This is a genomic window from Rathayibacter sp. VKM Ac-2762 (assembly GCF_009866585.1).
Taxonomy (GTDB): Bacteria; Actinomycetota; Actinomycetes; order Actinomycetales; family Microbacteriaceae; genus Rathayibacter.
Genome location: NZ_CP047419.1, coordinates 1,298,799 through 1,356,197, shown reverse-complemented (window position 1 = coordinate 1,356,197; position 57,399 = coordinate 1,298,799). Strand labels below are relative to the sequence as shown.

The window sequence follows — 57,399 nt, the reverse complement described above, 5'->3', positions numbered from 1 at the left end:
GCTGCACGGCTACGACCTGGCGACCCTGCAGGGCGGCATCGTGGTGCGCCGCGCCGCACCGGGGGAGACCCTCGAGACGCTCGACGGCCAGACCCGGCGCCTGCACGCGGAGGACCTCGTCATCGCCGACGACAGCGGGGCGATCGGCCTCGCCGGAGTGATGGGGGGCGCGCGCACCGAGATCTCGGACGCCACGTCCGACGTCCTGCTCGAGGCGGCGAACTTCGACCCGGTCTCGATCGCCCGGACGGCTCGCCGGCACAAGCTGCCGAGCGAGGCGTCGCGGCGCTTCGAGCGCGGCGTCGACCCCGAGGTGGCCTCGGTCGCCGCGGCCCGCGCGGTGCAGCTGCTGGTGGAGCTCGCCGGCGGCACGGCGGACGAGCTCGGCTCGGTCCTGGCCGATCCGCGCACGGCGGAGCCGGTCGAGCTGCCGGACGGCTACGTCGCAGGCCTCATCGGCGTGGAGTACACCCCGGAGGAGATCCGCGGCGCGCTCGTCGAGATCGGCGCCTCCGTCGAGGCCGGCGGAGCGGGCCTGCTGGTGACTCCGCCGAGCTGGCGCCCCGACCTCGTCGACCGCGCCTCGCTCGCGGAGGAGGTCGCCCGCATCACCGGGTACGACCGCATCCCGGCGATCCTGCCCGTCGCGCCTCCCGGCCGCGGGCTGACCCCGGGCCAGCGGCTGCGCCGCACCCTCGCCCAGGCGCTCGCCGCCGCGGGTCTGACCGAGGTGCTCTCGTACCCGTTCCTCTCGCGCTCGATCAACGACCGGCTCGGCTCGGTCGACGGGGAGCCGCAGGAGCAGATCACGCTCGCCAACCCGCTCGACGCGACCGCGGGCCAGCTGCGCATCTCGCTGCTGCCGGGTCTCGTGCAGGTCGCGGCCCGCAACCGCTCGCGCGGCCTGACGGATCTCGCGGTCTACGAGCTCGGCTCCGTCTTCCTCCCGGTTGCCGGCCGCCCGTTCGGCTCGGGGGCGCTCCCTGCGGGCGGGACGCGTCCGTCCGCGGAGGTCGAGGCCGAGCTGAACGCGGGCATCCCGCCGCAGCCGCGGCACCTCGCGGCGCTGCTCACGGGTGCCGCCGTCGTGCGCCAGCCCGGTGTCGCCGGCCGTGACGTCGACTGGCGCGACGCACTCGACGTGGTCCGCGAGGTCGCCGCGGCGACCGGCACCGAGCTGGTGCTGCGCCAGGGGGCCCACGCCGCGCTGCACCCGGGCCGCACCGCCGAGGTCGTTCTCGACGGCGCGGTCATCGGGCACGCGGGGGAGCTGCTCCCGGCGCTCGCCGAGGAGCTCGACCTCCCGCGCCGCGTCGCCGTGGTCGAGCTCGACCTGGAGCCGCTGATCGCGCGGGCCGGGAGGGTCGTCGTGGCCCGTCCGGTGGGCGCGCTGCCCGCCGCGACCCAGGACCTCTCGCTCGTCGTGCCGGTCGGCATCGCGGCAGCCGACGTGCGCGCCGCCGTCGCCGAGGGGGCGGGCGAGCTGCTCGAGGCGATCCGCCTGGTCGACGACTACCGCGGCACCGGGCTCGCCGAGGGGACGAAGTCGCTGACGTTCGCGCTGCGCTTCCGTGCGCCGGACCGCACGCTCACCGCGGCCGAGGCGACGGCCGCGAAGGAGAGCGGCGTGGCCGTCGCGGCGGAGCGCTTCGGCGCCCGACTCCGCGAGTGAGGCCGGGGGTCCGTCCGGCTCGGCCGGGCGGGGCCCCGCATCCGCACCGGCTAGGCTCTCGGGCATGACTTTCTCCGTGGCGGTGGCCGGTGCGAGCGGCTACGCGGGCGGCGAGCTGCTGCGACTGCTCGCCGACCACCCCGAGTTCGAGGTGCGCACGGTGACGGCGCACGCCAACGCGGGTCAGCCCCTCATCGCCGTGCACCCGCACCTCCGCTCGCTCCGCGACCTCGTCCTCGTCGACACGACGACCGGGAACCTCGCCGGGCACGACGTCGTCTTCCTCGCCCTCCCGCACGGGATGTCGGGCGAGATCACCGCGACCCTCCCCGAGGACGTCCTCGTCGTCGACTGCGGCGCCGACCACCGCCTGACCGACCCGCAGGACTGGGCCGACTTCTACGGGGGCGACTTCGCCGGGGCCTGGCCATACGGGCTCCCGGAGCTGCTGATCGGCGGCGGCGGACGCAAGCAGCGCGAGGCGCTCGCCGGAGTGCGGCGCATCGCCGTCCCCGGCTGCAACGTCACGGCGATCACGCTCGGCCTGGCCCCCGGTCTGCACGCCGGAGTGATCGAGTCGTCGGACCTCGTCGCGGTCCTCGCCGTCGGCCCCTCGGGTGCGGGCAAGAGCCTGCGGACCGACCTCCTCGCCAGCGAGCTCCTCGGCTCCGCGCACGCCTACGGCCTCGGCGGAGCGCACCGTCACAATCCCGAGATCCGGCAGAACCTCCTGCTCGCCGGAGCCGGACCCGTCTCGATCTCGTTCACGCCGGTCCTCGTGCCGATGTCCCGGGGCATCCTGGCGACCTCGACCGCGCGCCTCGCTCCCGGCGTCTCGGCGCAGGACGTGCGCGCCGCGTGGGAGACCGCCTACGGCGACGAGACCTTCGTCCAGCTGCTCTCGGAGGGCTCCTTCCCCCGGACGGCCGACGTGGTGGGGGCGAACACCGCTCTGATCGGACTCGCCGTGGACGAGCGGGCCCGCCGCGTCGTGGTCGTCTCGGCCATCGACAACCTGGTCAAGGGCACCGCGGGCGCGGCCGTCCAGTCCACCAACATCGCCCTGGGACTCCCGGAGTCCCTCGGCCTGAGCGTGAACGGAGTCGCGCCGTGAGCGTCACCGCAGCAGCAGGGTTCCGGGCGGCCGGAGTCGTCGCCGGGCTCAAGTCGACCGGAGCGCGCGACGTCGCGCTCGTGCAGAACCTCGGCCCGCTGCAGAGCGCCGCCGCGGTCTTCACGAGCAACCGCTGCAAGGCGAATCCCGTCCTCTGGAGCGAGCAGGTGATGCGCGACGGCGTCGTCTCGGCGATCGTCCTCAACTCCGGCGGCGCCAACTGCTACACGGGTGCTCAGGGCTTCCAGGTCACCCACCGCACCGCGGAGCTCGTGGGCGAGAGCCTCGAGGTGTCCGCCGGCGACGTGCTGGTGTGCTCCACCGGGCTGATCGGCGACCAGCTCGACCTCGCGAAGCTCGCCACCGGCGTGACCGGCGCCTCCGCCGAGCTCGCCGGGGGACCCGTGGCGGGCGAGGCGGCCGCCCGCGCGATCATGACCACCGACACGGTCCCGAAGCAGGCGGTTATCCGCTCCGAGCAGGGCTGGAGCATCGGCGGCATGGCCAAGGGCGCCGGGATGCTCGCGCCGGGTCTGGCGACGATGCTGGTCGTGATCACGACCGACGCGGCCCTCGAGTCCACCGCTCTCGACACCGCCCTGCGTGCCGCGACCCGCGTCACCTTCGACCGCCTCGACTCGGACGGCTGCATGTCGACGAACGACACCGTCGCACTGCTCGCGAGCGGCGCCAGCGGTGTCGCGGCCGACGCCGACGAGTTCACCGAGGCCCTGACCGCGGTCTGCCGCGACCTCACCCTGCAGCTGCAGGCCGACGCGGAGGGCGCCGCCCACGACGTCGCAATCCGTGTGCTGAACGCCGCGACCGAGGACGAGGCCGTGGTCGTCGCCCGCGCCGTCTCCCGCAGCAACCTGTTCAAGGCCGCGATCTTCGGCAAGGACCCCAACTGGGGCCGCGTCCTCGCCGCCGTGGGCACGACCGATGCGCAGTTCGACCCGTACGGCATCGACGTCGCGATGAACGGGGTGCAGGTCTGCCTCGCGGGCGAGCCGCACGAGAGCCGCGACCTCGTCGACCTCGCCCCTCGGCAGGTCGCCGTCGACATCGACCTGCACGCCGGCGACGCGACGGCCACGATCTGGACCAACGACCTCACGCACGACTACGTGCACGAGAACTCCGCGTACTCGAGCTGAGGCGGCCATGAGCGACGACACCACCCTCTCGGCCGAGAGCCGCGCCGAGCGCGACGCCGCGCCCGGGAAGGCCGCGACGCTCATCGAGTCGCTGCCCTGGCTGCAGAGCTTCCACGGGCGCACGATGGTGATCAAGTTCGGCGGCAACGCGATGGTGTCGGAGGAGCTGCAGCGCTCCTTCGCCCAGGACATGGTCTACCTGCGCTACGCCGGGATCCGCCCCGTGGTCGTCCACGGCGGCGGGCCCCAGATCTCGCGGATGCTCGACCGGCTCGGGATCGAGAGCGAGTTCCGGGGCGGCTACCGGGTCACGAGCCCCGAGGCGATGGAGGTGGTGCGGATGGTGCTCACCGGCAGCATCAGCCGCGACATCGTCCGCCGGATCAACGAGCACGGCCCCCTCGCCGCCGGCATCTCCGGTGAGGACGCGGGCCTCTTCGTCGGCCGCCGCCGCGGTGTCGTGATCGACGGCGAGGAGCACGACCTCGGACTCGTCGGAGACGTGATCGCCGTGGACCCCGCCGCCGTCCTCGCTCAGCTCGAGGCCGGCCGGATCCCGGTCGTGTCCTCGATCGCCCCCGACTCGGACGACCCCACGCAATCGCTGAACGTCAACGCCGACGCCGCCGCCGCCGCGCTGGCCGTCGCGCTCGGCGCCGAGAAGCTCGTCGTCCTCACCGACGTGGCCGGCCTCTACTCCGACTGGCCCGACCGCGAGTCGCTCGTCTCGCACATCCGCTCGGACGACCTCGCGGCTCTGCTGCCCTCGCTCGAATCGGGCATGATCCCCAAGATGACCGCCTGCCTCGACGCCGTGCGCGGGGGAGTGCCCAAGGCCGCCATCATCGACGGCCGCATCCCGCACTCGATCCTGCTCGAGGTGTTCACCTCGGAGGGCATCGGCACCGAGGTCGTCGCCTCGCTCGACCCCCGCGACCGGGAGCGAATGTCGGGCCGCTGATCCTCAGCGGCCCCGGCTCCGAGCGCCCGTCCCGTCCGGGACGCGCGCACCGTCGGCCCTCGCGGCCGGACCGCTCCGATCGAAAGGCCACCATGTCCACCCCCACGACCGCGTCCCGCACCGGCTCGGCGCGCGACCGCTACTCCGCCGCGATGATGCAGACCTTCGCGCCGCCGCTCGCCGTGCTCGAGCGCGGCGAGGGCTGCCGGGTCTGGGACGTCGACGGGCGGGAGTACCTCGACTTCCTCGGCGGCATCGCCGTCAACTCGCTCGGCCATGCGCATCCCGTGTTCGTCGAGGCCGTGACGCGCCAGGCCGGTGCGCTCGCCCACGTCTCCAACTACTTCGCGACCGCCCCGCAGATCGAGCTGGCCGAGACCCTGCGCCGCCTCACCGGGGCCGGGGAGACGGGCCGCGTCTACTTCGCCAACTCGGGCACCGAGGCCAACGAGGCGGCCTTCAAGCTGGCGCGGCTGAATGCGGCCGGCGGCCGGCACCGCGTCCTGGCGCTGCAGAACGCGTTCCACGGGCGGACGATGGGCGCGCTCGCTCTGACCGGCAAGGCGGCCCTGCGCGCGCCGTTCGAGCCGATGCCGGGAGGGGTCGAGCACCTCGAGGCGAGCATCGAGGCCCTCGAGGCGGCTCTCGACGAGTCCGTCGCCGCGCTGATCGTCGAGCCCATCCAGGGGGAGGCGGGCGTCATCCCGCTGCCGGCCGGCTACCTCGAGCGCGCGCGGGAGCTCACCCGCGAGCACGGCGCGCTGCTCATCGTCGACGAGATCCAGACCGGGGTCGGGCGGACCGGACGCTGGTTCGCCTACCAGGAGGCGGGAATTTTGCCCGACGCCGTCACCCTGGCCAAGGGGCTCGGCGGAGGCTTCCCCGTCGGAGCGCTGGTGACCTTCGGCGAGGCGTCCGACCTCCTGCAGAAGGGCCACCACGGCAGCACCTTCGGCGGCAATCCGCTCGCGACCGCCGTGGCAGGAGCCGTGCTCGCCGAGATCGAGCGCGCCGACCTTCTCGGCAACGCGCGGGAGCGCGGGGCGCAGATCGTCGACGCGCTGACCGCTCTCGACTCGCCCCTGATCGGAGGGGTCCGCGGCGCGGGCCTCCTCCTGGGCATCGCCCTGACCCGGCCGGTCGCCGCCGAGCTCGCCGCCGCCTGCCTCGACGCCGGCCTGATCGTGAACGCGGCGAACGACTCGAGCATCCGGCTCGCGCCTCCGCTCGTGGTGACCGCCGCCGACGTCGCCGAGTTCGCCGAGCGCTTCGGCCGCGCACTGCAGACCCTCTGACCCCGTACCTCCACCGAAAGCGACCAGCACCGTGACCCGCCACTTCCTCCGCGACGACGACATCACTCCCGCCGAGCAGGCCGAGATCCTCGACCTCGCCCTCGAGCTCAAGCGCGACCGCTTCTCCCGGAAGCCCCTCGCCGGGCCGCAGACCGTCGCCGTGATCTTCGACAAGTCCTCCACGCGCACCCGTGTCTCCTTCGCGGTCGGCATCGCCGATCTCGGCGGCAGCCCCCTGATCATCTCGACCGCGAGCAGCCAGCTCGGCGGCAAGGAGACCGCCTCCGACACGGCGCGGGTCCTGGAGCGCCAGGTCGCCGCCATCGTGTGGCGCACCTACGCGCAGTCGGGCCTGGAGGAGATGGCGCGCAGCACGCGCGTGCCGGTCGTCAACGCGCTCTCGGACGAGTTCCACCCGTGCCAGCTCCTCGCCGACCTGCTGACCATCCGCGAGCACCGCGGTCACCTCGCGGGACTCACGCTCACGTTCTTCGGCGACGGAGCGAGCAACATGGCGCACTCGTACCTCCTGGCGGGGGCCACGGCCGGCATGCACGTCCGCATCGTCTCCCCGGAGTCGTACTCGCCGGACGCGGCGGTCCTGGCCGATGCGCAGCGCATCGCGGCGACCACCGGCGGATCGGCGATCACCACGACCGACCCCGACGAGGGCGCGGCCGGCTCCGACATCGTGATCACGGACACGTGGGTGTCGATGGGCAAGGAGGACGAGAAGGCGGCGCGCGTCGCGACCTTCGGCGCCTACCGGGTCGACGCCGCCACGATGGCCGCTGCCGCTCCCGACGCGCTGTTCCTGCACTGCCTGCCCGCGGACCGCGGCTACGAGGTGACCGCCGACGTGATCGACGGCCCGCAGAGCGTGATCTGGGACGAGGCGGAGAACCGCCTGCACGCGCAGAAGGCCCTGCTCGTGTGGCTCCTGGAGCGCGCCGGCACCGCCGACGCCGCTCAGTAGACTCGACAGCCGAACCCGAGGAGAACCATGACGGAACGACCCTCCGCCCGCGCGGGCGAGGCCGGAGCCCTCTGGGGCGGCCGCTTCGCCGGCGGCCCCTCGCCCGAGCTCGCCGCGCTCTCGAGGTCGACCCACTTCGACTGGCAGCTCACCCCCTACGACCTCGCCGGCTCGCGCGCCCACGCCCGGGCGCTCGCCGGAGCGGGCTACCTCGACGACGCCGAGCTCACCGCGATGCTCGCGGCGCTCGACCGGCTCGAGGCTGCCGTCGCCGACGGGAGCTTCGCCGCCGACGAGTCCGACGAGGACGTGCACGGCGCCCTCGAGCGCGGCCTGATGCTCGAAGCCGGTCCCGAGCTCGGCGGCAAGCTCCGCGCGGGGCGCTCGCGCAACGACCAGATCGCCACCTTCGTCCGGATGTACCTCCGCGACCACGCGGCGCTCGTCTCGGAGCTGGTGGTGCAGCTCATCGACGCCCTCGCCGCACAGGCGTCGGCGCACCCGACGGCGATCATGCCCGGGCGCACCCACCTCCAGCACGCTCAGCCCGTGCTCCTCGCGCACCATCTGCTCGCCCACGGCTGGGCGCTGCTGCGCGATCTGGAGCGCCTGCGGGACTGGGCCGTCCGGGCGGACGTCTCGCCCTACGGCTCGGGCGCCCTCGCCGGCTCGACCCTCGGCCTGGACGCCGAGGCGGTCGCCCGCGATCTCGGCTTCGCGTCGAGCGTGCCGAACTCGATCGACGGGACGGCCAGCCGCGACCTCGTCGCCGAGTTCGCCTTCGTCGCCGCCATGATCGGGATCGACGTCTCGCGCATCGCGGAGGAGGTCATCCTCTGGAACACGCGGGAGTTCGCCTTCGTCACGCTCGACGACGGCTACTCGACCGGGTCCTCGATCATGCCGCAGAAGAAGAACCCCGACATCGCCGAGCTCGCCCGGGGGAAGTCCGGCCGGCTGATCGGCAACCTCACCGGGCTGCTCGCGACCCTCAAGGCCCTGCCGCTCGCCTACAACCGTGACCTGCAGGAGGACAAGGAGCCGGTCTTCGACTCGGTGACGACCCTCGAGGTCCTGCTGCCCGCGTTCAGCGGCATGATCGCGACCCTCACCTTCCACACCGACCGGATGGCGGAGCTCGCGCCCCAGGGCTTCTCCCTCGCGACCGACGTGGCCGAGTGGCTCGTGAAGAAGCACGTGCCCTTCCGGGACGCCCACGAGATCACCGGCGAGCTGGTCAAGCTGGCGGAGTCGCAGGGGAGGGGGCTCGAGGATCTCGACGACGCCGCGCTCGCCTCGGTGTCGCCGCTGCTCACGCCCGACGTGCGCTCCGTCCTCAGCATCGAGGGATCGGTGGCGAGCCGGGACGGTGTCGGCGGCACGGCTCCCGACCGCGTCGCGGAGCAGCTCGCCCGGCTGACCGAGCGCGTCCGGGTCGTGCGCGGATCCCTCCGAGGGGAGCGCCCGTGACTCTTCGAGGAGAGCCGGGCGACGACGGCCGTCCGCCGCTGCGCCCCTGGCAGCAGCGGACTCTGGTGCTCGTCGCCGTAGTCGTCATCGTCGCGGTGATCGTGATCACCCTCGTGTCGGGCCAGAGCTTCTTCTGAGCGCCGACCTCCCCGACCTCGCGCGCTCGGCCCTCGAGGTGGCACCGGAGCTGCTCGGCCGCGTCCTCCTGCACCGCACGCCGGAGGGCGTGGTCGGCGTCCGGCTGACCGAGGTCGAGGCGTACCTCGGAACCGGTGAGGATCCGGGCTCGCATGCGCACCGCGGACCGACACCCCGGACGGCTCCCATGTTCGGTCCGCCCGGGTCCGTGTACGCGTACTTCACCTACGGGATGCACACCTGCGTGAACATCGTCTGCTCCCCGACGGGCACGGCGTCGGCGGTGCTGCTGCGCGCAGGCGAGGTCGTATCGGGGGAGGATCTCGCGATGATCCGGCGCGGACCCGTTCGCAGCCGGGATCTGGCCCGCGGACCCGCACGGCTGGCGAAGGCCCTCGGAGTCCGTCTCACCGAGTCGGGCGACCCGCTCGAGGCGGCGTTCGAGCTGCTGCCGGGGGAGAGGCCGTCCTCCGTGGCGGCGGGCCCGCGCACCGGCGTCTCGGGCCCGGGCGGCGGGGACGACTTCCCGTGGCGCTTCAGCATCCCGGGCGACCCCACCGTCTCGCCCTACCGAAGAGCAGTGCCCCGGCGGCGGCCCGGAGCTCAGCCCGCGAGGTAGAGCCGGGCGAGCACGCCGAGAGCCGCCGACCAGGCGAGGCTCGCCAGCGTGCCGATGATGAACCGCTCGCGCGCCTCCGGGGAGGCGAGCTCGCTGAAGCGGCCGACGCCCTTGATCGCCACCACGACCGCGATCCCCTCGGGGAGACCGCTCATCAGTGCGCCGGCCGTCGCGATCCGCTCGAGGACCCCGATCGTCGTCCCGCCGCGGAGCACCTCGATCGGCTGGCCGATCGCCGAGGGCGCGCTCCCGGCGGCGGGGCGGGAGGATCCGGCGACCATGATGCCGCCGTGGCTGCCGCTGCGGGAATCGGCCGTCGCGAGCCGGAGGGTGAGCAGTACGACCGGCCCGCCGCCCGCGACCGCCAGCGCGAAGGCCAGCACCGCCACCAGGACGGAGTGGATCGGGGGCGCGGACGGTCCGGCGACCGCCGTGAGGAGGAAGGCGGCGGCCGCCGCCGCGAGGGGGATCCAGGCGAGCTGCGGACGGCGCAGGCGCACGGCGAGCACCGCACCGGCGAGTCCGGCGAGCAGCACGAGCACCACGCCCGTCCACGAGGCGGACTGCAGCGCGGAGGCGAGGAGCAGGGCGGGGGATCCGGGGGGTGCCGTCATCGGGGTGTCCTCTCGTCGGCGGGGTCGAGCGTACGGTCCACCACTGTCAGCAGGCGCGCGAGCGCGTCACGGGCGGGAGTGTCGACTCGAGCACTCGCCGCGCGGACCCGGAGGCTGACCGCCTGCGGGCTGACGGCGAGGCGCTCGGCCGCATCCTTCTGGGAGAGGCCGCTCTCGAGCAGGTCGACGATCTGCCAGCCGGCCTCGGAGCGCGCGTCGCGCAGCAGGAGGAGCGGATCGATCAGCGCCTGGACGTCCGCCGGTGCCGGCGCCGCCGTTCCCGGTGCGTCCGGATCGAGGGAGAAGCGCGTAGGCCGGCCCTTCGCCGCCTCGACCGCCCGGCGCGCCGCGAAGTACGCCTCGCCGGTCGCCGCTCTCGTGGTCGCCGGGAGCGGCCGGTCGACGGGTCCGATCCCGAGGCCGATGCTCCAGTGGCCGGTCCGGTGCAGCTCGAGCACGAGCGTGACGACGGCATCGGCCCGGTCGAGCACGCACTGGAACTCGTCGCCCGCCGTCCGCTCCGGGGGCAGGACGAACGACGCCCGACCGTCGTCGATCAGGCTCGCGATCGCCTGGTCCACGCGGTCGTGGTCGTGCCTGCTGTCGCGCTGATCCGCGGTGACGACGAACATCGGACCTCCCCGATCAAGTATCCGCACTTGATCGCCCGAGATCAAGCCTGTGCGCTTGACTCCCGGAGACCGGCTCCTTCCCGCCACGATAGCCTGGTCGGGTGATCGACCAGCACCTCCCCGGGTCCGCGACGAGCCCGCAGCTCGACCCCGCCTTCGACTCCGTGTGGGACGAGCTGGTCTGGCGAGGCTCGGTGCACGTGTCGACCGATGCGGGAGCGTTGCGCGAGCTGCTGTCGGGGGAGCCGATCACCTACTACTGCGGGTTCGACCCGACCGCGCCCAGCCTCCACCTCGGGAACCTGGTGCAGCTGATCGTCATGCGCCGGCTCCAGCTGGCCGGGCATCGGCCGCTCGGGCTCGTCGGCGGCTCGACCGGGCTGATCGGGGATCCGCGTCCGACGGCCGAGCGGACGCTGAACTCGCGCGAGACGGTGACGGCGTGGGTCGAGCGCCTCCAGGCGCAGGTGTCCCGGTTCGTTCCCGCGGGCGGCGACAACGGGCTGCGCCTGGTCAACAACCTCGACTGGACCGCTCCGCTGTCGGCGATCGACTTCCTGCGGGAGATCGGGAAGCACTTCCGTGTGGGGACGATGCTCAAGAAGGACGCGGTCAGCGCCCGCCTCAACTCCGATGCGGGGATCAGCTACACCGAATTCAGCTACCAGATCCTGCAGGGACTCGACTACCTGGAGCTCTACCGGCAGTACGGGTGCGTCCTGCAGACCGGCGGCAGCGACCAGTGGGGCAACCTGACGAGCGGGACCGACCTGATCCACCGCACGGAGGGCGTGTCGGTCCACGCGATCGGTACACCCCTGGTGATGAACTCCGACGGCACCAAGTTCGGCAAGAGCGAGGGCAACGCCGTCTGGCTCGACTCCGAGCTCACCAGCCCGTACGCGTTCTACCAGTTCTGGGTCAACACGGACGACCGTGACGTCGCCGACCGCCTGCGGATCTTCACCTTCCTGCCGCGCACGGAGATCGAGCGCCTGGAGAAGGCCGCTGCCGACGAGCCGTTCCGCCGGGAGGCGCAGCGCGCGCTCGCCTGGGAGGTCACGTCGCTGGTGCACGGAGCGGAGGCGACGCGCTCGGTGATCGACGCGTCGGCCGCGCTCTTCGGCAAGGGCTCGCTCGAGGGGATCGACCCGGTCATCCTCCGTGGCGCGCTCGAGGCGGTGCCCTCGGTGGAGGCGACCCCGGAGACGCCGGCGCTGCAGGCGTTCGTCGAGACCGGACTCGTCGCCAGCACGGGGGAGGCGCGACGGGCTCTCGCTCAGGGAGGGCTCTCGGTGAACAACACCGCCCTCCCGTCCGAGACCGTCACGCTCGGCGAGCTCCCGTTGATCGACGGGATCGCCGTCCTCCGTCGCGGCAAGAAGAGCTTCGCCGGGGCCTTCGTCCGCTGACCGCGTGCCCGCTCTCCTCGAGCGGACGCGGGCGATGACGGCGTCGGCCGTCTGATCAGCTCGGTGTCCGGTAGCCGGTAGCCGGTAGCCGGTAGCCGGTAGCCGGTAGCCGGTAGCCGGTGTCCGGTGTCCGGTGCCCGGTGTCCGGTGTCCGGTGTCCGGTGTCCGGTGTCGGGTACCGAGTCGGACACTCAGCGACGCACGGCCCCTGAATCCCGACACGCCCGGGACGCAGGCGATTTGCCGCTCGGCCGAGGCCCGACGTAATGTAACTCCTCGTCACCCCAAAGGAGCGGCAAGCGGGAGTCAGGCGCAGAGCGTCGAGACCAGCTGGCCCACCTCAAGCGGGGACCATCCCCTCGCTCCCAGGCCTGTTAGAGATTCGTCTCTTGAAGACTGCGGGATCGCGAGCGTAAGATGCAAAGCCTCCATGGGACACGGTCCCGGCTTCGTTGCAAGGCCTCACGGCCGAGCCCGGTGCAGCGGTGCGGTCCTCAATCGTGCAGCGAACACCCCGAAGAAGCCGGACTTGACACGGCCTGCGGATGTGCTAAGTTAATCGAGTTGCCACGGAGGCGATCGGGACTTCGGTTCTGACAAGCCTAACCGGTCTCGGCAAGCAAGACAAATCGAGTGGCTCACGCCCTCGTACAGCAAACTTCGATCACTTTCGTTGTGAAGCACCGTTCTGGTGTGGAGGCGGGATGTGTCCGATTCTTGAGAACTCAACAGCGTGCACTATGTTCAATGCCAATTTTATACCCCGGCCTTGATCTTCGGATCGGGTTGGGATTCCTTTGGAAATTGATGTCAGCTTCCGGCTTTCGGGTCGGAGAGATGTCTTATTTGCTAGAGGTCAAACTTGACTCTCCTTCTCTTCGGGGTTGGGGGTCGTAATTTTTTTACGGAGAGTTTGATCCTGGCTCAGGACGAACGCTGGCGGCGTGCTTAACACATGCAAGTCGAACGATGAAGCCCAGCTTGCTGGGTGGATTAGTGGCGAACGGGTGAGTAACACGTGAGTAACCTGCCCTTGACTCTGGGATAAGCGCTGGAAACGGCGTCTAATACCGGATACGACCTGCCCCGGCATCGGGTGCGGGTGGAAAGTTTTTCGGTCAAGGATGGACTCGCGGCCTATCAGCTAGTTGGTGAGGTAATGGCTCACCAAGGCGACGACGGGTAGCCGGCCTGAGAGGGTGACCGGCCACACTGGGACTGAGACACGGCCCAGACTCCTACGGGAGGCAGCAGTGGGGAATATTGCACAATGGGCGAAAGCCTGATGCAGCAACGCCGCGTGGGGGATGACGGCCTTCGGGTTGTAAACCTCTTTTAGTAGGGAAGAAGGGCTTCGGCTTGACGGTACCTGCAGAAAAAGCACCGGCTAACTACGTGCCAGCAGCCGCGGTAATACGTAGGGTGCAAGCGTTGTCCGGAATTATTGGGCGTAAAGAGCTCGTAGGCGGTTTGTCGCGTCTGCTGTGAAAACCCGAGGCTCAACCTCGGGCCTGCAGTGGGTACGGGCAGACTAGAGTGCGGTAGGGGAGAATGGAATTCCTGGTGTAGCGGTGGAATGCGCAGATATCAGGAGGAACACCGATGGCGAAGGCAGTTCTCTGGGCCGTTACTGACGCTGAGGAGCGAAAGCGTGGGGAGCGAACAGGATTAGATACCCTGGTAGTCCACGCCGTAAACGTTGGGAACTAGATGTGGGGACCTTTCCACGGTCTCCGTGTCGCAGCTAACGCATTAAGTTCCCCGCCTGGGGAGTACGGCCGCAAGGCTAAAACTCAAAGGAATTGACGGGGGCCCGCACAAGCGGCGGAGCATGCGGATTAATTCGATGCAACGCGAAGAACCTTACCAAGGCTTGACATATACCGGAAACTTCCAGAAATGGTTGCCCCGCAAGGTCGGTATACAGGTGGTGCATGGTTGTCGTCAGCTCGTGTCGTGAGATGTTGGGTTAAGTCCCGCAACGAGCGCAACCCTCGTTCTATGTTGCCAGCACGTCATGGTGGGAACTCATAGGAGACTGCCGGGGTCAACTCGGAGGAAGGTGGGGATGACGTCAAATCATCATGCCCCTTATGTCTTGGGCTTCACGCATGCTACAATGGCCGGTACAAAGGGCTGCGATACCGTAAGGTGGAGCGAATCCCAAAAAGCCGGTCTCAGTTCGGATTGAGGTCTGCAACTCGACCTCATGAAGTCGGAGTCGCTAGTAATCGCAGATCAGCAACGCTGCGGTGAATACGTTCCCGGGCCTTGTACACACCGCCCGTCAAGTCATGAAAGTCGGTAACACCCGAAGCCAGTGGCCTAACCGCAAGGAGGGAGCTGTCGAAGGTGGGATCGGTGATTAGGACTAAGTCGTAACAAGGTAGCCGTACCGGAAGGTGCGGCTGGATCACCTCCTTTCTAAGGAGCATCTGGACACCGCAGGGTGTTCCAGGCGCCAGATCAAAGCGAATGTCTTTGCTGGTAGCTCATGGGTGGAACATTGAACTAGGTGCTCGGTGAGATCGTCTCGCGTCAGTACAGCCTTCGGGTTGGGAACGCGTCGGGGCGGTGGAGTCGGGTACATGCACGCTGTTGGGTCCTGAGGGACCGGGCCGGCTGCCTTCGGGTGGCGGGGTCGACTCTCCGGATCCTTTTCTCACGCCTGGGTGTGTGGGAGAGGGATACCGCCCGTATTTTGAGAACTACACAGTGGACGCGAGCATCTTAGATTCACGGCTTCGGTCGTGGATCGACAAGATTCGCATGGCGCGGCTTTCGGGCTGCGGTCATGCAAATCATTGGATCTGCAACTTTTCGAGTTGTAGTTTCTTAACTCATGTGATTAGCAAGTTCATAAGAGCAAACGGTGAATGCCTTGGCATCTGGAGCCGAAGAAGGACGTCGTAATCTGCGATAAGCCTCGGGGAGCTGATAAACGAGCTGTGATCCGAGGATTTCCGAATGGGGAAACCCCGCCAGGCCCCTTGTGGTGACCTGGTGACTCCCGCCTGAATATATAGGGCGGGTAGAGGGAACGTGGGGAAGTGAAACATCTCAGTACCCACAGGAAGAGAAAACAACAGTGATTCCGTCAGTAGTGGCGAGCGAACGCGGAAGAGGCTAAACCGAGTCATGTGTGATACCCGGCAGGGGTTGCATGGCCGGGGTTGTGGGACTTTTCGTTCCGGTCTGCCGGCCGGTGAACGTTACAGCGCATCATAGACGAACAGGTTTGAACGCCTGGCCAGAGCGGGTGCGAGCCCCGTAGTCGAAATGGTGTTATGGCGTGAAGAGTATCCCAAGTAGCACGGGGCCCGAGAAATCCCGTGTGAATCTGTCAGGACCACCTGATAAGCCTAAATACTCCCAGATGACCGATAGCGGACAAGTACCGTGAGGGAAAGGTGAAAAGTACCCCGGGAGGGGAGTGAAATAGTACCTGAAACCGTTTGCTTACAAACCGTCGGAGCCTCCTTGTAGGGGTGACGGCGTGCCTTTTGAAGAATGAGCCTGCGAGTTAGTGCTCTGTGGCGAGGTTAACCCGTGTGGGGCAGCCGTAGCGAAAGCGAGTCCGAATAGGGCGATTCAGTCGCAGGGTCTAGACCCGAAGCGAAGTGATCTATCCATGGCCAGGTTGAAGCGACGGTAAGACGTCGTGGAGGACCGAACCCACTTCAGTTGAAAATGGAGGGGATGAGCTGTGGATAGGGGTGAAAGGCCAATCAAACTTCGTGATAGCTGGTTCTCTCCGAAATGCATTTAGGTGCAGCGTTGCGTGTTTCTTGCCGGAGGTAGAGCTACTGGATGGCCGATGGGGCCCAAAAGCTTACTGACGTCAGCCAAACTCCGAATGCCGGTAAGTGAGAGCGCAGCAGTGAGACTGTGGGGGATAAGCTTCATAGTCGAGAGGGAAACAACCCAGACCACCAACTAAGGTCCCTAAGCGCGTGCTAAGTGGGAAAGGATGTGGAGTTGCACAGACAACCAGGAGGTTGGCTTAGAAGCAGCCACCCTTGAAAGAGTGCGTAATAGCTCACTGGTCAAGTGATTCCGCGCCGACAATGTAACGGGGCTCAAGCACGCCACCGAAGTTGTGGCATTGACATTAGTGGTAGGCCTTCGTGGTCCAGCCGTGTTGATGGGTAGGAGAGCGTCGTGTGGCGAGTGAAGCGGCGGTGTGAACCAGCCGTGGATGCCACACGAGTGAGAATGCAGGCATGAGTAGCGAAAGACGGGTGAGAAACCCGTCCTCCGGAAGACCAAGGGTTCCAGGGTCAAGCTAATCTTCCCTGGGTAAGTCGGGACCTAAGGCGAGGCCGACAGGCGTAGTCGATGGACAACGGGTTGATATTCCCGTACCGGCGAAGAACCGCCCAAGACAATCCAGTAGTGCTAAGTATCTGAATCCCTTTGATGGATCCCTTCGGGGTGAAGCGTTGGGCCTAGCGTACGACCCCGTGCTGGTGCGTTTAGCGTATTAACAGGTGTGACGCAGGAAGGTAGCCGAGCCGGGCGATGGTTGTCCCGGTCTAAGGATGTAGGGCGAACGATAGGCAAATCCGTCGTTCATACAGCCTGAGATCTGATGGGTAGACGCAAGTCGAAATCGGTGATCCTATGCTGCCAAGAAAAGCATCGACGCGAGGTTCTAGCTGCCCGTACCCCAAACCGACTCAGGTGGTCAGGTAGAGAATACTAAGGAGATCGAGAGAATCGTGGTTAAGGAACTCGGCAAAATGCCCCCGTAACTTCGGGAGAAGGGGGGCCTGAGGCGTGAACGGACTTGCTCCGGGAGCGTTCGATGGCCGCAGAGACCAGTGGGAAGCGACTGTTTACTAAAAACACAGGTCCGTGCTAAGTCGCAAGACGATGTATACGGACTGACGCCTGCCCGGTGCTGGAAGGTTAAGAGGAACGGTTAGCCGCAAGGCGAAGCTGAGAATTTAAGCCCCAGTAAACGGCGGTGGTAACTATAACCATCCTAAGGTAGCGAAATTCCTTGTCGGGTAAGTTCCGACCTGCACGAATGGCGTAACGACTTCCCAGCTGTCTCAACCGCGAACTCGGCGAAATTGCATTACGAGTAAAGATGCTCGTTACGCGCAGCAGGACGGAAAGACCCCGTGACCTTTACTATAGTTTGGTATTGGTGTTCGGTGTGGCTTGTGTAGGATAGGTGGGAGACGTTGAAGCGGGCACGCTAGTGTTCGTGGAGTCATTGTTGAAATACCACTCTGGTCACTCTGGATATCTAACTTCGGACCCTAATCGGGTTCAGGGACAGTGCCTGATGGGTAGTTTAACTGGGGCGGTTGCCTCCCAAAGAGTAACGGAGGCGCCCAAAGGTTCCCTCAACCTGGTTGGCAATCAGGTGGCGAGTGTAAGTGCACAAGGGAGCTTGACTGTGAGACTGACAAGTCGAGCAGGGACGAAAGTCGGGACTAGTGATCCGGCAGTGGCTTGTGGAAGCGCTGTCGCTCAACGGATAAAAGGTACCTCGGGGATAACAGGCTGATCTTGCCCAAGAGTCCATATCGACGGCATGGTTTGGCACCTCGATGTCGGCTCGTCGCATCCTGGGGCTGGAGTAGGTCCCAAGGGTTGGGCTGTTCGCCCATTAAAGCGGTACGCGAGCTGGGTTTAGAACGTCGTGAGACAGTTCGGTCCCTATCCGCTGCGCGCGCAGGAAATTTGAGAAGATCTATCCCTAGTACGAGAGGACCGGGATGGACGAACCTCTGGTGTGTCAGTTGTTCCGCCAGGAGCACCGCTGATTAGCTACGTTCGGAACGGATAACCGCTGAAAGCATCTAAGCGGGAAGCCGGCTTCGAGATGAGATTTCCATCCCTTCGGGGGAGAGGCTCCCAGCCAGACGACTGGGTTGATAGGCCGGATGTGGAAGACAGGACTAAAGACTGTCGGAGCTGACCGGTACTAATAAGCCGATAACTTGATAATCACTACACTCATACCGTTGTAAAGGCTGGTAGGAGTGGTCAGAGATTGCTTGCGTCCACTTTGTGGTTCCCAGAAGACGGGCACCCCGCATCCTCCTTCGGGAGGAGCGGAACAATTGAATACACGCACGGCGTGTAACCCAGATTTGACCATGTGCCCTCGGGTGCGTGTGTCGCCAGGGTTACGGCGGCCATAGCGAGAGGGAAACGCCCGGTCACATTCCGAACCCGGAAGCTAAGACTCTCAGCGCCGATGGTACTGCAGGGGGGACCCTGTGGGAGAGTAGGACACCGCCGGACACCATTCACGATGGCCACCCAGAAATGGGTGGCCATCGCTGTTTAACCGGTCGGTCTCTGTTCGAGGAGGAACAGGGCCGGCCGGAGCGACGATGACCGTCGTCGCCCGACTCCGGAACGAGGAGCAGCGATGACTCAGCACGACCCGACGCCCTCTCCGGAATCGAGGCCGCTCCAGAACGGCTTCGACGCCGTGGAGGAACACGTCCTGTCAGACGAGCTCCTCCAGATCGAGCAGGCTGCGCTCAACGAGAGGGCAGCCGGATACGTCCAGCTGCAGGAGCAGCTGCGCATCCGACTCGAGAACGCGGACCGCGACCGATGACCGAAGACTCGCGACTCGACTCGGCTCTCGCCGAACGGGGCATCGCCCGGTCCCGCACCCATGCCGCTCGGATGATCGCCGACGGTCTGGTGACGGTGGACGGCGTCCCTGCACTGAAGCCCTCGATCCGCGTCCGCGACGATCAGGACGTCGCGGTCGCCGGCCACGACCACTACGTCAGCCGGGCCGCCCACAAGCTGCTCGCCGCCCTCGACACCTTCGCGACGGTGCGAGTCGCCGGCCGGAACGCTCTCGACGTCGGGGCGTCGACGGGCGGGTTCTCGCAGGTCCTGCTCGAGCGCGGCGCCGCCTCGGTGATCGCCCTCGACGTCGGGCACGCGCAGCTCGCTCCCCGGATCCGGTCCGACGATCGCGTCCACGTGGTGGAGGGGTTCAATGCGCGGGATCTCACCGCCGCCCGGCTCGCCGAAGCCGCCAGGACCGAGATCGTGCCGGACCTGGTCGTGTCCGACGTGTCCTTCATCTCCCTGCGGATGGTTCTGCCTCCGGTGGCGGCCTCTGTGGATCCGCTCGCCGACTTCGTGGTGCTGGTGAAGCCGCAGTTCGAGGTCGGCCGCTTGGGAGTGCGGGAGGGGATCGTCCGGGATCCCGAGCTGCGTCGCGAGGCCCTCTCGGACGTCCTGTGGTCGGCGTGGGACCTGGGGCTCGGCGTCGTCGGGCTGGCCGAGTCGCCACTCCCGGGGGGCGCTGGGAATCGTGAGTATCTGGCGCACCTCCACCGCGACCGCGGAACGATTCCGACAGAATGGAGGGACGCGGTCACCGCGCTCACCACCGGATGACGCGATCGTGTCCGCCGCTGTCGACCGACCAGAAGGACACACCCTCGATGCAGTCCCCTCGTGACGAGCGCAACATCCTCGTCGTCGCCCACACCGGACGGACGGACTCCCTCGATGCGGCGGTCCTCGTCGTCGAGCGCCTCCGGAACTCCGGCGCCCACCCCGTCCTCTGCGCCGACGACAAGGGCGACATCGTCGCGGTCGCTCCGGATCTGAGCGACGTCGCCGTGCTCGGGTCCGACGTGCCGCTCGAGTCCATCGAGCTCGTGTTCGTGCTCGGCGGGGACGGGACCATCCTCCGCGCGGCGGAGATCGTCCGGTCCGGGACGGCCCCTCTGCTCGGCGTGAACCTCGGCCACGTCGGATTCCTCGCCGAGAGCGAGCGGGACGATCTCGACGACGCCGTCGCCCGCGCACTCGACGGCGACTACGCGGTCGAGGAGCGGATGACCCTGCAGGTGCGCGTCAAGATCGACGAGGCCGTCGTTTACGAGACCTGGGCGCTCAACGAGGCCACGGTCGAGAAGGGCAGCCGCGAGCGGATGCTCGAGGTCATGGTGGGCGTCGACGGACGTCCGCTGTCGAGCTTCGGCTGCGACGGCATCGTCGTGTCCACTCCGACCGGTTCCACCGCTTACGCCTTCTCCGGGGGCGGGCCCGTGGTGTGGCCGACCGTCGAGGCGATGCTCCTCGTTCCGCTCAGTGCCCACGCGCTCTTCGCGCGGCCCCTCGTCGTGGGCCCGTCGTCGAGCCTCGCCGTCGAGGTCAAGGAGAGGACCGACGGCGTCGGCGTCCTCTGGGCCGACGGCCGGCGCGCCTACGAGCTGCCGCCGGGAGCGCGCGTCGTCTACCGGCGCTCGCCCGTGCCCGTGCGCTTCGCACGCCTGCACGACGCCCCCTTCACCGATCGACTCGTGCACAAGTTCGGTCTCCCCATCCGCGGATGGCGGGGGTCGGCGGAGACGGAGTAAGGCCCGATGCTCGAAGAGCTGCAGATCCGCGACCTCGGAGTGATCGCCGAGGCGACGCTCCCGCTCGGACCGGGCTTCACCGCGGTCACCGGCGAGACCGGCGCCGGCAAGACGATGGTGGTCACGGCGCTCGGCCTCGTGCTGGGCGCGCGCTCGGACGCGTCCGCGGTGCGCTCGGGAGCGAAGCAGGCCTGGGTGTCGGGGCGCTGGCTGGTCCCCGAGGAGGGCCCGGTCGCCGAGCGCGTCCACGACGCCGGCGGCGATCTCGACGGCCCGGAGCTGCTCCTCGCGCGGTCCGTCTCGGCGGAGGGACGCGGGCGAGCCGTCGTCGGCGGCCGGAGCGCACCGGTCAGCGTGCTGAGCGAGCTCGCCGATCAGCTGGTCGTCGTGCACGGGCAGTCGGACCAGATCCGCCTCCGCTCCGCCGCGGCGCAGCGCGAGGCGCTCGACCGGTTCGGCGGACCCGGTCTCGCCGACGCCCTCCGCGACTACGCGAGCGCCTTCGAGCGCTGGCGGGCCAACCGGGAGGAGCTCGACTCGCTCACCGAGGCCCGGGAGACGCGCGCCCGCGAAGCCGAACGGCTCCGCTCCGCCCTCGCCGAGATCGAGGTGGTCGCCCCCCAGCGCGGGGAGGACGTCGAGCTCGCGGCGCAGTCCGCCCGGCTCGGGAGCATCGAGCAGCTCCGGCTCGCCGCCGGCGAGGCCCGCGAGGCGATCTCGTCCGAGGAGCTGGATGGGCGGGACGCGCTCGGGCTCCTCGAGACGGCGCGGCGCGTGCTGGAGCGGGCGGCCGAGCACGACGCCGCCCTGCAGCCGACGGTCCAGACGCTCGGCGAGGCGGCGGTGCTCCTCGTCGACGCCGCCGGCGGGCTCTCCTCGTACCTGGCGGAGCTCGACCTCGACGGCGCGCACGACCTGGAGCTGATCGAGAACCGGCGGGCGGAGCTGTCCCTGCTCGCCCGCACCTACGGACCGACGCTGGACGACGTGCTCGACCTGGTGGACTCCTCCGGACTCCGCCTGCTCGAGCTCGACGGCGACGACGAGAGGATCGCGGCTCTCGAGGCCGACACCGCGGCCGACGCGGACCTCGTCGACCGCCTCGCGACCCGGCTGACCGAGCTGCGGACCGCGGCGGCCGCCGAGCTGGGGGAGCGGGTCAGCGACGAGCTCACCGCGCTGGCCATGGCGGATGCGCGCCTGCACGTGAAGGTGACGGCCGCGGGGGAGCCGAGCGTCCACGGGCGCGACTCCGTCGAGATGCTGCTCCAGCCGCACACCGGGGCCGCACCCCGGCCCCTCGCCCGCGGAGCCTCGGGAGGCGAGCTCTCGCGGGTGATGCTCGCGATCGAGGTCGTGGTCGCCGCCAACGACCCCGTGCCGACGTTCGTCTTCGACGAGGTCGACGCAGGGGTCGGCGGAGCGGCGGCGATCGAGATCGGCCGACGGCTCGCGCGGCTCGCCGAGACGTCGCAGGTCATCGTGGTGACCCACCTCGCGCAGGTCGCCGCATTCGCCACGAACCACCTCCGCGTCGAGAAGGGCTCGGACGGCGCGGTGACCTCGAGCGCCGTGACGCAGCTCGACTCCGAGGAGCGGGTGTCCGAGATGGCGCGCCTGCTCTCGGGGCTCACCGACTCCGCCAACGCTCTCGCTCATGCGCGGGAGCTCCTCGAATCGAGTCGGCGGGGCTGATCGCGAGCGGCCCGGGACGACATCGATCCGTCCCGGGCGGTCCGCCGCCGCCGTTCTGCTGTTACGGTGGAACCCCGTGGTGGACTTTACGAACGCGGGCCTTTCCTCTTCTTCTCCCTCGGATCCCGAGGGCTCCTCCGGGTCCTCGACCCGGAGCGCTTCGACGGCCGGGCAGGACGCCCCCTCGAAGATCACGAAGCACATCTTCGTCACCGGCGGTGTCGTCTCCTCGCTCGGTAAGGGACTCACGGCCGCGAGCCTGGGAAATCTGCTGACCGCGCGCGGGCTGCGCGTCGTCATGCAGAAGCTCGACCCGTACCTCAACGTGGACCCGGGGACGATGAACCCGTTCCAGCACGGCGAGGTCTTCGTGACCGACGACGGCGCCGAGACCGATCTCGACATCGGCCACTACGAGCGCTTCCTCGACATCAACCTGAACCAGGCCGCGAACGTCACGACCGGCCAGATCTACTCGCGGGTCATCGCGCGGGAGCGCGCCGGCGAGTACCTCGGCGACACGGTCCAGGTCATCCCGCACATCACGGACGAGATCAAGCGGCGCATGCGCCTCCAGTCGGAGGACGACCCGCAGCCGGACGTCATCATCACCGAGATCGGCGGCACCGTCGGCGACATCGAGAGCCAGCCGTTCATCGAGTCGGCCCGCCAGGTCCGCCACGAGCTCGGCCGCCGCAACGTCTTCTTCGTGCACGTCTCGCTGGTGCCCTTCATGGGCGCCTCCGGCGAGCAGAAGACCAAGCCCACCCAGCACTCCGTCGCGGCGCTGCGCTCGATCGGCATCCAGCCGGACGCGCTGGTGCTGCGGAGCGACCGGCCCGTGTCGGAGTCGAACAAGCGCAAGATCGCGCTGATGTGCGACGTCGACGAGCAGGCCGTGGTCAACGCCAAGGACGTCGCGTCGATCTACGAGATCCCGCAGATGCTCAACGAGCAGGGCCTCGACGCCTACATCATCGACCAGCTGGGCCTCCCGGCCGGCGAGGTCGTCTGGGACGGCTGGTCGCGACTGCTCGAGGCCGTGCACGAGCCCAAGCACGAGGTCACCATCGGCCTGGTCGGGAAGTACATCGACCTGCCCGACGCCTACCTCTCCGTGACGGAGGCCCTGCGAGCCGGCGGCTTCGCGCAGCAGACGAAGGTCGCCATCCGCTGGATCGCCTCCGACGGGCTCGAGGACCCCGAGGCTGCGGCCAAGGCGCTCTCCGAGCTCGACGGCATCTGCGTGCCCGGCGGCTTCGGCATCCGCGGTATCGAGGGCAAGCTCGGCGCGCTGCGCTTCGCGCGGGAGAACGGGATACCGACCCTCGGGCTCTGCCTCGGCCTGCAGTGCATGGTCATCGAGTACGCCCGCAACGAGGCCGGCCTCGAGGGGGCCTCGTCGTCGGAGTTCGACCCGGAGACGGAGTTCCCCGTCATCGCGACGATGGCCGAGCAGGTCGAGATCCTCGCGTCCGGGGACATGGGCGGCACGATGCGCCTCGGCCTCTACACGGCCGAGCTGGCCGAGGGCTCGATCGTCGCCGAGGTGTACGGCGCACCTGAGGCGGCCGAGCGCCACCGCCACCGCTACGAGGTCAACAACCGCTACCGCGACCGGATCGCCGAGGCGGGGCTCTGGTTCTCGGGCCTCTCGCCCGACGGCCACCTCGTGGAGTACGTCGAGCTGCCCCGCGAGAAGCACCCCTACTACGTGGGCACGCAGGCGCACCCGGAGCTCCGCTCGCGCCCGAACGCCGCGCACCCGCTCTTCCGCGGCCTCGTGACCGCCGCCCTCGAGCGCCAGGAGGCCTCGCGCCTCTTCCCGGCATCGGAGGCGGGCGCCGATGAGTGAGCCGCTGTCGGACGAGCTCGTCGAGCCGGAGGTCCTGACCAGTGAGCGCGTCTTCGACGGGATGGTCTGGGGCGTCCGCGCGGAGACGTTCCGCTACGGCGGCGGCGAGCTGCGCCGGGAGTTCCTCGATCACACGGGAGCCGTCGCCGTGCTGGCCCTCGACGACGAGGACCGCGTCGCCCTGATCAAGCAGTACCGGCACCCTGTCCGCACCCGCGAGTGGGAGATCCCGGCCGGCCTGCTCGACGTGGAGGGCGAGGATCCCCTGGTCGCCGCTCAGCGGGAGCTGGGCGAGGAGACGGACCTGCAGGCCGAGCGCTGGGACCTGCTCTCGGAGTTCGCCACCTCGCCGGGCGGCAGCGACGAGGTCATCCGGATCTACCTGGCCCGCGGGCTCTCGTCCACCGGCTCCGCCTTCGACCGCGAGGCGGAGGAGGCGGACATGGAGCTGCGGTGGGTGCCGCTGGACGAGGCGGTCGAGGCGGTCCTCGCCCGCCGGGTGCAGAACCCCTCGCTGACGATCGCGGTGCTCGCGGCGCACGCGTTCCGCTCGCGCGACTGGGACGGGCTGGGCGACGCGTCCTCGCCGTGGACGCGCCACCCGCGGGTCCGCCACCCCCGGGGGTGAGCCCCCGCGCCTGCGCCGAGGCGTACCTCCGGCAGGCGAGCGTGGAGCGCGGGCTCTCGGCGCACACGCTCGCGGCCTACCGGCGCGACCTGGAGCTCTACCTCGGCTGGCTCGAGGAGCGCGGGACCGTCGATCTGGCGCAGCTCGGACGGGTCGACGTGGGGGAGTTCTCCTCCTGGCTGGCCGCACGCCCGGAGCGGCCGCTCGCGGCGAGCTCGCGCGCACGGATCCTCTCGAGCGTCCGAGGGCTGCACCGCTTCGCCCTCGAGGAGGGGGTCGTCGCGGACGACGTGGCCCGGGACGTGGTGCCGCCGAAGATCCCGATGACCCTGCCGAAGGCGGTCACGGTCGCGCAGATGGCGGCACTGCTCGACGCGGCGCGCGGCGAGGAGCTCGCGGACCTGCGGGACCGGGCCCTGCTGGAGCTGCTCTATGCGACGGGCGCGCGCATCTCGGAGGCGGTGGACCTGAACGTCGACGACGTGGTCGCCGCGGAGGTGGTGCGGCTGACGGGAAAGGGGTCCAAGCAGCGGATGGTGCCGCTCGGCCGCTTCGCCCGCGAGGCGGTCGACGAGTACCTCGTCCGTGCGCGGCCCGAGCTCTCGCGGAGGGGGCGCGCGACGCCGGCGCTCTTCCTGGGGGTCCGCGGGAGCCGCCTGTCGCGGCAGAGCGCCTGGCTGGTCATCCGCGCCGTCGCCGAGAAGGCCGGGCTGGACCGGGAGATCTCGCCGCACACCTTCCGGCACTCCTTCGCGACCCACCTGCTCGCGGGCGGCGCCGACGTCCGCGTGGTGCAGGAGCTCCTCGGGCACGCCTCGGTGGCGACGACGCAGATCTACACGCTGGTGACGGCGGACACGCTCCGGGACGTCTACACGTCCGCGCACCCGCGAGCGCGGCGCTAGAGCCGCGGCCCCGCGCGGCGGGGCGCGGCGGCCGGGGAGCGGGGCGCCGGTACACTCGTCGGAGGCCGCGCGGGAGCGCACGCCGCCACGGAAGCGAGGACGACGCAGGTGACACGCAAGACGGACGACAAGGCCGAGCTCACCGGTCTCGAAGCCCCGACGCTCGGCCCGACCGGCCGCCCCCTGCGCGACTTCCCGCTGCCGGTGGAGCTCACCGGTCACGGCCCCGCTCGGATCATCTCGCTCTGCAACCAGAAGGGCGGCGTCGGCAAGACGACGACGACCATCAACCTGGGCGCGACCCTCGCCGAGTACGGCCGCCGCGTGCTGGCCATCGACTTCGACCCGCAGGGCGCCCTCTCGGCCGGCCTCGGGGTCACCACCTACGACGCCATCACGATCTACGACCTGCTCCTCGGCACCGTGAAGGACCCGGCCGAGGCGATCCGGAGGACCCGCGTGCCGGGCCTGGACGTCATCCCGGCCAACATCGACCTCTCCGCCGCCGAGGTCCACCTCGTCAACGAGGTCGCGCGCGAGCAGATCCTCGCCCGGGTGCTCCGCAAGGTGAGCGCGGACTACGACGTCATCCTGATCGACTGTCAGCCCTCGCTGGGCCTGCTCACGGTCAACGCGCTCACCGCGAGCCACGGCGTCCTCATCCCGCTCGAGTGCGAGTTCTTCGCGCTGCGCGGCGTCGCCCTGCTGATCGAGACGATCGACAAGGTCCGCGACAGGCTCAACCCGGTGATCGAGCTCGACGGCATCCTGCCCACGATGTACGACTCCCGCACCCTGCACTCGCGGGAGGTGCTCGACCGGGTGGTCGACGCCTTCGGCGACAGCGTGCTCGAGACGGTGATCGGCCGCACGGTGAAGTTCCCGGACGCCAGCGTGTCCGGCGTCCCGATCACCCAGTTCGCGCCCGAGCACAACGCCGCGAAGGCGTACCGCAAGCTCGCCAGGGAGCTGATCTCGCGTGGCGCGGTCGCCTGAGGTCCTCCTCGAGGAGCGCACCGCTCCCACCGGGTTCCACCTCGCGCTGACCAACTTCGAGGGTCCGTTCGACCTCCTGCTGAGCCTCATCGCGAAGCAGCAGGTCGACATCACCGAGATCGCGCTGAGCGCCGTGACGGACGAGTTCCTCTCGTACCTGCACGGGATCGACTCGCTCGAGGGGCTGGACCGCGCGTCGGAGTTCCTCGTCGTCGCCGCGACGCTCCTCGACCTGAAGATCGCCGGACTCCTGCCCCAGGGCGAGCTCGTGGACGCGGAGGACGCGGCGCTGCTGGAGGCGCGCGACCTGCTGTTCGCCCGGCTCCTGCAGTACCGGGCCTTCAAGCAGGTGTCGTCGTGGTTCGCCGAGCGGATCGCGATCGAGACCGCCCGCCACGTGCGCGATGTGCCTCTGGAGGAGGAGTACCGGTCCGCGAAGCCGGAGCTCGTCTGGACCCTGTCGCCCGCCGACTTCGCCGCCCTCGCGACCGTCGCCCTCGCTCCGCGCGAGCTGCCGACGGTGGGCCTGGACCACCTGCACGCCCCGCAGATCAGCATCCGGGAGCAGGCCGCCCGCGTCGTGGCGATGCTGCGCGCCCGCGGGAGGGCCACCTTCGGCGAGCTGATCGCGGACGCCGACGAGAAAGGCGTGATCGTCGCGCGCTTCCTGGCCGTGCTCGAGCTCTACCGGCACGCCGCGATCTCGTTCGACCAGCCGGAGCCGCTCGGCGAGCTCACGCTGCGCTGGGTCGCCGAGCAGTGGAGCGATGCGAGCCTCGCCGCGCTCGGAGCCGACTATGACTCCTGACGCCGGCCCCGGGACCGTCGCGTTCGAGATCGACCGGGCGATCGAGGCGATCCTGATGGTCGCGGACGAGCCGCAGCCGCTCGCCTCCCTCGCGACCGCGCTGTCGAGGCCGATCGCCGTGGTCCGCCAGTCGATCGAGCGCCTGGTAGCCGACTACGACGGCGCCGACGGGGCGATCCGCCGGGGCTTCGAGCTGCGCGAGGTCGGTGCCGGCTGGCGGATCTACGTGCGCCGCGAGTACGACCCGGTGGTCAAGGACTTCGTCCTGACGCAGAACCCGACGCGGCTCTCGCAGGCGGCGCTCGAGACGCTCGCCGTGATCGCCTACAAGCAGCCGGTCTCGCGCGGTCAGGTCGCGCAGATCCGCGCGGTCAACGTCGACTCCGTCGCGCGCACCCTCCTCGGCCGCGGCCTCATCGCGGAGGTCGGCCACGACCCCGAGACGGGCGCGGTCCTCTACGGCACCACCGAGCAGCTGCTCGTGCACCTCGGCCTCACCTCGCTCGACGAGCTGCCGAAGATCTCCCCCCTACTGAGCGACGGAAGAGACGGATTCGATGAGCGCGCCTGACAGCGGCCCCGACGGCGAACGACTGCAGAAGGTCCTCGCGGCAGCGGGGGTCGCCTCCCGACGAGTGGTCGAGGAGATGATCGTGGCGCGGCGGATCCGCGTCAACGGCGAGGTGGCGGACGAGCTCGGCCGCCGCATCGATCCGGCGACCGACCGGATCGAGGTCGACGGGGTCGCGGTGCAGCTGGACACCTCGCGCCGCTATGTGATGCTCAACAAGCCGATCGGCGTCGTCAGCTCGCTGGCGGACGAGAACGGACGCACCGACCTCAGCCTCTACACGAAGAACTTCGAGGAGCGGCTGTTCAACGTCGGGCGCCTCGACGCCGAGACCTCGGGCCTGCTCGTGCTGACCAACGACGGCGAGCTCGCCCACGTCCTCGCGCACCCGTCGTTCGGAGTGACGAAGACCTACATCGCGAAGGTGCACGGGCAGGTCCTCCCGCAGACGATCGCGACGCTGACCTCCGGGATCGAGCTCGACGACGGACCGGTGGCCGCCGACAAGGCGCGTCTCCTCGGCCGGCCGGAGGGCCGCTCGAACGCCTCGCTCGTCGAGATCACCCTGCACTCCGGTCGCAACCGGGTCGTCCGCCGGATGATGGCGGCGGTCGGCCACCCGGTGATCGAGCTCGTCCGGCGCCAGTTCGGGCCGCTGCACCTGGGCACCCTGCGCTCGGGCGATCTGCGCGACCTGACCCGGGAGGAGCTGGGCGCGCTGCTCACGATCGCGCGGCAGGGCGGCGAGGCGGTGGCGGCCGCTCCCGCGGTCCCCTCGAAGAAGGCGAGCGCGGGTGCGCGGCGGCCCCGGCCTGACAGCGGCGAGCGCGTCGCCCCGGCGGAGCGCGGCTCGGCCGGGCGATCCTCGGATCGCGGCGGATCGTCCGGACGGTCGTCCGACCGCGGCGGCTCGGCGGGACGGTCGTCCGATCGCGGCGGCTCCTCCGCCGGCGGCGGGCGGAGCGACGGTCCTCCGCGCCGGTCCGGCGCCGACAAGCAGCGCCGCGCCGATCGCTAGGCTGTCGGGGTGAACGAGCTCCTGCACCCCGCGCCGCCCGCGATGCGGACGACCGGGACGGTGCGGGTGGTCGGCTCCGGACTGCTCGGCGCCTCCATCGGCCTCGGCCTCGCCTCCCGCGGGATCGACGTCGTCCTCGACGACGCCTCGCCCGCGAGCCTCTCCCTCGCCATCGACTACGGGGCCGGCCGCGCCGCCTCCGCCGACGACCGGCCCTCCGTCGTCGTCGTCTGCGTCCCCCCTGACGTCACCGCGAGCGTCGTCGAGCGCGAGCTCGCGGCGCACCCCGGAGCCGTCGTCACCGACGTGGCGAGCGTCAAGACCCAGCCGCTGCGCGAGCTGCGCTCCCGCGGCGTCGACCTCGCCCGCTACATCGGCTCGCACCCGATGGCCGGCCGCGAGCGCGGCGGACCGGTCGCCGCGCGGGGGGACCTCTTCGTCGGCAGACCCTGGGTGATCTGCCGCGACGGCGAGACCGCGCCCGACGCGCTCGCGCGGGTGGAGGGCCTCGCTCTCGACCTCGGCGGCACCATCGTCGAGATGGACCCGGAGGAGCACGACCTCTCGGTCGGCCTCGTCTCGCACGCCCCGCAGGTGATCTCGTCGCTGCTCGGCCAGCGCCTCCTCGACGCCCCGAACGCGGCGCTCCGCCTCGCCGGGCAGGGCGTCCGCGACGTCTCGCGCCTGGCGGCCTCGGCCCCCGAGCTCTGGATGCAGATCCTGGCCGCGAACCGCGAGCACGTCGTCGCGGTGCTCGACGCCTTCCGCGACGACGTCGCCGCGGTCGCCGACGCGCTTCGCGACCTCGAGGCGCCCGGCTCGCGCCGCGTGCTCGCCGAGCACCTGGCCGCGGGCAACGCCGGAGTGGCGCGCCTGCCCGGCAAGCACGGCCAGGACCAGCGCTTCTCGACCCTGATCGTCCTCGTCGACGACTCTCCCGGAACCCTCGCGCGGCTCCTGGTGGAGATCGGCGAGGCGGGCGTCAATCTCGAGGACGTGCGCCTCGAGCACGCGCAGGGGCGCCGAGTGGGTCTCGCCGAGATCTCGGTGGTGCCCGAGGCGGTCGCGCCGCTGACCGAAGAACTGACCGTACGCGGCTGGAGGATCGCCGGATGAGCACCGAGCAGAACAGGCAGGAGGGCGGCCTGAACAGGATGACGCCCGCCCGCCGGGCACAGCAGAGCATCCCGGAGGACGGGGGCGCGGCTCCCGAGCGCGAGGCGCGCTCCGAGGCCGCCGAGCAGGGCGACTTCGGCGAGGCCGTCGTGGTCGCCATCGACGGCCCGGCCGGCAGCGGCAAGTCCAGCGTGTCGAGGGCTGCCGCCCGTCGCCTGGACTTCGAGTTCCTCGACACGGGAGCGGCCTACCGCGCGCTCGCCTGGCACGGGCTCGACCGCGGCCTCGACTTCGAGGACCAGGACGCGATCGTCGACGCGCTCGACGGCTTCGACTACTCCATCGGCACCGACCCCGAGTCGTACTCGGTGTGGGTCGGTCCGACCGAGGTGACCACCGCCATCCGCGAGCCCCGGGTGACCGCGCGCGTCTCGGCCGTGGCGAAGGTCCCCGAGGTCCGTCGGAGGATCACACTGCTGTTCCGGAGGATCATCGGCGAGACGCGTCGGGAGGGCATCATCGTCGAGGGCCGCGACATCACGACGGTCGTCGCACCGACCGCTCCGGTCCGGATCCTGCTGACGGCGAGCGAAGAGGCTAGAATGGCCAGGCGTTCGCGCGAGGTCACCACGGAATCCGCCGAGGCGACGGGTCAGGCGCTGCGGTCGAGGGACCGCGCCGACTCGCAGGTGGTCGACTTCATGAACGCCGCAGAAGGAGTCACTCTTCTCGACTCCACTCATCTCGACTTCGAGCAGACCGTCGACGCGGTCGTCGCCGAGGTCCGAACTTCGAGAGCAAGGGCCGGTCATGGCACAGGACACGCACGTCGGTGACGACGAGCTGAACTTCGGAGACGACGACCTCGTCGAGCGCCTCGGCGACCTCGACGAGCAGCTCGCCTCCTCACGCGCGCAGGCGCTCCGGAGCGGACTCGAGGACTACGACCTCGACGAGGAGGACCTCGACCTCCTCGAGTTCGCCGGGGAGGACTCGGACGAGGTCCGCTACCTCCCCGCCCTCCCGGTCGTGGCGATCGTGGGCCGCCCCAACGTCGGCAAGTCCGCGCTGGTGAACCGCATCCTCGGCCGCCGCGAGGCCGTCGTCGAGGACACCCCGGGCGTCACGCGCGACCGCGTGTCCTACAAGGCGGAGTGGATCGACCGGGCGTTCACCATCGTCGACACCGGCGGCTGGGAGCCCGACGCCCGCGGCATCGACGCCTCCGTCGCCATGCAGGCCGAGATCGCCATCGACCTCGCCGACGCCGTCATCTTCGTCGTCGACGCGAACGTCGGCGCGACCGCGACCGACGAGCACGTCGTGAAGCTGCTGCGCAAGACGAAGAAGCCGGTCTTCCTCGCCGCCAACAAGGTGGACGACGCCCGCCAGGAGCCGAACGCCGCCTCGCTGTGGTCGCTCGGCCTGGGCGAGCCCCGCCCCGTCTCGGCGGTCCACGGCCGCGGCGTCGCCGACCTTCTCGACGCGGTGCTCGAGAAGCTCCCTCTGGAGTCGGCCGTCGCCAAGCGCGAGGTCGGCGGACCGCGCCGCGTCGCGATCCTCGGCCGCCCGAACGTCGGCAAGTCCAGCCTGCTCAACAAGGCCGCGGGGGAGGAGCGGGTCGTCGTCAACGAGCTCGCCGGCACCACGCGCGACCCGGTCGACGAGCAGGTCGAGATCGCCGGCAAGGTCTGGCGCTTCGTCGACACCGCGGGCATCCGCCGCCGCGTGCACCTCCAGCAGGGCGCCGACTTCTACGCGTCGCTGCGCACCTCGACGGCGCTCGAGAAGGCCGAGGTCGCCGTCGTCGTCCTCGACGTCTCGCAGCCGATCTCGGAGCAGGACGTCCGCATCATCGACCTGGTGCTGGAGTCGGGCCGGGCGCTCGTGCTCGCCTTCAACAAGTGGGACCTCCTCGACGACGAGCGCCGCCGCTACCTCGAGCGCGAGATCGAGACCGACCTCGCCCACGTGGCGTGGGCGCCCCGCGTCAACATCTCGGCCCGCACCGGCCGCCACCTCGAGAAGCTCGTGCCGGCGCTCGAGCTCGCCCTCGAGTCGTGGGACACGCGCATCCCGACGGGCAAGTTCAACGCGTTCCTCGCCGAGCTCACCGCGGCGCACCCGCACCCCCTCCGCGGAGGCAAGCAGCCCCGCGTGCTCTTCGGCACGCAGGCCTCGTCGCGCCCGCCGACATTCGTCCTCTTCACCACCGGGTTCCTCGACCCCGGCTACCGCCGCTACATCGCACGCCGCCTGCGCGAGATCTACGGCTTCCAGGGGTCGCCGGTGAACGTCAACATGCGCGTCCGCGAGAAGCGCGCGCGCTGAGCGCAGCCGCACCGTGTCCGGCCCGTGGGAGCTCCTCCCGCGGGCCGTCCACGTCTCCGGGAGGAACGGTCGTCGAGTCGCGGGGGCGGATGCCGCTTCGGTGCGTCTCGGTCGAGCAGGTCGACCTCGTCGCGAGCGGGAGTGACGGGCGGCGCGGCGCTGCCGCCTACACAGCGGCTTCCCTCGAACCGCGCGGTCGTTCCTCCGAGCGGGCGTCGGCAGGGCCGGGAGGCCGGTCAGTCGCCGGTGGCGAAGGGCCACCACGGCGGCAGGAGCCGTCGGTAGGCGGCGAGGTAGCTGCCGGGATCGCGGGGCGCGGGCAGGCGGAGCCACTGCTCCATCAGGCCGACGGAGCCCGCCGCGAGGAACGAGGCCGTCGCGTTCTCGAGGAACCCGAGCGGTGCGTCCGCGGCCGGGACGTCGAGGATCCCGGTGTCGAGCGTCGCGGAGACGGCGGTGCGGAAGTGCCCCGCGAGCATCGCGCGGAGGCCCGAGTCGCCGCCGGGGGCGTCGAAGGCGCGGAGGTAGAGGTCGCGGTGGCCGTCCAGGTGGCCGAGGACGCGGGAGGTGCCCTCGCGGATGCTCGCGTCGGTCGCGGCGCCGCTCCGGAGCTGCTGCAGGTAGCCCTCGCGGATCGCGTCGAGCTCGTCCCGCAGGGCGGCGCAGAGCAGTTCTGCGGCGGAGGAGGCGTGGGCGTAGAAGGTGGAGCGGTTCACGCCGGCGAGATCCGTGATCTCGGAGACGGTGAGGGTGGCGACGTCGCGGCCGGTCGCGAGTTCGATGATGGCCCGGTGCAGGGCCACCTGTGATCGCTTCTGCCGCGCATCCACTGCTGACGCCTCCCGAGCTGCCGACGGCGCGTCGACCCGTGCCGACGCGTTCCGCGCAGCGAGTCTACGGGGCCCGCTCGTTTTCACTTCCGGCGTCGGCATCCGCTAAGGTAGTCGAGTTGCCCGGGCCTCGGCCCGGTCTGCCACGGGCTGTGGCGCAGCTTGGTAGCGCACTTGACTGGGGGTCAAGGGGTCGCAGGTTCAAATCCTGTCAGCCCGACGGAAAGCCCTGATGAGACCACTGGTCGTCGTCAGGGCTTCCGTCGTTTCCGGGCCTCGTCGTGAGGCTGCGGGCCGCTCACCGGAGCGCTGCGGCGACCTCGGCGAAGGCCTCGCGACGTCGAGCGGAGCGCGCCTCCCGCTCGGCGGGATCCCGTGCCCAGAGCGCCTGTCGGGACGGATGGAAGGTGCGGATCACCGTGAGGCCGCGCTCGCGCTCGATCGCCGGGTGCCGCCTGAGGAGGCGCCGCCAGCCGTGATCGGCCTCGCCGCCCTGAAGGAGGACCACCTCGACGTCGGGGGCGAGCGCGAGCAGATGCAGGACGGTCTCGACGCCGGCGTCGAGCTGCTCGGCGTTCGGCGCCTGGTTGATGTACCAGGGGTAGGCGTTCCACGGCAGCAGGTCGACGGGGGCGAGGCCCACCTCGTCCATCAGCCCGGCCATGAGCTCCGCCGTCGGGTCGTCGTTCTCGGTGCAGAGGAAGCCGCTTCCGATGCCGTCCTGAGTGGCGGGGCCGGGATCGCGGAGGACGCTGAGGACGCGCGCCTCCACTCCGCCGTGCAGGGGCGCGACGTAGGGCAGCCAGCCGCGTCCGTAGGGGTTCCGCAGCTCGTCGACCCAGCGGTTCACGGGAGCCACGTGCGGTGCGTAGCGCTGCTCCCACTGGGCGCGGCGGAAGGAGAGGTCGGCCATGGAGCGGGGCATGTCCGCACCCTGGAGGGTGACCGGGGCGGCGCGGCACCCTTCCTGGTCGTCGGCCGTGCCGGCGGCGTCCGGACTGAGAGGCCGGAGCGGCATGCACGGCGTCTCCCCGACCGCCCGCAAGGGCGGCGGCAGGCCGGCTCCCTAGCGTCGGTGGATGTGACCCACTCCGCTCCGCTCGCCCGCTGGTGGCGCGAACCCTGGTGGGCGCGGCTCACCCTCCTCGCGATCCTCTGCGGTTCGACGGCCCTCACCGGCTGGAATCTCGCCCGGGGCGGAGACGCCGTCTTCTACGAGGCGGCGGCACGGTCGATGTCGGAGTCGTGGCACGCGCTGGCGTTCGGAGCCTTCGATCCCGCCGCCACGGTGACGCTGGACAAGCTGGCGGGGTTCGCGGTGCCGCAGGCGCTGAGCATCCGGCTGTTCGGCATGTCGACGTCGTCGATCGCGCTGCCGCAGCTGATCGAGGGGCTGATCACGGTCGCGGCGTGCTCGGTCGTCGGGCTCCGGTGGGGCGGCCGGGGGCTCGGGCTGGTCGCGGCGGCAGCGGCGGCGAGCACGCCGATCTTCGTGTCGATGTTCGGGCACCCGATGGAGGACGGGCTGCTCACGGCGGCACTCGCCGTGGCGCTGGTGTGGTGGCAGCGCGCGGTGCTGACCGGGCGGTGGTGGCCGCTCCTGATGACCGGGCTGTCCATCGGGATCGGCTTCCAGGCGAAGATGATGCAGGCCTGGTTCGTCCTGCCGGCGCTCGTGGCGGCGACTCTCGTCGGGGTGCACGGGTGGCGCCGAGCCCTCGCCTGGGCGGGCGGGCTCCTGGCCGTCGCGGTGGGCGCCTCCGTGGCGTGGACGGTCGCGATCCAGGCGGTGCCCGCGGGCGGCCGGCCGTACATCGACGGGTCGACGGGGAACGACGTGCTCGCGATGGTGTTCGGATTCAACGGGCTCGACCGGCTGATCTCGGGCGCGGTGCCCGGCGCCGTCGTCGCGTCCGCCCACGTCGCGGCGATGGGCGGAGCGGCGGGATCGTCGCCGGTGAAGCTTCTGCTCGCGCAGTACGCGACCCAGGTGGGCTGGCTGTACCCCGCGGCGCTCGCGGGGCTGATCCTGGGGGCGGTGCGCTGGCGGCCGCGGCGGGGGAGCACCCGCGGTCCGTTCGCCCTCCTGGTCCTGACCGCGGTGTGGCTGGCGACGGCGGCGGCGGTGCTCTCGGTGGCGACGGTGCCGCACACCGCCTACGTCGCGGCGATCGGAGTGCAGCTGGCGCTCCTCGCGGCGCTGGGCTGGGCGGAAGCGGTGCGGCTGCTCGCGTCGACCCGGGTCGTCGCGCGGCTGGCGCTGCCGCTCCTCCTCGTCGCGCAGACGGCGTGGAGCGCGGTGCTCGCCGTGGGCGGGCAGCTGCCCGCGGTGCTGGGCCTGCCGTTCGCGGCGCTCGCCGGAGCAGGGCTCGTCGTGGTCGCGGTGGCGGCGCGGCGACGGAGGGGCGGTGCGGTGGAGCGAGCGGTCGGGAGCCGGAGGGAAGCGGCCCGCCGTCGTCCCGTCGCGCTCTCGGCAGCGGTCGTGATCCTGGCCGGGCCGGTCGCGTTCAGCCTGCAGGTGCTCGACGCGTCCCTCGACGGGTCGGGCGGCGACGCGCTCGTCGGCCTGCGCTTCCCGCAGCGGGCCGAGACCTCGGCTCCGTTCGCGGTCTCATCGCCGGACGCGGTCGGCGGGCACGACTCGATGACCGCCGACGAGACCGGCCTGGTCGCCGCCGCTCGTGCCGCCGGCGGCGGGGTGGACGGCGCGCCCCTGTTCCTCACCGACTCCTGGGCGATCTCGGCGCCGATCATCACGGCGACCGGCGCGAGCGTGCTCACCGACGGCGGCTACTCCGGCCAGGCGCGGGTCTTCACCGAGCAGGACGTCACCCGGATGATCACGGCAGGACGCACGCCTCTGCTGGTGCTGAAGAACTCCGCTCCGCCGACCGAGTCGGTGCGGAAGGCCGCAGTGGCGGACGGGTGCACCGAGCTGCAGGAGTGGGGGCCGGCGGCGACGGCGTCGGGGGAGCACGCCTCCGCGGTCACCGGGTTCTCCTTGTGGAGGTGCGGACCGGTGCCGCAGAGCTCGGCGGGCGGGGTGGCGGCTGTCGGCCGGTGACGGCATCGGGCGAATCTCGCGTCGATGCGATCGCGACCCCGGCGGAACGGCGAGGAGCGGCTGCCGTCGTCCTGCCGCTCGCAGGATCGGGGCGGGCCGAGGAGGTCGGGTCCGCGAGCGGGACGGCCCCTGGCGCCTCGTCCGCGCGATGCCGGCCCGCCGCCTATCCTTGAGGGCGATGTCGAACTCCCGCGCCGAGGCCGCCTACCTGCGCTCCCTCGGCGCCTTCCGGACGCCGACCCTCGATCTCCTCCACGGCCGCTACGCGCCGTTCGTCGTCGCCGCCCTGTCGCTCGTGTTCACCGTCGACCGGCAGGCCGTGGCGGTCGCCGACGCGCACGCCGAGGTGGGGGAGCTGCTCGAAGAGCTGCGCTCGGCCGGGTACGACGAGGGCGAGCGCGCGCTGCCGAGCGGCACGGCGCGCGAGGTGTGCCGCTACTGGGTCCGCGTCGGCTGGCTCGTGCCGCAGATCGAGGGCGAGGCCGAGGTCTACCGGCTGAGCGCCCACGCCGTGAGCGCCCTCGAGATCACCGGGCGCACCGGAGGCGGACGCACGCGCGTCTCGAACTCGCGGGTGCGCACTCTGCTGGAGGCGGTCGAGCGGCTGGCCGCGGACGTCGAGCCCGACCCGGAGGCCCGGCTCTCGCGGCTCCGCGAGGAGCGGGCGCGCCTGGACGCCGAGATCGCCGCCCTCGAGGAGGGCGCCGGTCTCGAGCCGGCCGACGACGAGCAGCTCCTGGAGGAGGCCGAGAACGTGGTGCACCTCGCCCGCGAGCTGCCGGCCGACTTCGCGCGGGTGGCGGAGTCGATCAAGGCGATGCAGCGCGACGTGGTCGCGGATCTGCGCCGCGACGTCCGCCCGACCGGCGAGGTGCTGCGGGAGTACCTCGAGCGCGGGCAGCACGTGATGCAGGCGACCAGCGAGGGCCGTGCGTTCGCCGGAGCCCTCCGCCTCCTGGGCGACCCCGAGCGGATCGACGCGCTCGCCGACCAGCTCCACACGGTGCTCGTGCAGCCGTTCTCCCGCCTGATGGACCCGGCCCAGCGCGGGGAGCTGGCCGCGATCGGCCGCCGGGTGGAGCTGGGCGTGCAGGAGGTCCTGACCGCGCAGCGTCGCGCGTCCCACGTCATCACGGGCCAGGTCCGCACCCACGACCCCGCTCGCGACCGCCAGGTGGACGAGCTGCTGCGCGACGTGATGGCGGGGCTCCAGGAGTGGACGGGCGGGATCTCGCCGGACGCGCCGGTCACGCCGCTGCGGCACCTGCCCGTCGCCGGGATCGGCCACCTGCGCCAGACCCTGGGAGACGTGCGTCCGGCCGGCGGGCCGGCGCCCCTGGCCGGAGACGACGGCGACGCCGAGTTCGTCGGCGACGACAGCCGGGCCTGGGGCGGTCCCCGCTACGCGGAGCTCGAGGCCTACGTGGCGGAGCTCGGCGACGAGTTCGATCTGGCGGACGCGTTCAGCGCGGCTCCGGAGGACACTCGACGGCCCGTCGACCTGCTCGGGCTGCTCGAGATCGCGCACCGGACGGGCCTCGTCGACCGCGAGGGCTACTCCGTCGTGAGCACGCGCCGACCCGACGGGACCGTGCGCCGCTTCGCCTTCGGATCCGTGACCGCCCGCACCGAGGAGGAGACCGACGATGAGTGACACCCTGGCGACCGACGGGCCCGCCGCCGATCCGTTCATCGCGCCCGTGTCGATGGAGGAGGACCCCGACGAGCTCTTCCCCGGCGACCGCGGCGTCCTCGACACCGAGGTGCGCCGGGTGCTCGTGCACGTGCTGCAGCGCCGCTTCCTCCTCGCCGACCGCCACCGCGAGCAGTGGGCCGTGCTCCAGGAGCACCGGCAGCTGATCGAGTCGCGGCTGAACGACCTGTTCGTGCGGCTCGTCGTCGACCACGAGCGCGGGGTCGCCTACAAGCAGCAGGTGCGCTCCGACGAGGTCGAGATGCCGGTGCTGCTGCGCGACCTCCCCTACACCCGCGCCGAGACGCTGGTCCTGGTGCACCTGCGCACGGTCCATCAGCGGGAGTCGGCGGCCGGCGAGGCGTCGGCGCGCGTGGACGTCGAGGAGGTCGAGCAGACGGTGCTCAGCTACTTCGCCGACGCCGAGCGCGACACCGCCCGCCGGCAGCGCATGGTCCGCAAGGCGCTGGAGCGGCTCGGGCGCGACGGCATCGTCGACGAGGAGTCCGCAGGGCGGTACCGGATCAGCCCGATCGTGGAGATCGTGCTGAGCGCGCCGAAGCTGCGGGAGCTGAGCGACTGGCTGCGCGGGCGGGCGGGCGAAGACTCGGTGGTCGCAGAAGCGGCGCTCGCCGAGGAGCCCGGCTCGGACGATCCGGAGCAGGCGGACGACGACGCGCTCGAGGACGACGGCCTCGACGAGGACGCGGACCCGCCCACGGACGGCGTCCTGCCCGGGACCGATGTCGCGGACGACGAGCCGGCCGACGACGAGCCGCTGGACGACGAGCCGACCGACGACGACACCCCCGACCCGGAGGACGACCCCCGATGACGATGCTCGACACCCTCTTCGGCCTGATCCCCGCCGCCTCCCGCGGTCAGCAGTGGCTCGCCGAGGACCTGCAGCTGGTCAACTGGGGCGGCTACGACGGCGCGCACCGGGTCCGCTTCTCGCCCGGCGCCACGCTCCTCTGCGGCGGCTCCGGCTCCGGCAAGTCCACGCTGATGGACGCCTACATCGCCCTGATGATGCCGCACACCACGCCGTTCAACGGCGCCTCGAACGGCGGAGTGACGGGCCGTCCGCGCGGCGAGGACCAGCGCAACATCCTCTCCTACGCGCGCGGCAAGCTCGACGAGTCGCGCACGGACGAGGGCACGACCATGCGCGTCCTGCGCGGCGACGGAGTCGACACCTGGACCGCCGTCGCGATGACCTGGGTCGACCACGACGGCTCGCGCTTCAGCGCGGTCCGCGCCTGGTACGTCCCGGCCGGCTCCCGGGTGCTCGAGGAGACCGTGCGGATCCGCGCGAGCGCCGAGGGCCCGGTCGACCTCGCCGCGCTCGACCGGGCGGCGGCGCACCGCTTCTCCGACGCGTCGCTGCGCGCGGCGGGCCTGGATCCGCTCGGCACCGATCGCGAGTTCTCGGCGCGTCTGCACGCGGTGCTCGGCATCGGAGCGGCGGGAGCCGGATCGAAGGCGATGAGCCTGCTCGCCCGCATCCAGGCCGGTCAGCAGATCACGACCGTCGACGACCTCTACAAGCGGCTCGTGCTCGAGGAGCCCGAGACCCTGGCCTCCGCCGACGCGGTCGTCGCCCACTTCGACGAGCTCGAGAGCACCCGGCAGCGGATGCTCACCGCGCGCCAGCAGGTCGCGGCACTCGAGCCGTTGCGGGGCCAGCGCCTGCGCATCGCCGCGTCCGCGGAGCGCGTGCGCCTCATCGACGCGCTCGGGGAGTTCGACGCCCCGGTGTCGCCGGCGGCCCTGTGGCGCGCTGAGCAGCGCCTCGGTCTGCTGCGCGACGTCGAGGTCGAGCTGCGCGAGCGCACCCGCGCCGTCGACGCCGTGCTCCGCGAGAAGCGGGCGCTCGCCGAGGCGGCGGAGTCGGAGCGGGACGGGCTCGCCGAGGTGCTGCGGGCCTCCGGCGGCGACCGCCTCGAGACGGCCCAGCGCGAGCTCCGCGAGGTGGAGCGGCGGCTGGGCGCGGCGCGCGAGAACCGCGCCCGGCTCGAGGAGGACCTGCGCGCTCTCGGCGAGCCGGAGACCACCCGCGAGCGGTTCGAGGCGGTGCTCGCCCGGGCGGCGAGCGCGCCCGACGCCAAGCGCAGCACCCGTGCGGCCTGGTCGGACGCGGTCGCCGAGCGGAAGGCCGCGGCGCGCGAGCTCGCCGAGCTCGAGGCGGAGCAGCGCTCGGCCTCGGACCGTCGGGACAGCATCCCCCGGCCTCTGCACGAGGCGCGCGAGCGGATCGCGGAGGCAGCCGGCCTCACCGCCGACGACCTGCCCTTCGTCGGCGAGCTGGTCGAGGTGCGTGCCGAGTTCGAGCCCTGGCGCGAGGCGTTCACGCTCGCCCTCGGCGGCTTCGCGACGACGCTGATGATCGACTCCGCCCACCTCGACCGCTTCCGCCGCGCCATCGACTCCCTCCGGCTCCCGGTCCGGCTCCGCTACGAGGGCGTGGAGACCGGGCTCGAGGAGGTGCGGGGCCTCGACCCGCAGACGCTGCCCGGGCGCCTCGACTACCGCGCCACCGCCTTCACCGGCTGGCTGCAGGACCGGCTCGAGGACCGCTTCGGCTACGTGTGCGTCGACAGCGCTGCGGAGCTCGGACGCCATCGGCTCGCCCTGACCCTCACCGGTCAGCTCTCGCAGGGGCAGCGCGGTGCGCACGGCGGCCACGGCGCCGCGAACGTCCTCGGTTTCTCCAACTCCCGTCGACTCCGCGAGCTGAACGCCCTGGTCGAGGCGGCCCGGGCCCGCAGCGCGGCGGCCGTCTCGGCGGCGTCGGCGGCGGAGGAGGCCCTCGATGCGCTCGACGACCGGATGACGCGCCACGCCCGCCTCGCGCTGGTGAGCTGGGAGACGGTCGACGTCGAGTCGCTGCTCGCCGAGCAGGAGCGCTGGGAGGCGGTCGGCGCCGAGGCTGCGGAGGCGAACCCCGAGCTCGCCGGGCTGCAGGAGCAGATCGACGGGCTGCGCGGCCGCCTCGAGCGCCTCCGCCAGGAGATCGCCCGCGCCGGTGTGGAGCGCGAGCGGATCGAGGCGGAGTGGGCCGTCGTGGTCGACGACGTCGACGCGAGCCAGGCGGTTCTCGATGCGGCGGAGCGCGCAGGACGCGAGCTCGACGACGACCAGCGCGCTTTCCTGGGCGCCCGGTTCACGCTGACCGGGGCCGCGGCGTCCGGCAGCGCCTCGGACGTCCTGGTCCGCTTCGACGCAGCGCTCGCCACGGCGGCGCAGCGACTGGCGGAGGACCGCCGCTCCGCGGCCGAGTCGCACGAGCAGCAGCGCGAGAGCGCCGGCCGGATCATGGCCGGCTTCCTCGACCGCTGGCCGAACCCCAACCTGCTCGCGGACCCCGAGGCCTCCGCGGGCGACTTCGAGCGGCTGCTCGACGCCCTCGAGACCAGCGGCCTGCACCGGCTCGAGACCGAGTGGCGCGACAGCCTGCTCACGCTCTCCGGCAACGACCTCACGAGCTTCGACTCCACGCTCGGCCGCTCGCTGCGGGAGATCCGCGAGCGGATCGAGCCGATCAACGTGATCATGCAGGATCTGCCGTTCTACGACGACGGCCACCGCCTGCAGATCACGACGCGCGAGAACCAGTCGGAGGTGCGCCGTCGCTTCCGCCGCGAGCTCCGCGAGGTGCGCGCGCAGATCCAGGCCGTGTCCGCGGAGGAGGAGCGCGAGCAGGTCTACCGGCGGATGTCCCGGCTCATCCAGCGGCTGCGGCGCACCGCGCCCGACTTCGGCGACCTCGTCGACGTCCGCAACCACGTCCGGGTCAGCGCCGAGCGCGTGGACGCCGTCACCCGAGCGCACGTGGCGCTGTACGACCACATCGGCGAGAAGTCCGGCGGGGAGTCGCAGGAGCTGATCGCCTTCATCGTCGGGGCAGCGCTGCGCTACCAGCTCGGCGACGCGGGAGCCGACCGCCCCCGGTACGCCCCGGTCTTCATGGACGAGGCGCTGATCAAGGCCGACGCCCACTTCACCAAGCGGGCGATCGGTGCGTGGCGCGGTCTCGGCTTCCAGCTCGTGATCGGCGCCCCGAACGACAAGTACAGCGCGATCGAGCCGCACGTCGAGGTGGAGTACGACATCCTCAAGGACACGCGCGGACGCTCCTGGGCCAGGCCGAAGGTGGGCCTGGCCCCCTAGGGCTGCGTGCCGATCTTCGCGTGGCTGCGCGAGTAGGCGAAGTAGATCGCGAAGCCCACGGCCAGCCAGATCAGGAAGCGCAGCCAGGTCTCGATCGAGAGGTTGAGCATCAGGTAGGTGCAGATCAGGGCGGAGAGCAGCGGGAGCCACGGGTTCAGCGGGACCCGGAAGCCGCGCTTCAGGTCGGGCCGCTTGCGGCGCAGCACCACGACGCCGACCGAGACCAGCACGAACGCCGAGAGCGTTCCGATGTTGACCATCTCCTCGAGCACGCCGATCGGGGTGAGCCCGGCGAGCAGCGCGACGACGATGGTCACGACCACGGAGGTGAACCACGGCGTGCGCAGGCGCGGGTGGACGGTGGCCAGGCGCCGGGGGAGGAGCCCGTCGCGCGCCATCGCGAAGATGATGCGCGTCGCTCCGATCAGCAGCGTCAGCACGACGGTGGTCAGGCCCGCGACGGCGCCGGCCGAGATGACCGTCGCCATCCAGGTCTGCCCGTGGTAGGCGAACGCGTTGGCGAGCGCGGCCGACGGGTCGAGCTCGCGGTAGGGGACCATGCCGGTCACGACGAGGGCGACGGCGCAGTACAGGACCGTGCAGATGATCAGCGAGGCGATGATGCCGATGGGCAGATCGCGCTGGGGGCGGCGGGTCTCCTCCGCGGTCGTCGCGACGACGTCGAACCCGATGTAGGCGAAGAACACCAGGGAGGCGCCGGCGATGATGCCGCCGACCCCGAACGTGGCCGGCTCGATGCCCGAGAGGAACTGGAGCAGCGGCTGGGTCAGACCGGACGCGGACGGCGAGGGCTCGGCGGCGGGGACGAACGGGGTGTAGTTGGCGGTGTTCACGAACTGCAGGCCCGCGATGATGACGAACAGGACGATGAACAGCTTGATCGCGACGAGCACCAGGTTGACGCGCAGCGATTCCTTGATCCCGAAGGTCATCAGCGCGCCGAGCACGAGGACGAGCAGGATCGCCGGCACGTCGACCACGCCGCCGTAGGTGAGCGCCGGCGGGAGAGTCACTCCCAGCTGCTGCAGCAGCGACCCGAGGTACGCGCTCCACCCCTGCGCGACCACGCTCGCTCCGAGGAACAGCTCGAGGATCAGGTCCCAGCCGATGATCCAGGCGAAGAGCTCGCCGAGGGAGGCGTAGGAGAAGGTGTAGGCGGAGCCCGACACCGGGACCGTGGAGGCGAACTCGGCGTAGCACATGGCCGCGAGGGCGCAGGCGAAGGCGGCGACGACGAAGCTCAGGACGATCGCCGGTCCGGCGATGTCATGGGCGGCGCGGCCGGTGAGGGTGAAGATGCCGGCGCCGATGACGACTCCGACGCCGAAGACCGTGAGGTCGAGCGCGGTCAGCGACTTCTTGAGCTTGTACTCGGGCTCATCGGTGTCGGCGATCGACTGCTCGACGGACTTGGTGCGGAGGAGGCTCACGGTGGTTCTCTCTGTGGGCTGCGGTATGGAGGCGCGAGGGCCACTGGGGAGGATAGCGGGGCGGGCCCCTCTGCCGCGCCGGGCGTCGCGCGAGTACGCTTCCCGGCCATGAGCAGGATCTTCTCCGTGGCGTTCGCCGACGTGCACCCCCTCTACGTGGCGAAGGCGGAGCGCAAGGGCCGGACGAGGGAGGAGGTCGACGAGGCGGTCCGCTGGCTCACCGGCTTCTCGGACGAGGAGCTGGCCCGGCACCTCGAGAGCAGGACGACCTTCGAGGAGTTCTTCGCGGCGGCGCGCCTGCCTCCGCAGGCCTCGGCGATCACGGGGGTGATCTGCGGCGTGCGGGTCGAGACGATCGAGGATCCGCTGATGCAGCGCATCCGGTACCTCGACAAGCTGATCGACGAGATCGCGAAGGGACGGCCGATGGCGAAGGTGCTGCGGGCTCCCGCGGCCGGCTGAGCCGCCGGCCCCGAGCGCTCCTCCACAGGCGCCGATCCGCTCCGGTTCTCCCCGGTCCGGGCCGGCGGGATCTCGCGCCGCCGGCGACGCGAGCAGGGTGTCGGACATGACATCCACACAGCGAACCCCTGCTCCTCCGTCCCGCCGCCGCGATCCCGAAGTCCTGCGGGCGAGCGCGATCCAGGACCTCCTGGCGGCCGTCCCCTCCATCATCGGCATCCGTCCGGAGGAGTCCGTCGTGGTGGTGCCGTTCCTCGGCACGCGCGCCGGGGGAGGCTTCCGGATCCCGCTCCCGGAGACGCTGCGCGGGATGGAGGCGGAGGCGCTGGCGGGCGGCTGCGCGGCCATGATGGAGACGATGCCGCGGGCCACCGGTGTGCTGGTGGTGGTCTGCACCCGTGCGGGCTACGCCGAGGAGCGGGGGATCCCGCATCTCGACCTCGGCCACGCGGTGCTCCGGCGCCTGGAGCGCACGCGCCTGGACATCATCGCCGTGGCCTGCATCGCCGCCGACGGATGGGGGCGCTACACGGACGCCGAGGAGTGCCGCAGGCCACGTCCGCTCCTCGAGATCGAGCGGAGCGAGACCGGCGTCCTCGCCCGAGCGGTGGCCGACGAGCCACTGGACATCGACGCGCTCTCCGTGCTGCCGCCGGTCGCCGAGGAGGATCGCGCGCTCGTCGCGGAGGTGCTCCGCCGGCCGCCCCTGGTCGGCGACACGGAACGGCTCGTCGAGCGCTGGCTCAGCGGACCGCGGGACGTCCGCCGCGAAGGACTGATCGTGCGGACCCTGCAGTCGCCGCCCCTCCGCGACCGGGTGACCGTGCAGATCGCGCGGAGCCCGCAGGCAGGAGTGCGAGTGCCGCCCGGCGCGGTGGGCGACGCCCGCGCCGGAACGGACGACGACCACGACCTCGAGCTGTCGGCCCTGCTGCTCGGCAGCGGGCGTGCTCCGGAGCGCGGCCGTCTGGCGCGGGCGACCGGGCTCCTCGCCCGCGCCGCCGCGCTGGCGCCGGAGGAGGCGCGCTCCTCCGTGCTCACCGTTCTCGCGTGGTGCTGGTGGGCGAGGGGTGTCTCGAGCCTCGCCGGGCTCCACCTCGACGAGGCGCTGCGGCTCGACCCCGACGACTCGATGGCCCGGCTCTACGCCTCGCTGTTCGCGGCCCGCCCCCTGCCGGACTGGGTGCTCGCGGCCGCTGCCGAGGCGCTCGACGCCGCGAGCGCCTGAGGTCGGGCGCCGGTCGGTGCGCTCGCCCCGGAGACGGATGCTCTTGCGCGGGGGAGGGGACGGCCCTAATGTGCAACCACATGGTTGTACGAATGGACGCCGACATCGACCTGCTCTTCCGGGCGCTGGCCGACAGCACCCGCCGCGACATCGTCGCCCGGGTGCTGGTCGGCGAGCAGTCCGTCTCCGCACTCGCGGCGCGCTACGAGATGTCGTTCGCGGCGGTGCAGAAGCACGTGGCCGTCCTCGAGCGGGCGGCACTCGTCCGCAAGCGGAGGAGGGGGCGGGAGCAGCTGGTGCAGGGCGAGGTCGCCGCAGTGCGGCGGGCGTCGCGCCTGCTCGACGCCTACGAGCAGCTGTGGGCGGGGAGGATCGACCGCATGTCGGACCTCCTCGACGAGGAGTGACACCCGCGAGCCGACCGGCGCGCGGGATCTGCTGGAGGGAGAGGCGCGATGAGCGTGCTGCAGTCCGTGAAGGACATCGAGGAACTGACCCTGACCGTGACCGCCGAGTTCGACGCGGGGATCGAGCGCGTCTGGCTCCTCTGGACGGATCCGCGCCGCCTCGAGCGCTGGTGGGGGCCGCCGACCTGGCCGGCGTCCTTCGAGCGGCACGAGCCGGTCGAGGGCGGACGGAGCGCCTACGTCATGACGGGACCGGACGGCGAGCAGGCGCGCGGCTGGTGGCGCGTGACCCGCGTGGAGGAGCCGACGCGGTTCGAGTTCGAGGACGGCTTCGCCGACGAGCGCGGCGACCCGGTCGACGCGCTGGGGATCACCCGGGCCACGGTCACCCTCGACGAGATCGAGCCGGGGCGCACGCGGATGGTCCTCAGCAGCCGTTTCGAGTCGGTCGAGCAGCTCGAGCAGATGGTCCAGATGGGCATGGAGGAGGGACTCCGCCAGGCGATGGGGCAGATCGACGCGATCCTGCTCGAGGACTGAGTCGGCGCCGATGGAGGTTCGGCGCTCGCCGCGCCGAGCCTCCGGGCGGAGGAGCCGTCCGCGCTACTGCTCGGGGTCGGTGAGGGCGGCGGCGTAGGCGCGGACGGAGCGCTGGTACCGGGGGAGCCCCGGAGCCAGCGCCTCCAGCGCGATCCGCAGGGCCTCGTCGACGCGCCCGGCGCTGTGCAGGGCGAGCGCGAGGAACACCTCCCGCGCGGAGCCCACCGCGGGGTGCGCAGCGGCGCCGGCGAGGAGGTCGATCGCCTCATCGGTGCGGCCGAGGTTCCGGAGTGTCGAGGCGTACTGGATCGTCAACCGCGCCCGCCGCTCGTCATCCAGGCCGGCGGCGAGGGCGCGCTCGTACTCGACCGCCGCCTCCGCCTCGTGTCCCGCGCTGTCGAGGGCGCCGCCCAGCTCGAAAGCGGCGACTCCGTCGTGTCCCGGGTAGCGGGCTGCGAGGACGCGCATCCGCTCGACGACGCCGTCCGGGTCGTCCTGAGCGTCGAGGCGCTCGACCGCCGCGAGCCAGAGGGCGAGTGCGTCGGTCTCGGGGCGGTCGGGGTCGGAGGCGCGTGTCTCGGTCACGCCTCCGACGCTACCGCGCCCGGACAGTGCGGCGGAGCGGGGCTACGAGGCGGTCGAGTCGGCGCCGTCGTCGTCCGACCCGCCGTCGTCGGAGCCGGAGGTGCCCGCTCCGACCGGCGCGGCGCGTCGGCCGGCCTCGATCAGGGCGGTCGACGCAGCCGCTCCGCCGATCAGGGCGAACAGCGCCCAGCCGGCTCCCCACTTGCGCTTGCCGATCAGGGCGTCGAACGAGAGCGCGCCGGGGCCGTCCGCGACGATCGCGGCCGTCGCCGCGACGAGGACGGCGTTGTACTCCCACCCGCCGCCCGCGTTCCACAGGCCGTTGCTCCAGTGCACCTTGCGCACGGCGGTGACCATCGTGGCGACGAGTCCGGCGGCGGCGAGCGGAGTCGCGGCGCCGAGGGCGAGAGCGGCGCCTCCGGCCGTCTCGGTCACCGCTGCGGCGACGGCGTTGCGCCGGGCCGGGTGCATCTCCAGGCTCGACATCATCTGCTCGGTGCCGTCGAGGCCGGGGCCGTCGAACGAGCCCCGCAGCTTCTGCAGACCGTGTCCGACGAAGAGCCCGCCGACGGCGAGACGGAGAACGAGTGAGCCGACCTTCATGGTGACCTCCGGGGTGGGGTGGGGACGTGTAGTGCGAGGGTCCCGGCTGCGCCGCGCCCGGTCAAGGGGTCGCGCCCGGTGAGCGGGCCGCGCGCGAGGTGTGCGCGCGCGGGGAGGGCTCAGAGCAGCGCGTAGGCGGAGGCGTCCATCATCACGGTGCCGTCGGTGCACACCTGGAGCTCGGCGGGGGCGCGGACCGCGCCGTCCGGGGCATCGAGGACCTCGGCGACGAGGAACGCGGAGGTCCCGACCGCGCAGCCGTAGGCGCCGGGGGAGTGCCAGGCTACCCGGACGTCCGCCCGGGCGCCGGGGACGAGGATCACGGGAGCATCGGGGTTCGGGCCGGACGCGTCGGCGACCGCGCTGATCCGGTTCCCGTCGGCGTCGGTCGCGTAGACGCCGGGGATTCCCGCGAGAGCGCAGTCGGAGGAGGAGGTGCTGGTGAGCACGAGGTCGAAGGCGCTGTTCCCGGCACCCGACGCGTCGGGGTCGGGGCGGTACTCCATCGTCAGGTCGGAGCCCGTGCAGCGCGCCGCCGCCGGATCCGCGGCGGGAGAACCGGTCGACGAGGGCTCGGGGGTCGCCGTGACCGTCACGGTCACGGTGGGAGTCGGCGTCGGAGCGGGAGTCGGCGAAGAGGTCGCGGTCGCGGTCGGCGTCGGGAGCGGCGTCCGCGCGGACGGGGCTCCGCCGCTGCCCGCGCAGCCGGTGAGGACGAGGACGAGTGCTGCTGCTGCTAGCGCGGAGGCGCCGGTCCGGTGCGAGAACGTGCTCATGTCCGCAGTCTGCCACCGCCCGGACCGATCGGCCCCGCGGATCCGCGAGCATTCTCGGAGGTCCCGGTCAGGGAGGCGGAGGACGGATGGGGCGGGCGTCCGGAGGTGCCCCTCCCCGCGCCCGCCGCACCGGGGTCGGCGCTAGACGCGGACGACCATCTTCCCGGTGTTGCCGCCGCGCATCATCGAGAGGAACGCGTCCACGGCGTGGTCGATGCCGTCGACGACGGTCTCGTCGTAGGCGATCTCTCCGTCGGCGAACCAGCCGGCCATCAGCCGGTTGAACTCCGCCGCGTGGTCGAGGTAGCCGGACAGCGTGAAGCCGCGCAGCGTGAGACCGCGGGTGATGATGTTCGCCATGTTGTCGGGGCCGGGCGTCTTCTCGGTGCTGTTGTAGCCGGCGATCGCTCCGCAGAGCGCTGCGCGGCCGCCGTCGCGGAAGGCGTCGAGGGCCGCTTCGAGGTGGTCGCCGCCGACGTTGTCGAAGTACACGTCGATCCCGTCGGGCGCGGCCTCGGCCAGCTGCTCGCGGACCGGGCCGGAGTGGTAGTCGAAGGCGGCGTCGTAGCCGTACTTCTCGGTCAGCAGGGCGACCTTCTCGGCCGAGCCCGCGGATCCGACGACCCGCTCGGCTCCGAGGAGGCGCGCGATCTGGCCGGCGGCCGAGCCGACGGCTCCCGCGGCGCCCGAGACGAAGACGGTGTCGCCCTCCTTCATTCCCGCGATGGCGGTGAGCCCGACGTACGCGGTGAGTCCGGTCATCCCGAGGATGCCGAGGCGGAGCGAGAGTGGCACTCCGGGGATCTCGGGGACGACGCGGAACTGCGACGACTCGGCCTGCACGACGTCGCGCCAGCCGAGCTGGTGCAGGACCGCGCTGCCGACGGGGAACGCGGGGTCGTCGGAGACGGTCACCCGGCCGACGGCACCGCCGGTCATGGTCTCGCCGAGGGCGAAGGGCGGGGTGTAGCTCTTCACGTCGTTCATGCGGCCGCGCATGTAGGGGTCGACCGAGAGGAAGGCGTTCTCGACGCGGATCTCGCCCGCGGCCGGATCGCCGTACTCGACGGTCGCGGTCCGGAAGTCCTCGGCGACGGGCCAGCCGTCGGGGCGGTGGACGAGCTGGATCTGGGTGCTGGTGACGGTGCTCATAGGACCTTTCGTGGTGGTGGAGCGGAGGGGATCAGAGTGCGAGGCCGACGGCGAGAGCGATCAGGGCGAGCAGACCCGGGGTCATCTGGGTCAGCGCGGCGCGGCGCTTGGTCGGAGCGGAGAGGAGCAGGACGAGTGCTGCGGCGACCATCGATCCGGCGCCGGCGAACACGAGGGCCGCGCCGACGGCGGTGGCGCCGATCGCGACGGCGACGATGCCCGCCACGGTGACGACGGCGAGGAAGAGGTTGTAGAAGCCCTGGTTGTAGGCCATCTCCTTCGTCGCCTCCGCCTCGCCGGCGGTCGTGCCGAACGTCGATCGGGCGCGCGAGGTCGTCCAGAGGACCGACTCGAGCACGAAGATGTAGACGTGCAGCGCCGCGGCGAGAGCGGCGAGCACCAGTCCGAGAACGATCACGGCGGGCCTCCAGGCGATGGTCGTGATGCGGAGGGCTCCGCACCGATTGTGTAACGACCAGTCCACAATATACTGGAGCGAGCGGTCCGCGCCAGTGCGGCGCCGCAGCTGTCACCCCTCAGGAGGAGCACCGTGGGTCGCACGCAGGGCTTCGACACCGAGCAGGTCGTCCGCGCCGCCCGCGCCGTCTTCTGGGAGAGCGGCTTCGAGGAGGCGTCGCTCCCGGACCTGGAGTCCGCGACCGGACTGCGCCGCTCCAGCCTCTACCACGCCTTCGGCAGCAAGCGCGGGCTCTTCGACGCCGCCGTGCAGAGCTACCTCGACGAGGTGGTGCGGCCCCGGCTCGCCCCGCTCGTCGATCCGGGAGGGGCGTCGCCGACGGCGCTCGAGGAGTACTTCACCGGGCTGCGGGCGGCGCTCGCCGACTCCCGCACGCTCTCCGCGAGGAGCGGCTGCCTGCTGCTCAACGCCGCGGGCGCGCCGATCGCGCGCGACGACGCCGTGCGCGAGGTGATCGCCGACTACCGGGCCGAGCTGCTGGGCGCACTGCGCACCGGAGCGCTGGCCCGCTGGCCCGACGCGCAGGCGTGGGCGTCGGCTCAGGCGGACGTCCTCGTGTCGCTCCTGGTGGCCGCGCTCGTGCTGGCCCGCGTCGATCCGGCGCAGTCGCTCGCCACCGTGGACGCCGCGCTCGCGCTCGTCCGATCCTCCGCGCCCTGACGGCCGTCGCGACGAACGCCGGAGCACCGCTCTCGCGCCGGGCCCGCCCTCGCACCCGGCGCGCCGGGTCGGCCCGCACAGCACGACGCCCCCGTGCGCCTCGCGTCCCGGTGGGACGGATGCGCGCGGGGGCGTCTGACGGGCGGGGTCAGTCGGTTCCGGCGTCGAACGCCGCACCCTCCGAGGCCAGGTCGGTGGCGCGTCCGAGCGCATCGGCCGCTGCGGACCCGCCGCCCTCGGTGATCGCGTCGGCCTCGCCGATCTCGAGCTCGCCGACGAGCTCGGCGGTCGGACCGCCGACGAGGCCGGCGGCGGCGTACTGCTCGAGCCGCGAGCGGGAGTCGGCGATGTCGAGGTTGCGCATCGTGAGCTGCCCGATGCGGTCCTCGGGGCCGAAGGCGGCGTCGCCGACCCGCTCCATCGAGAGCTTGTCGGGGTGGTAGCTCAGCGCGGGGCCGGTCGTGTCGAGGATCGTGTAGTCGTCGCCGCGACGCAGGCGCAGGGTGACCTCCCCGGAGACGGCCGAGCCGACCCAGCGCTGGATGGACTCGCGCAGCATCAGCGACTGCGGATCGAGCCAGCGGCCCTCGTACATCAGGCGGCCGAGACGGCGGCCCTCCGAGTGGTACTGGGCGACGGTGTCCTCGTTGTGGATCGCGTTCAGCAGGCGCTCGTAGGCGATGTGCAGCAGCGCCATGCCGGGGGCCTCGTAGATGCCGCGGCTCTTGGCCTCGATGATCCGGTTCTCGATCTGGTCCGAGACGCCGAGCCCGTGGCGTCCGCCGATCGCGTTCGCCTCGAGCACGAGCGCGACGGCGTCCGAGAACTCGACGCCGTTCAGCGCGACAGGACGGCCGGCCTCGAAGCGCACCGAGACGACCTCGGAGGCGATCTCGACCTCGTCGCGCCACGACGCGACCCCCATGATCGGCTCGACGAGCTCGAGGCCGCTGGAGAGCTCCTCGAGGCGCTTGGCCTCGTGGGTGGCGCCCCAGATGTTGGCGTCGGTCGAGTAGGCCTTCTCGGTGGCGTCGCGGTAGGGGAAGCCGCGGGCGACCAGCCACTCCGACATCTCGGTGCGGCCGCCGAGCTCGTTGACGAACTGCACGTCGAGCCAGGGCTTGTAGATGCGCAGGCGGGGATTGGCGAGCAGGCCGTAGCGGTAGAACCGCTCGATGTCGTTGCCCTTGTAGGTCGAGCCGTCGCCCCAGATGTCGACGCCGTCCTCGCGCATGGCGCGGACGAGGAGGGTTCCGGTCACGGCGCGGCCGAGGGGGGTGGTGTTGAAGTAGGTCTTGCCGCCGGAGCGGATGTGGAAGGCGCCGCACTGCAGGGCGACGAGCCCCTCCTCGACCAGCGCGCTCTTCGCGTCGACGAGGCGCGAGATCTCGGCGCCGTACTGGGCCGCGCGGGACGGGACGCTCTCGATGTCGGGCTCGTCGTACTGGCCGATGTCGGCCGTGTACGTGCAGGGCACCGCGCCCTTCTCGCGCATCCAGGCGACGGCGACGGATGTGTCGAGGCCTCCCGAGAATGCGATTCCGACACGCTCGCCCACGGGCAGACTGCTCAACACTTTCGACATGCCTCCGATTTTAGGAGGAACGGGGACCTCCTCCGTGCCGCGGGAGGTCCGAGCCGCCTCCCGGGGCGCCCGCGCGGGGTGCGCTCCGGCCGTGGGAGCACGTCCTCCGTCGATCCGCGTCGATCGCCGACAACCCCGACCGGGGCGCGCGAGCCGGCCGGAGGCTCCGTGGTCCGGAGGCGGCGCCCGCGCAGCCGGCGCGGATCGCCCGCTCCGGCTGAGTAGTTCCGCGCGGCCCGGATGGACGGCCGTGGCGAGCGCGTGCCAGGCTCCGCTCGACCCCGGCTTCCGCCGCCGCCGCCTCCGAAAGGGCTCTCCGTGCCACGACCTCCTCATCGCCTCGCGGCGATGGCCCTCGCCTGCCTGCTCGCCGCGGGCGGTTCCGCCGCTCTGGCGCCGTCCGCCCTCGCGACGCAGGCCGTCGCCGAGACTCCGACCGCCTTCGTCCCGGGGGAGACTCCGCCCGCAGAGGCGCGCGGATCGCAGACCTACACGAACGCCCTCCTCGGCGGCGACTCGCTCGACGCGGGCGAGCGCATCTTCTCGAACGGAGACTCCGCGAGCTTCGAGATGCAGGCGGACGGCAACGCCGTGATCTACGACGCCGGGCGCCGCCCCGTCTGGAGCACCAGGACCCAGGGCACCGGAGCGACCACGGTGCGGATGCAGGAGGACGGCAACCTCGTCGTCGTGACCGGCTCCGGCACGCCCGTCTGGGCGTCCGGGACCGCGGGAGAGACCGGCGCGCTCGCCCTCATCCAGGATGACGGGCAGCTCGTGCTCGTCCGCCCGAACGGGGACACGGCCTGGTCCTCGGCCGACGAGCAGGAGCCCGAGCCGGAGCCGATCGCCGACGTCCTCGACAGCGGGCGCGAGCTCTCTCCGGGACAGCAGCTGACCGCCTCCGACGGCCGCTCGCGCGCCGCGATGCAGAGCGACGGCAATCTCGTCGTCTACGTGGACGGATCGCCGCGCTGGAGCTCCGTCACCTCCGGAGCGGGCAACCGCCTCGCGATGCAGACCGACGGGAACGCGGTGGTCTCGGCCCCCGGGTCCGGCGTGCGCTGGCAGGCGGGAACGCCCGGGAACCCGGGTGCGCGGATGCGGATGCAGAACGACGGCAACCTGGTGATCACCGCCGCCTCCGGACGGCCGCTCTGGGCGAGCTCGACCTCGCGCGCGCCTGAGATCCGCGACGTCCTCTCCTCCGGCTCGCGGCTCAGCCGGGGACAGCAGCTCACCTCTCCGGACGGCCGGTCGCGCGCCTCCCTGCAGGGCGACGGCAATCTCGCGGTCTACTCGCGGGGGGACGTCCGCTGGGGCGCCGGCACCCAGGGCGAGGGCGAGACGCTCTCGATGCAGTCCGACGGCAACGCCGTGGTCACCTCCGCCTCGGGCCGACCCCTCTGGGCCTCGGGTACGGCGGGCAACCCGGGATCCCGCCTGCAGATGCAGAACGACGGCAACCTGGTCGTCTACTCCGCCTCGGGCCGCGCGCTGTGGGCGAGCGACACTCCTCCGGCGCCGCCCGCGCCCGCCGTCCGGGACACCCTCTCCTCCGGGAACCGGCTGACCGCCGGTCAGCTGCTGCGCTCCTCCGACGGAGGGAGCGAGGCGGTCATGCAGGGCGACGGCAACCTCGTCGTCTACTCGCGCGGCTCGGCCCGCTGGGCGGCCGGCACGTCCGGAGGCGGCAACCGGCTCGAGATGCAGTCCGACGGCAACGCCGTGGTCTACGCGGGCTCCGGCGGAGCGCGCTGGCAGTCCGGCACGGCGGGCAGCCCGGGCTCCCGGATGGTCATGCAGAACGACGGCAACCTGGTGATCTACTCGCCGCAGGGCCGCGCACTCTGGGCGAGCACGCAGGCCGCGGCACCGGCGCCGGCACCGGCGCCCGGCCCGGGACGACCTGCTTATCCCGGCGACGCTGTGAACTGCGACGACTTCCCGGACCAGGCCTCAGCTCAGCGGTACTTCGACCTGTACTACCCGTACTACGGCGATGTCGCAGGGCTCGACAGGGACGACGACGGGTTCGCCTGCGAGTCCAACTGAAGGCAGCGAAGGTCCGCCCCTGCCGGAGGGGCGGGCCTTCGGCCGTCCTCGGACGACGAGAGCCGCTGCCCTCCGCTCTCAGGCCCGAGCGGTCCCCTGCAGGCCTCCGGGCCACGCTCGCGGGTATCGAGTGGCGAACACGACCCGCCTGCGGGAGAGGCTCTCCGGCGGACGACCATCGACAAGGCGCCTCGCGCACTGATGCTCCGCTGCCGCGCGAGCTCCCGCGCCGCCGGGCGACCCGGCATGCTGGGGCAGGACTCCGCCGACGACGCGGATCGGAAGGACGCCATGACCCCGACGACCCCCTCCAGCCGCGAGAGCCTGCTGGTCACCCCCGACGAGCTCGCCGAGCTCATGGCCTCCACAGAGCCGCCGCTCGTCCTCGACGTGCGCTGGCGCCTCGACCGGCCCGACGGCCGCCCGGAGTACCTCGCGGGCCACCTGCCCGGCGCGGTGCACGTCGACCTCGATCACGAGCTGGCCGCCCACGGCGAGCCGGAGGAGGGGCGCCACCCGCTGCCTCCGATCGAGGTGCTGCAGGAGGCGGCGCGCGGCTGGGGGCTCCGCCGGGGCCGGTCCGTCGTCGTGTACGACGACGCGCAGAGCGTCCCGGCCGCGCGGGCCTGGTGGCTGCTGCGGGCGACGGGAGTGGAGGACGTCCGTCTGCTCGACGGGTCGCTCGCCGGCTGGATCCGCTCGGGGCGGGAGCTCGAGACGGGCGACGTCCCGCGCGAGCGGGGCGACGTCGAGCTGGCCTACGGTCGGCTCCCGGTGCTGGACATCGACGAGGCGGCGGCGCTGCCCTCGGCGGGCGTCCTGCTCGACGCCCGCGCCCCTGAGCGGTACCGCGGCGAGGTCGAGCCGATCGACCCGCGGGCGGGCCACATCCCCGGCGCTCGGAACGCTCCCGCGTCCGCGGCGCTCGACTCCGAGGGGCGGTTCCGGCCCGCCTCCGACCTGCGCGCCGGATTCGAGGCGCTCGGCGTGCGGGAGCACGCCCCCGTCGGCGTGTACTGCGGCAGCGGCGTCTCGGCCGCGGTCGACGTCGTCGCGCTCACGCTCGCGGGCTTCGCGCCGGCGCTCTACCCGGGCTCCTGGTCGCAGTGGTCGAGCACGCCGGGCCGGACGGTGGCGACCGGCCCGGAGGCCTGAACCGCCTGCTCCGGAGCGCCCGCGGAGCTCAGCTGAGGCGGGAGTGCTCGCCGAGGTGGTGCCAGGTGCGGTTGTGGTAGACGAGCGGCGCCGTGGTCTCGGAGTCCTCGGGCACGTGGGCCTCGAGGGCGTGCACGGCGACGATCGTGGACGATCCCGCCTCCATGCGGTTGATCACCGTGCCGCGGATCCAGGCGGCGGCGCCCGGGAAGAACGGCTCGCCCGTGGGCAGCCGCGACCAGAGCGACGTGTCGGCGAAGCGGTCGATGCCGCTGGTCGAGCCCAGGCGCGCCAGGTCGAGCTGCTCCGCCCCGAGCAGGTGCACGACCAGCGTCTCGGACGCCTGGATGGCCGGAGAGCTGGACGAGGCGGACGAGAGCGAGAAGACGAACAGCGGCGGCTCGGCGCTCACCGAGAAGACGGAGGTCGCGGTCAGGGCGACCGGGCCGGTGCCCGGGTCGGCGGTGATCAGCGCGACTCCGGCGGCGTGGTTGCGGAACGCGAGCTTGAAGTCCTCTGGGGAGAGTCCGGCGAAGGCGCGGTGCTCCGGCTCGCGGTCCGGGGTGGTGGCGAGGTTCTCGCGGCTCATCGGAGACTCCTGATCGGTCGAGGGTGCGGCACGGGGTGGTGGCCCGCCGTCGCGCCGCAGCACGGCTCCTCCAGACTGGCGCACAGGCCGGGGGAGGGCCGCCCCATTGCGGAGTATGACGCCGCCACCTCGGGGAACGCCGATCCGCCGCTCCCTGTTCCCGATCACGCCGGATCGGGTGCGCGTCGTCGGCGCCGGCGTCCGCGCACCCGTCGCTCGCCCTCAGCGCAACCCGTCGCTGCGGCCGCCGTCTGCGCGCAGACTCGAGGGCATGGCCCACCGTCAGCGCACGTCCACCGCGCATCCCGAGAGCAAGACCTGCGCCTCCTGCGGTCGCGAGATCGAGTGGCGCGCGAAGTGGGCGCGCGACTGGGAGGACGTCCGCTACTGCTCGGACGCCTGCCGCCGTCGCGGAGTCGGTCCGGAGGAGGCGCGCCTCGAGGAGGAGATCCGCACCGTCCTGCTCGCGCGAGCGGCGTCGTCGACGGCGTGCCCGTCCGAGGTCGCGCGCCGGGTCGGCGGCGAGGAGTGGCGGCCGCTGATGGAGCCCGTGCGGCGGGCCGCGCGCCGCCTGGTCGACCGGGGCGAGATCGACATCGTGCAGGGCGGACAGGTCGTCGACCCCTCGCGGGCGAAGGGCCCGATCCGGCTGCGGCGGCGCCCCGGCGGACCCCTGTCGCCGGGCGGCGCCGCGGGCTAGCCTCAGCAGATGCCCAGCAGTGACGCCGTCGTCCTCACCGTCCCCGGACCGCACGGCGACCGGGAGGTGCGGATCTCGAGCCCCGAGCGCGTGCTCTTCCCGGAGCCGGGCATCACCAAGCACGAGGTCGCGGAGTACCTGATCGCCGTCGGCGAGCCGTTCGTCGCGGCGAACGGCGGCCGCCCCGTCTCGCTGCAGCGGTTCTCCTCCGGGATCGAGGGCGAGCAGTTCTTCTCGAAGAACCCGCCCAAGGGCGCGCCCGAGTACGTCCGGTCCGTCCCGGTGACGTACCCGAGCGGGCGGGTGCATCCGCAGCTCGTGATCGACGAGCCCGCGGCCGCCGTCTGGGCGGCGCAGATGAACACCGTCGTCTTCCACCCGTGGGCGTCCCGCGCCGATGCGCCCGACCTGCCCGACCAGCTCCGGATCGACCTCGACCCGCAGCCCGGCACCGACGTCGCCGACGCGGTCGTCGCCGCGCACGCGCTGCGGGAGGTCCTGCGGGAGGCCGGCCTCGACCCGTTCGTGAAGACGTCCGGCAACCGCGGCCTGCACGTCTTCGCGCCGATCGTCGCCGAGCACGAGTTCCTCGACGTCCGCCACGCGGTGATCGCCGCGGCGCGCGAGCTGGAGCGGCGGATGCCCGAGCAGGTCACGACGGCGTGGTGGAAGGAGGAGCGCGGCGAGCGGATCTTCGTCGACTTCAACCAGGCCAACCGCGACCGGACGATCGCCGGTGCCTACAGCCCGCGGCCGCTCGCGCACGCTCCCGTCTCCACTCCGCTGGACTGGGACGAGCTCGACGGCGTCGACCCGCGGGCCTTCACGATCCGCACGGTCCCGGCGCGCCTCGCCGAGCGCGGTGAT

48 protein-coding genes, 1 tRNA gene, 3 rRNA genes and 1 pseudogene (2 of these 53 running past the window's edge) are annotated in these 57,399 nt (G+C 71.5%); 41 read left to right on the top strand and 12 right to left on the bottom strand.

The window, feature by feature from the left end:
* The 9 genes from pheT to GTU71_RS06365 all read left to right on the top strand — a co-directional run.
* Nucleotides 1–1,672 carry the 3' portion of a phenylalanine--tRNA ligase subunit beta gene (pheT, locus tag GTU71_RS06400; protein ID WP_159939507.1) on the top strand. The gene continues 860 nt to the left of window position 1, outside the view, so only the last 1,672 of its 2,532 coding nucleotides appear in the window; its start codon lies beyond the left edge, outside the window; the stop codon is at nucleotides 1,670–1,672.
* A 64-nt stretch (nucleotides 1,673–1,736) separates the two neighbouring features.
* Entirely contained in the window at nucleotides 1,737–2,786 is a 1,050-nt protein-coding gene (gene argC / locus GTU71_RS06395; protein WP_159939506.1) for an N-acetyl-gamma-glutamyl-phosphate reductase, read from the top strand.
* Nucleotides 2,783–3,943, top strand: a complete 1,161-nt coding sequence (gene argJ, locus GTU71_RS06390) for a bifunctional glutamate N-acetyltransferase/amino-acid acetyltransferase ArgJ (protein WP_159939505.1) — start codon at nucleotides 2,783–2,785, stop codon at nucleotides 3,941–3,943. The genes argC and argJ overlap by 4 nt, the downstream gene beginning before the upstream one ends.
* 7 nt (nucleotides 3,944–3,950) lie before the next feature.
* On the top strand, nucleotides 3,951–4,904 hold the full coding sequence (argB, locus tag GTU71_RS06385) for an acetylglutamate kinase (protein WP_104224497.1): 954 nt from the start codon (nucleotides 3,951–3,953) through the stop codon (nucleotides 4,902–4,904).
* A gap of 92 nt (nucleotides 4,905–4,996) precedes the next feature.
* Nucleotides 4,997–6,199, top strand: a complete 1,203-nt coding sequence (locus tag GTU71_RS06380) for an acetylornithine transaminase (RefSeq protein WP_159939504.1) — start codon at nucleotides 4,997–4,999, stop codon at nucleotides 6,197–6,199.
* Nucleotides 6,200–6,230: 31 nt separating this feature from the next.
* Nucleotides 6,231–7,175 (top strand): ornithine carbamoyltransferase, encoded by a 945-nt coding sequence (gene argF / locus GTU71_RS06375; RefSeq protein ID WP_104238645.1) that lies wholly within the window; start codon nucleotides 6,231–6,233, stop codon nucleotides 7,173–7,175.
* Nucleotides 7,176–7,202: 27 nt separating this feature from the next.
* Nucleotides 7,203–8,645 (top strand): argininosuccinate lyase, encoded by a 1,443-nt coding sequence (gene argH, locus GTU71_RS06370; RefSeq protein ID WP_159939503.1) that lies wholly within the window; start codon nucleotides 7,203–7,205, stop codon nucleotides 8,643–8,645.
* Complete coding sequence (locus tag GTU71_RS16280) at nucleotides 8,642–8,782, top strand: hypothetical protein (protein ID WP_208543614.1); 141 nt, start codon at nucleotides 8,642–8,644, stop codon at nucleotides 8,780–8,782. Before argH ends, GTU71_RS16280 begins: the two co-directional genes overlap by 4 nt.
* Entirely contained in the window at nucleotides 8,779–9,402 is a 624-nt protein-coding gene (locus GTU71_RS06365) for a DNA-3-methyladenine glycosylase (protein ID WP_208543630.1), read from the top strand. Before GTU71_RS16280 ends, GTU71_RS06365 begins: the two co-directional genes overlap by 4 nt.
* Here GTU71_RS06365 and GTU71_RS06360 read toward each other — a convergent pair.
* Both GTU71_RS06360 and GTU71_RS06355 read right to left on the bottom strand, forming a co-directional pair.
* Entirely contained in the window at nucleotides 9,387–10,016 is a 630-nt protein-coding gene (locus GTU71_RS06360) for a hypothetical protein (RefSeq protein WP_159939502.1), read from the bottom strand. The genes GTU71_RS06365 and GTU71_RS06360 overlap by 16 nt on opposite strands.
* Complete coding sequence (locus GTU71_RS06355; RefSeq protein WP_159939501.1) at nucleotides 10,013–10,648, bottom strand: DNA-binding protein; 636 nt, start codon at nucleotides 10,646–10,648, stop codon at nucleotides 10,013–10,015. The genes GTU71_RS06360 and GTU71_RS06355 overlap by 4 nt, the downstream gene beginning before the upstream one ends.
* A 101-nt stretch (nucleotides 10,649–10,749) precedes the next feature.
* Here GTU71_RS06355 and tyrS point away from each other — a divergent pair, with 101 nt between their 5' ends.
* From tyrS to der, 18 genes and pseudogenes are all read left to right on the top strand, one after another.
* A complete protein-coding gene (gene tyrS, locus GTU71_RS06350) occupies nucleotides 10,750–12,060 on the top strand; it encodes a tyrosine--tRNA ligase (RefSeq protein ID WP_159939500.1) in 1,311 nt (436 codons plus the stop codon).
* Nucleotides 12,061–12,961: 901 nt separating this feature from the next.
* Nucleotides 12,962–14,484, top strand: a 16S ribosomal RNA gene (locus GTU71_RS06345).
* 425 nt (nucleotides 14,485–14,909) lie between these two features.
* Nucleotides 14,910–18,025, top strand: a 23S ribosomal RNA gene (locus GTU71_RS06340).
* Between the two features lie 182 nt (nucleotides 18,026–18,207).
* Nucleotides 18,208–18,324 (top strand): 5S ribosomal RNA (gene rrf / locus GTU71_RS06335).
* The 16S, 23S and 5S rRNA genes sit together here, the layout of an rRNA operon.
* A 130-nt stretch (nucleotides 18,325–18,454) precedes the next feature.
* Nucleotides 18,455–18,649 carry a hypothetical protein gene (locus tag GTU71_RS06330; protein WP_159939499.1) on the top strand — a complete coding sequence of 65 codons (195 nt, stop codon included), beginning with the start codon at nucleotides 18,455–18,457 and terminating at the stop codon, nucleotides 18,647–18,649.
* Nucleotides 18,646–19,452 (top strand): TlyA family RNA methyltransferase, encoded by an 807-nt coding sequence (locus GTU71_RS06325; protein WP_159939498.1) that lies wholly within the window; start codon nucleotides 18,646–18,648, stop codon nucleotides 19,450–19,452. The genes GTU71_RS06330 and GTU71_RS06325 overlap by 4 nt, the downstream gene beginning before the upstream one ends.
* A gap of 47 nt (nucleotides 19,453–19,499) precedes the next feature.
* Entirely contained in the window at nucleotides 19,500–20,423 is a 924-nt protein-coding gene (locus tag GTU71_RS06320; protein ID WP_104222498.1) for an NAD kinase, read from the top strand.
* Nucleotides 20,424–20,429: 6 nt separating this feature from the next.
* Nucleotides 20,430–22,118 (top strand): DNA repair protein RecN, encoded by a 1,689-nt coding sequence (gene recN / locus GTU71_RS06315; protein ID WP_104247183.1) that lies wholly within the window; start codon nucleotides 20,430–20,432, stop codon nucleotides 22,116–22,118.
* A 190-nt stretch (nucleotides 22,119–22,308) separates the two neighbouring features.
* A complete protein-coding gene (locus GTU71_RS06310) occupies nucleotides 22,309–23,973 on the top strand; it encodes a CTP synthase (protein WP_104222604.1) in 1,665 nt (554 codons plus the stop codon).
* A complete protein-coding gene (locus GTU71_RS06305; protein ID WP_104233392.1) occupies nucleotides 23,966–24,601 on the top strand; it encodes an NUDIX hydrolase in 636 nt (211 codons plus the stop codon). Before GTU71_RS06310 ends, GTU71_RS06305 begins: the two co-directional genes overlap by 8 nt.
* The gene (gene xerD / locus GTU71_RS06300) at nucleotides 24,598–25,506 is read left to right on the top strand and encodes a site-specific tyrosine recombinase XerD (RefSeq protein WP_159939497.1); all 909 of its coding nucleotides are present in this window, start codon (nucleotides 24,598–24,600) and stop codon (nucleotides 25,504–25,506) included. Before GTU71_RS06305 ends, xerD begins: the two co-directional genes overlap by 4 nt.
* Before the next feature lie 108 nt (nucleotides 25,507–25,614).
* Nucleotides 25,615–26,502 (top strand): ParA family protein, encoded by an 888-nt coding sequence (locus tag GTU71_RS06295; protein ID WP_104222502.1) that lies wholly within the window; start codon nucleotides 25,615–25,617, stop codon nucleotides 26,500–26,502.
* On the top strand, nucleotides 26,486–27,310 hold the full coding sequence (locus GTU71_RS06290; protein ID WP_159939496.1) for a ScpA family protein: 825 nt from the start codon (nucleotides 26,486–26,488) through the stop codon (nucleotides 27,308–27,310). The genes GTU71_RS06295 and GTU71_RS06290 overlap by 17 nt, the downstream gene beginning before the upstream one ends.
* Entirely contained in the window at nucleotides 27,300–27,881 is a 582-nt protein-coding gene (gene scpB / locus GTU71_RS06285) for an SMC-Scp complex subunit ScpB (protein WP_104238575.1), read from the top strand. The genes GTU71_RS06290 and scpB overlap by 11 nt, the downstream gene beginning before the upstream one ends.
* Nucleotides 27,868–28,620 (top strand): annotated as a pseudogene (locus GTU71_RS06280) (pseudouridine synthase); the annotation flags it as partial. The gene scpB and the pseudogene GTU71_RS06280, both read left to right, overlap by 14 nt.
* A 321-nt stretch (nucleotides 28,621–28,941) precedes the next feature.
* Nucleotides 28,942–30,015 (top strand): prephenate dehydrogenase, encoded by a 1,074-nt coding sequence (locus tag GTU71_RS06275; protein WP_159941122.1) that lies wholly within the window; start codon nucleotides 28,942–28,944, stop codon nucleotides 30,013–30,015.
* Nucleotides 30,012–30,851: a (d)CMP kinase gene (cmk, locus tag GTU71_RS06270; RefSeq protein WP_244230649.1), complete on the top strand. Its 840-nt coding sequence runs from the start codon at nucleotides 30,012–30,014 to the stop codon at nucleotides 30,849–30,851. Before GTU71_RS06275 ends, cmk begins: the two co-directional genes overlap by 4 nt.
* A complete protein-coding gene (der, locus tag GTU71_RS06265) occupies nucleotides 30,826–32,346 on the top strand; it encodes a ribosome biogenesis GTPase Der (RefSeq protein WP_104222506.1) in 1,521 nt (506 codons plus the stop codon). Before cmk ends, der begins: the two co-directional genes overlap by 26 nt.
* Before the next feature lie 236 nt (nucleotides 32,347–32,582).
* On the opposite strand, the gene GTU71_RS06260 is transcribed toward der, so the two are convergent.
* On the bottom strand, nucleotides 32,583–33,149 hold the full coding sequence (locus tag GTU71_RS06260; RefSeq protein ID WP_104250723.1) for a TetR/AcrR family transcriptional regulator: 567 nt from the start codon (nucleotides 33,147–33,149) through the stop codon (nucleotides 32,583–32,585).
* Between the two features lie 173 nt (nucleotides 33,150–33,322).
* Between GTU71_RS06260 and GTU71_RS06255 the strand changes: the two genes are divergently transcribed.
* Nucleotides 33,323–33,396, top strand: a tRNA-Pro gene (locus tag GTU71_RS06255).
* 78 nt (nucleotides 33,397–33,474) lie between these two features.
* Here the strand turns inward: GTU71_RS06255 and GTU71_RS16405 are convergent.
* Nucleotides 33,475–34,101, bottom strand: coding sequence for a uracil-DNA glycosylase (locus GTU71_RS16405; RefSeq protein WP_159939495.1), 627 nt, complete (start codon nucleotides 34,099–34,101; stop codon nucleotides 33,475–33,477).
* A gap of 156 nt (nucleotides 34,102–34,257) precedes the next feature.
* Between GTU71_RS16405 and GTU71_RS06245 the strand changes: the two genes are divergently transcribed.
* The 4 genes from GTU71_RS06245 to GTU71_RS06230 all read left to right on the top strand — a co-directional run bounded on the left by GTU71_RS06245 (nucleotide 34,258) and on the right by GTU71_RS06230 (nucleotide 42,106).
* A complete protein-coding gene (locus GTU71_RS06245) occupies nucleotides 34,258–36,240 on the top strand; it encodes a glycosyltransferase family 39 protein (protein ID WP_159939494.1) in 1,983 nt (660 codons plus the stop codon).
* A gap of 178 nt (nucleotides 36,241–36,418) precedes the next feature.
* Nucleotides 36,419–37,894, top strand: a complete 1,476-nt coding sequence (locus tag GTU71_RS06240; RefSeq protein WP_159939493.1) for a DUF3375 domain-containing protein — start codon at nucleotides 36,419–36,421, stop codon at nucleotides 37,892–37,894.
* Nucleotides 37,887–38,768, top strand: coding sequence for a DUF4194 domain-containing protein (locus GTU71_RS06235; protein WP_159939492.1), 882 nt, complete (start codon nucleotides 37,887–37,889; stop codon nucleotides 38,766–38,768). Before GTU71_RS06240 ends, GTU71_RS06235 begins: the two co-directional genes overlap by 8 nt.
* Nucleotides 38,765–42,106 carry an ATP-binding protein gene (locus GTU71_RS06230; protein WP_159939491.1) on the top strand — a complete coding sequence of 1,114 codons (3,342 nt, stop codon included), beginning with the start codon at nucleotides 38,765–38,767 and terminating at the stop codon, nucleotides 42,104–42,106. The genes GTU71_RS06235 and GTU71_RS06230 overlap by 4 nt, the downstream gene beginning before the upstream one ends.
* Here GTU71_RS06230 and GTU71_RS06225 read toward each other — a convergent pair.
* The gene (locus GTU71_RS06225; RefSeq protein ID WP_104233381.1) at nucleotides 42,103–43,557 is read right to left on the bottom strand and encodes an amino acid permease; all 1,455 of its coding nucleotides are present in this window, start codon (nucleotides 43,555–43,557) and stop codon (nucleotides 42,103–42,105) included. The genes GTU71_RS06230 and GTU71_RS06225 overlap by 4 nt on opposite strands.
* A 108-nt stretch (nucleotides 43,558–43,665) precedes the next feature.
* On the opposite strand from GTU71_RS06225, the gene GTU71_RS06220 reads away from it, so the two are divergent.
* The 4 genes from GTU71_RS06220 (at nucleotide 43,666) to GTU71_RS06205 (ending at nucleotide 46,194) form a co-directional block, all read left to right on the top strand.
* Nucleotides 43,666–44,019: a DUF2200 domain-containing protein gene (locus tag GTU71_RS06220; protein ID WP_104225408.1), complete on the top strand. Its 354-nt coding sequence runs from the start codon at nucleotides 43,666–43,668 to the stop codon at nucleotides 44,017–44,019.
* 106 nt (nucleotides 44,020–44,125) lie between these two features.
* Nucleotides 44,126–45,247: a DUF4192 family protein gene (locus GTU71_RS06215; RefSeq protein ID WP_159939490.1), complete on the top strand. Its 1,122-nt coding sequence runs from the start codon at nucleotides 44,126–44,128 to the stop codon at nucleotides 45,245–45,247.
* Between the two features lie 80 nt (nucleotides 45,248–45,327).
* Entirely contained in the window at nucleotides 45,328–45,654 is a 327-nt protein-coding gene (locus GTU71_RS06210; RefSeq protein ID WP_104222609.1) for a metalloregulator ArsR/SmtB family transcription factor, read from the top strand.
* Between the two features lie 48 nt (nucleotides 45,655–45,702).
* Nucleotides 45,703–46,194 carry an SRPBCC domain-containing protein gene (locus tag GTU71_RS06205; RefSeq protein ID WP_159939489.1) on the top strand — a complete coding sequence of 164 codons (492 nt, stop codon included), beginning with the start codon at nucleotides 45,703–45,705 and terminating at the stop codon, nucleotides 46,192–46,194.
* A 63-nt stretch (nucleotides 46,195–46,257) separates the two neighbouring features.
* Here the strand turns inward: GTU71_RS06205 and GTU71_RS06200 are convergent, their stop codons facing one another.
* From GTU71_RS06200 to GTU71_RS06180, 5 genes are all read right to left on the bottom strand, one after another.
* Nucleotides 46,258–46,779, bottom strand: a complete 522-nt coding sequence (locus tag GTU71_RS06200; protein ID WP_244230648.1) for a tetratricopeptide repeat protein — start codon at nucleotides 46,777–46,779, stop codon at nucleotides 46,258–46,260.
* Between the two features lie 42 nt (nucleotides 46,780–46,821).
* Nucleotides 46,822–47,382 (bottom strand): DoxX family protein, encoded by a 561-nt coding sequence (locus GTU71_RS06195; RefSeq protein ID WP_104222539.1) that lies wholly within the window; start codon nucleotides 47,380–47,382, stop codon nucleotides 46,822–46,824.
* A gap of 119 nt (nucleotides 47,383–47,501) precedes the next feature.
* A complete protein-coding gene (locus tag GTU71_RS06190) occupies nucleotides 47,502–48,158 on the bottom strand; it encodes a DUF4232 domain-containing protein (protein ID WP_104269171.1) in 657 nt (218 codons plus the stop codon).
* A gap of 141 nt (nucleotides 48,159–48,299) precedes the next feature.
* Nucleotides 48,300–49,310, bottom strand: a complete 1,011-nt coding sequence (locus tag GTU71_RS06185; protein ID WP_159939488.1) for an NADP-dependent oxidoreductase — start codon at nucleotides 49,308–49,310, stop codon at nucleotides 48,300–48,302.
* 31 nt (nucleotides 49,311–49,341) lie between these two features.
* Nucleotides 49,342–49,728 carry a DUF1304 domain-containing protein gene (locus GTU71_RS06180; RefSeq protein WP_159939487.1) on the bottom strand — a complete coding sequence of 129 codons (387 nt, stop codon included), beginning with the start codon at nucleotides 49,726–49,728 and terminating at the stop codon, nucleotides 49,342–49,344.
* A 132-nt stretch (nucleotides 49,729–49,860) separates the two neighbouring features.
* Here GTU71_RS06180 and GTU71_RS06175 point away from each other — a divergent pair, with 132 nt between their 5' ends.
* Entirely contained in the window at nucleotides 49,861–50,448 is a 588-nt protein-coding gene (locus tag GTU71_RS06175) for a TetR/AcrR family transcriptional regulator (protein ID WP_104346169.1), read from the top strand.
* 148 nt (nucleotides 50,449–50,596) lie between these two features.
* Here GTU71_RS06175 and argG read toward each other — a convergent pair whose 3' ends face one another.
* Nucleotides 50,597–52,033 (bottom strand): argininosuccinate synthase, encoded by a 1,437-nt coding sequence (argG, locus tag GTU71_RS06170; protein ID WP_104222545.1) that lies wholly within the window; start codon nucleotides 52,031–52,033, stop codon nucleotides 50,597–50,599.
* 348 nt (nucleotides 52,034–52,381) lie between these two features.
* Between argG and GTU71_RS16400 the strand changes: the two genes are divergently transcribed.
* Both GTU71_RS16400 and GTU71_RS06160 read left to right on the top strand, forming a co-directional pair.
* Entirely contained in the window at nucleotides 52,382–54,088 is a 1,707-nt protein-coding gene (locus tag GTU71_RS16400; RefSeq protein ID WP_159939486.1) for an excalibur calcium-binding domain-containing protein, read from the top strand.
* Nucleotides 54,089–54,379: 291 nt separating this feature from the next.
* Entirely contained in the window at nucleotides 54,380–55,243 is an 864-nt protein-coding gene (locus GTU71_RS06160; protein WP_159939485.1) for a sulfurtransferase, read from the top strand.
* 28 nt (nucleotides 55,244–55,271) lie between these two features.
* Here GTU71_RS06160 and GTU71_RS06155 read toward each other — a convergent pair whose 3' ends face one another.
* Nucleotides 55,272–55,832 carry a flavin reductase family protein gene (locus tag GTU71_RS06155; RefSeq protein WP_104222547.1) on the bottom strand — a complete coding sequence of 187 codons (561 nt, stop codon included), beginning with the start codon at nucleotides 55,830–55,832 and terminating at the stop codon, nucleotides 55,272–55,274.
* A 271-nt stretch (nucleotides 55,833–56,103) separates the two neighbouring features.
* Here GTU71_RS06155 and GTU71_RS06150 point away from each other — a divergent pair, with 271 nt between their 5' ends.
* Together GTU71_RS06150 and ligD are read left to right on the top strand one after the other, a co-directional pair.
* Nucleotides 56,104–56,532, top strand: coding sequence for a DUF2256 and DUF3253 domain-containing protein (locus tag GTU71_RS06150; RefSeq protein ID WP_104233370.1), 429 nt, complete (start codon nucleotides 56,104–56,106; stop codon nucleotides 56,530–56,532).
* Nucleotides 56,533–56,541: 9 nt separating this feature from the next.
* A protein-coding gene (gene ligD, locus GTU71_RS06145) for a non-homologous end-joining DNA ligase (protein WP_208543613.1) crosses the window boundary here: on the top strand, nucleotides 56,542–57,399 show its 5' portion. It continues 165 nt past the right edge of the window; the window shows 858 of its 1,023 coding nt (coding positions 1–858); its start codon is at nucleotides 56,542–56,544; its stop codon lies off the right edge, out of view.

Coding starts and splice junctions, on each gene's coding strand:
- argC (WP_159939506.1), top strand. CDS start 1,737: ATGACTTTCTCCGTGGCGGTGGCCGGTGCGAGCGGCTACGCGGGCGGC.
- argB (WP_104224497.1), top strand. CDS start 3,951: ATGAGCGACGACACCACCCTCTCGGCCGAGAGCCGCGCCGAGCGCGAC.
- GTU71_RS06380 (WP_159939504.1), top strand. CDS start 4,997: ATGTCCACCCCCACGACCGCGTCCCGCACCGGCTCGGCGCGCGACCGC.
- argH (WP_159939503.1), top strand. CDS start 7,203: ATGACGGAACGACCCTCCGCCCGCGCGGGCGAGGCCGGAGCCCTCTGG.
- GTU71_RS06360 (WP_159939502.1), bottom strand. CDS start 10,016: ATGACGGCACCCCCCGGATCCCCCGCCCTGCTCCTCGCCTCCGCGCTG.
- GTU71_RS06355 (WP_159939501.1), bottom strand. CDS start 10,648: ATGTTCGTCGTCACCGCGGATCAGCGCGACAGCAGGCACGACCACGAC.
- GTU71_RS06330 (WP_159939499.1), top strand. CDS start 18,455: ATGACTCAGCACGACCCGACGCCCTCTCCGGAATCGAGGCCGCTCCAG.
- GTU71_RS06325 (WP_159939498.1), top strand. CDS start 18,646: ATGACCGAAGACTCGCGACTCGACTCGGCTCTCGCCGAACGGGGCATC.
- GTU71_RS06320 (WP_104222498.1), top strand. CDS start 19,500: ATGCAGTCCCCTCGTGACGAGCGCAACATCCTCGTCGTCGCCCACACC.
- recN (WP_104247183.1), top strand. CDS start 20,430: ATGCTCGAAGAGCTGCAGATCCGCGACCTCGGAGTGATCGCCGAGGCG.
- GTU71_RS06305 (WP_104233392.1), top strand. CDS start 23,966: ATGAGTGAGCCGCTGTCGGACGAGCTCGTCGAGCCGGAGGTCCTGACC.
- scpB (WP_104238575.1), top strand. CDS start 27,300: ATGACTCCTGACGCCGGCCCCGGGACCGTCGCGTTCGAGATCGACCGG.
- GTU71_RS06275 (WP_159941122.1), top strand. CDS start 28,942: ATGCGGACGACCGGGACGGTGCGGGTGGTCGGCTCCGGACTGCTCGGC.
- cmk (WP_244230649.1), top strand. CDS start 30,012: ATGAGCACCGAGCAGAACAGGCAGGAGGGCGGCCTGAACAGGATGACG.
- der (WP_104222506.1), top strand. CDS start 30,826: ATGGCACAGGACACGCACGTCGGTGACGACGAGCTGAACTTCGGAGAC.
- GTU71_RS16405 (WP_159939495.1), bottom strand. CDS start 34,101: ATGCCCCGCTCCATGGCCGACCTCTCCTTCCGCCGCGCCCAGTGGGAG.
- GTU71_RS06240 (WP_159939493.1), top strand. CDS start 36,419: ATGTCGAACTCCCGCGCCGAGGCCGCCTACCTGCGCTCCCTCGGCGCC.
- GTU71_RS06235 (WP_159939492.1), top strand. CDS start 37,887: ATGAGTGACACCCTGGCGACCGACGGGCCCGCCGCCGATCCGTTCATC.
- GTU71_RS06230 (WP_159939491.1), top strand. CDS start 38,765: ATGACGATGCTCGACACCCTCTTCGGCCTGATCCCCGCCGCCTCCCGC.
- GTU71_RS06220 (WP_104225408.1), top strand. CDS start 43,666: ATGAGCAGGATCTTCTCCGTGGCGTTCGCCGACGTGCACCCCCTCTAC.
- GTU71_RS06215 (WP_159939490.1), top strand. CDS start 44,126: ATGACATCCACACAGCGAACCCCTGCTCCTCCGTCCCGCCGCCGCGAT.
- GTU71_RS06210 (WP_104222609.1), top strand. CDS start 45,328: ATGGTTGTACGAATGGACGCCGACATCGACCTGCTCTTCCGGGCGCTG.
- GTU71_RS06205 (WP_159939489.1), top strand. CDS start 45,703: ATGAGCGTGCTGCAGTCCGTGAAGGACATCGAGGAACTGACCCTGACC.
- GTU71_RS06195 (WP_104222539.1), bottom strand. CDS start 47,382: ATGAAGGTCGGCTCACTCGTTCTCCGTCTCGCCGTCGGCGGGCTCTTC.
- GTU71_RS06190 (WP_104269171.1), bottom strand. CDS start 48,158: ATGAGCACGTTCTCGCACCGGACCGGCGCCTCCGCGCTAGCAGCAGCA.
- GTU71_RS06185 (WP_159939488.1), bottom strand. CDS start 49,310: ATGAGCACCGTCACCAGCACCCAGATCCAGCTCGTCCACCGCCCCGAC.
- argG (WP_104222545.1), bottom strand. CDS start 52,033: ATGTCGAAAGTGTTGAGCAGTCTGCCCGTGGGCGAGCGTGTCGGAATC.
- GTU71_RS16400 (WP_159939486.1), top strand. CDS start 52,382: ATGGCCCTCGCCTGCCTGCTCGCCGCGGGCGGTTCCGCCGCTCTGGCG.
- GTU71_RS06160 (WP_159939485.1), top strand. CDS start 54,380: ATGACCCCGACGACCCCCTCCAGCCGCGAGAGCCTGCTGGTCACCCCC.
- GTU71_RS06155 (WP_104222547.1), bottom strand. CDS start 55,832: ATGAGCCGCGAGAACCTCGCCACCACCCCGGACCGCGAGCCGGAGCAC.
- GTU71_RS06150 (WP_104233370.1), top strand. CDS start 56,104: ATGGCCCACCGTCAGCGCACGTCCACCGCGCATCCCGAGAGCAAGACC.